Consider the following 57,671-nt stretch of genomic DNA (forward strand, 5'->3'; position numbering starts at 1 on the left):
TGTCTGCATAATCACAGACCTTTTTGGTTTCGGTAAAACCGCCACAAAGCCCGATATCCGGCTGTAAAACATCGACACTCTGATCTTCCAGATAAGGTCGCACCCCCCAGCGGTTATATAGCCGCTCGCCCCCGGCTATTGGTACCCTAACCTTCCCGGCCACCTTGGCATGAAGCGAATGATTTAAATAATTAACCGGCTCTTCGAAATACATACAATCGAATTCCTCGGCGATTTCGCCAAGCTGAATTGCTGTCGTCGCCCCCGGTAAGCTGTGGCACTCAAATATGATATCAACTTCATCGCCCACCGCATCACGGATCGCCGCCATCCGGGCCCGATAGAGTTTCATTTCACTGCGGGAAATGATTTTGGTTCGGTCATAGTACGTATTGCCATTCTTATCGTACATAATCGGGTCAACCTTGACCGCGTCATAGCCTTGATCAATCGCTTTTAATGCCGCTTTGGCATAATCTTCAGGCTCACTCAGAGCCTTAAATTCACTGTCCCAGTCAAATTGTAATTGTGAGGCATAAGTGCGTAATTTGTCGTTAACCTTACCACCTAAAAGTTGATAGACAGGCAAGCCTAATGCCTTGCCCTTGATATCCCACAGGGCGGTATCAATGGCGCTCATGGCCGCATAAACCACCGGGCCGCCGCCTAGCCCCCAGAAACTTTCCCGTAACATTCGAGACCATAACAACTCGGTTTGAAACGGATCATGGCCGACTAAAAACGCATCGGCCATTTCTTTAAGCATGCTGGCCGCGGCGCTATGGCCCAGATCATAAGCAAGCCCCGCCTCACCGACACCACTAATTCCCTGATCGGTATGGATGCGAACAAAAACCGGGGTCCAGGCTGGTCGCTCAGGGCAGTGAATATCAAAAATTTCGATACGATTAACTTTCATAGCAACTCCCAATTAGCCTTATTCGATAAAAGAAGGATCGAGCTTATAGGCCTTGCGCAGCATCGCGGGCCAGGATATCTGACCACCGCTGCTGCCACTATGAACCACTTGGGCGTGATTACTAATTTGATCAATGATCGACTGTGGCACCTCAATTGCGCTCTGCCCGGTCGCCTGAATCAATAACTGGATCTGACAAGCCCGCTGCAAGTCATACATTCGCATAAAGGCATCACCAACACAGGCTCCGATCGTTAAGCCCCCGTGATTAACCAGCAGCATATGATTGGTGTTGCCCAGATCGTCTTGCAGCCGCTTCTTTTCATCGGCATTAACAGCCAGCCCTTCATAGCCGTGATAAGACAATGATGATAACGAAAACATTGAATACTGGCTCAGTGGCAATAGCCCCTGTTTTAATGTTGCAACGGCAATAGTCTCATCGGTATGAAGGTGGATAACACAGTGGGCATCATTTCTGACCTCATGAATTGCACTGTGAATGGTAAACCCGGCAGGGTTTATTTCGAATGGCGTGTCATCCAGGATGTTGCCCTGTAAGTCGACTTTAACCAGGTTAGATGCGGTGATTTCATCAAAGCCAAGACCAAAGGCATTGACCAGATAATCATCGGCGCCCGGCAATCGAGCTGATATATGAGTGTAAATCAGATCGCCCCACCCCATATGCTCGACTAAGCGATAACAAGCCGCTAAATCAACCCGCAGTTGCCATTCGTCTTTGGAAACCTTGTCCTTAAGCTGTAGTTTAGGTAATTCAAACATCAGTTCACCCCAAATTAAATTGAGTCCCGGCTAATAGATATTAGCCAATGGAAATCTAAAAAGTAGCGGTATAGTGTTGCTGAATTCATCAGGGCTTAAGCGCATGAACAATTAGCAGCCGAAAACCCGGGAGATCAGACAGAAATGCAACGGGTACAGGAAACAAGAAACAAGCCCGGATCAGATAAAGATTACCGCCCTGATAAAATCTGCCACAGCTTTGTGGCCCTGGAGGCCAGCGATACTTATAGGAATTGGAGTGCGCAGACATAGTGGGTCAGGAGATAGCTTCACCATCAAAAAAAACGGTTATACGTACCCGTCTGAATTCTGAAACAGCTCAAGGCGAAGCAACTTAATTAGGCTTTCCCCAGGCGATTATTGAGCGCTAAGAAGCCCTTCCAGATGGGCATTGACGCTACGGGACAGCGCCGGCAAGTTATAGCCCCCCTCCAATGTCGACACAACCCGTTGACCGGCTGTGCGCTGCGCGGCATCGACGATCAGGTCGGTGACCCAGCGGTAGTCGCTCTCTTCCAGCAGAAGCTGTCCCAGCGGGTCATCTTTGTGGGCGTCGAAACCGGCGGAGACAAATATCATCTGAGGTTGGTGCTGCCTTAATGCCGGTAGCCAGTCCCGCTCGACGGCCTGTCGGAAGGCGGCACCGGTGGTGCCCGCCGGCAAGGGTGTGTTGACTATATTGGGGCGCTGAATGTCGTAGTACCGGTAGGGGTAGAATGGATGTTGAAAACTGGAGCAGACCAGTATCTCAGGGCGATTCTGGAAAATATCTACTGTGCCGTTGCCATGGTGGACATCGAAGTCCAGTACGGCAACGCGTTCAACTTCGCCGTGGGATAACGCCTGTTCCACACCCAGCGCCACGTTGTTGTAAATGCAGAATCCCATGGCGATTGCCTGTTCCGCATGGTGACCCGGTGGCCGTACGGCACAAAAGGCATTGGTCGCCTCGCCCCTGAGTACAACCTCCGTCGCCAGGGTGACGGCACCGGCAGCCAGGTGAGCCGCATGCAATGAGCTGCAGTTGAGTGCCGTATCGGGGTCGGCATAAGCTAACCCCTGTACCGGCTGTAGGCTATCAAGCCAGTCAATGTGATCTCGCGGATGTACGGTTTCCAACTGTTGCGCCGTAATGGGTGCTGCGGTCAGTTTCCAGAGCCGATCACCGAGCCCGGTAGCGGTCAATCCCTTATTGATGGCTACCAGACGCTCCGGGCATTCCGGATGGCAGGGCCCCATTTTGTGCAGCAGACAATCATCGTGGGTGATATAGGCTGTGGTCATGGTTAGCCCTCCGATATCAGCGCCTAAACTATAGACCATAAGCCAACATTCCCACCCTGAAGCGAAAAACCTATCGAGTGAGAAACCTATCAAGTGAGAAACCTATGGACTGCCTATTCTGCAAGATCATTACCGGCGACATCCCATCGGATAGCGTGCACGAAGACGAAAAACTGGTCGCTTTCCGCGATATCAACCCTCAAGCGCCTACTCATGTGCTGATCATTCCACGGCAGCATATTGCCACACTGAACGACCTGAATGAGGATCACGGCCAATTGATCTCTCACATGGCGCTGACTGCGACGAAACTGGCGAAAGAGATGGGGATTGCCGATAATGGCTACCGTCTGGTATGGAACTGCAACAGTCAGGGAGGGCAGGATGTGTTTCATATCCACCTCCACCTGCTCGGAGGCCGAGCTATGCACTGGCCCCCCGGTTAATTAGGGACTAAACACCCTCTTCTGCCAGAGAAACGATCGCACCGTACAGCCCTGCTGTCATCCGGGTAATCGCATCGTATCGTTGTGGCTGTTTTGTCATTGAAAATCCGAGCGCCTCTCAGTCAGCCGCAGTTAACGTGTCAGTGCCTCAGGCTGCTGAAGAGGGTTAATTCCCAGCAGTCCTTGTCACAGTCGTAGCGAAGGATATATGTACAGTTATCGTTACCGCGCACCTTAAAATAACGATGGGTCTGGGCCAGCCAGCGGTCCATTATCTCCAGGACAGCCACCTCTCGATCGCCCACGAAAAACCGTAACGGCTCCTGCTCGCCGCGATAGCCAGCGTAACATTCAGTCCGAATTGTAAAAGGGTTGTAATCGGTCAACTTCAAGCTCCATCTAATTGGGCACTACACACTGTCGGTTGATTCCGCCGTTTCAGTATTAGACCGTTTTAATGACTGAATATTACTTCTATTAGCTATATCTATATTGGAAGTTGTAGCCTGTGGATCTCAGTCGGTCCCTCCTCCAAGTGACCGATTTTGGCCGTCAAGTGCTCTTAGGATCAACAACTAGATCGAACACAGCCCCTTTAGCCATCGTACACCTTCACACCAGGGATAATGCTAACCAGAACTAACTACCGAAGGGGAATATTAACCGTGGCCAACTTATCGGGTGCTAGGTACCTGGAGCAAACTATTGAGAGAGAGGGTCGACATTTCTTAACCAGATTAAGCGGCCATTCTTATACACGGCCCGAATCCGATGCAGGGGCACTGAGATTGACTCTCCCTCCTGGTTCAATGCTTCAAACATAAAACTGCTTCCACCCTCATAGTCTATCTCGCTTAAGGCAGTACGCACCCAACGGGACTGCAGATGATCGTCGTAAGCGATTTCAAACGTGCCTTGCCCAAATGCCGGATCCCAGCGGATACGGCTGAGGAGTTCGTGAATAGGTTGCATAAGCAGGTCCCAACAGAAATTATGCTCTTTAAGGCTGTCGCATAACGTGTATCAAGGCATTAAAGCCTGGTAATAGGGGGAAACGCACGGTCTGTGCAGTAAGCTACCTTTATTAAGGCCATCATGACTCTATTGAGGCTTCCCAGGTATCTGGTTTTGCCGGCTATCGTAACTGTCTATATCTGAGCTAGCCGCCTTAAGCGACTGTTTGATTACTAGCCGAAATGATCATGAGTACAATGAATAATGCAAAAAAAGCGTATAAGAAATAGGATATTACTTTGTTTTTGATTTTGTTTTTCATGATTACCCCTTAAGAGTAGCGTTACTCAACGCCCTGCTCTTACACAGAAAACCTTTTATATGAATTCAGTGTAGGTCATTCTTTTTCGTCATGAGGACTGGCAGTCAATTATTGGAGTTGCCAGATAGATATAGCAGGCTAGCATGGACACGCCACCCTCCCCTCCGGTTTGTCTGATAGCCAGAGGTGTAAGGGGTTGGCTCACTACAGCGAGTCAGGCCTGGCAGCTTCATCAGCATCAGTCACTGAAACAGGCTTTTTAGCTAAGTGTTGGCTCGCGGCACGCACTCTTGCCCGATCACGGTAAAACAGGAACAATCCGCTGCCGATAACTATTACTCCCCCCAGATATGCATAGAGGTCGGGTAGATCTCCAAACATTAACCAACCAAAAGCCAATGCCCAGAATATCTGTGAGTACATAAAGGGTGCGACTGTTGTGGCGGCCGCATATTTATGAGCAATGATGATCAGGCTATGCGCCATACCGCCAAACAGTCCGATAGAGATAAGCGCAGCCCATACTTCGGGACTGCCGGGAGTCTGCCAGATGAAAGGTACAAAAAAGCTGGTCACCACGGCGCCGACCATTGCGGTATAGAACAAAGTAACGGGGATTGGGTCACTGTCTGACAGTTTTCGCGTGGAGACATTGTAAATAGCGGTACAGCACGCCGCGCCAAATATGAGCAACGCACCTAAGCCCTGATCCGACGAGCCCAGACCATCGATGCCTGGTCGAACGATAATCAGGGTGCCAATGAAGCCGACGATAATTGCCGCAATTGACGATGCGCTTACCCGTTCACCCAGCAACGGGATCGACAATAACAACACCAGCAATGGCACCGTAAAGAAAATTGCCGTGGCTTCGGCGAGGCCAAGCATCGTCAGTCCAAAAAAGAACAGCACCGTATCAATCAGCAGGATCAGCGAGCGGCCTATTTGCATAACCGGTTTATTGGTCTTCAGCAGCTCCACGCCGTTCTTTGGCCAGAGTAATAGCGTCATTAATAGCAGATGACCCAGATAGCGTGCCCAAACTACCTCTGCTACAGGTAACATCTGTCCCAGGTATTTTGCGAACGCTTCCTGCACGGATATCAGCAGCATGGCACCCACCATGCATAAAATGCCGCGTAACTGATTCGATTCCATACGGGCTCCGGGGGCTAAAAAGCCTTTAAATAGAGTTGTTTACTCTGGTTTATAGCGTGAAAAGAAAAGTCCAACGCTAATCAATAATCAGTATCTGGTCAACTTGAGTTGTCGATCGGGAGGGTATTTGTATCGCGACGATAGAGAGATGCTGCAGGTCTGCTCAATGAGCCGGTGGCGATTGCCACCGGCGGCTGTTGCTGATCAGCTATTGCGGGATAGGCAGCTGCATATGGAATGTTGAACCAAGCTCCGGATCGGATGTTACAGCCATATGGCCCTGATGCTGCTCGGTAATAATGTAATAGGAGAAAGACAGATGCTGCCCGGCGTCGAAATCCTCAGCCTCCTGATTGTTGCTGAAGTAAGGCTCAAACAGGTTCATCTGCTCATCATTCGTCAGGCCGACGCCGTTATGCTGAATTTTGACCCAGAAGCTGTCGTAGCCCTCAGACAGGATGATCTTTATTGTCGGTTCGAAACTCTCATCGGCTGAGCGCTGCTGCAGTGCCACGCAGGCATGGCGGAACAGGCTCAGGAAAACCTGCTGCAACTCCGTGATGTAGCATGGTACCTGCGGCAGGTTCTTCTCGACGTGCCATTCCAGCTTCACCTGGTTGAATGACAAACCATCAGCGACAGAGATCACCTCTTTACCCAGGTGTACGGTATGCTCCATGACATCGACAATGTCGGCCATCTGCTTCTCTTTATGACGGCTGCGGGAGAAAGTCAGCAGGTTGTTGATGATCTTTGAAACCTGATCACCCTTATTCGACATATCTTTGAATATTACATCCAGCAACTGGGTCTGGGCTGAGTTATCAGCGCCCTGCTGATTGCTATCTGCCAGAATATTCTTAAAGCGCTTCAGGTCCATCAAGATCGCTTGCAGCGGAACATTAATGTCGTGCGCCATGGTTGATGCCAGTTCACCCATAAATGACATCTTGTCGTTATGGATCAGCAAATTCTCAGCGGTTGTCTGCTTGCTGACATCGTCAACCAGAATCACTACGCCGGTTTCTTCACCTTGCAGCGGGTAAATCGTAATGTCGAAATGTGACAGACTACGCATACTCTGCTTGAGATGTATGGTTTTATTCTGTTCGATCGCCTGCTGAATGTGCTCGGGAACGACAGTCATGGTTGGGTATGCTTCCCACAATGTTTTCCCCAGGGCGCGCTCTGAAGGGATGCCAGACACGTCTTCTGCCTGCTTGTTCCATTGCGTCACCCGGCCCTCTTTGTTCAAGCCAACCAGTATCAGTGGCATCGAGGTAAGAATATCCTTGATATAGGATTCAGATAAGCGCAGCTGGTCAGAGGTAATGACGTGCTGCGAGACTTCCGACTCCAGCAGGCTGTTGCTTTCTTTTAGCAGCTTATTGGATTCGTCCAGTGTTGCTGTACGTTCCTGAACGCGCTGCTCCAGCTCTTTACGAATAGCCGTTAATTCCAGATTTGCTTTATAGGCTTTGCTTCGTGCGATAAACATATAAACGACACTGATCGATAAAATGATGATCAGGGTGCCGCTGCTCCAGTTTGCCAGGTGCTGCCAGTTGGTTTTGCCGCTGGCATCTTTAAAAATGGTAATGCCAGCCATAGCCCATGAGCTATGCATGCATAAAGCGAATATGAATAATCTGATTTTCATAATGTCCGTAAAATTAATAGATCCTGGTTTGGTAACAAGCAGGTCACTAAAAGCCTGAAGCACTGGCATCCGGCTTAGTGGTCTGCTCAGTCGCACTGGCTGGTAAGGCCTGCGTAAACAACGTGCATGTTACACTATTTTGCCTTGAAGAGGCTGCCGCTATGTTTTAATCAGAGTTAATTTTAGTGCCGAAAATGACAATAAATATTGTTAATGATTATTGTCAGTTAATCCATATAGCTATCTGATATTTAACAAAAAGCCCGGCTCTAGCCGGGCTTTTCTCAATGACACAGAACGTTATTTACACAACGCCTTGTAGCGTTGAGTCGTTTCACGTTTAGCGATCCGCTCACGCCACTGGTTGATATTGCTATAGGCAGTAAGGTCGAATTTGATGTCATCGCAGATGCCGACGACGAACTCCGTGTTCAGATCAGCCAGGGTGAATCTGTTGCCGACCAGGTACTCTTTGCCGGCAAGTTCCGCTTCAAGGCTGTCCAGCATCGGCGGGATTTTTTCAAATGCCTTGGCGATCACCTCAGCATCACGGCGCGGCTCCGGAACAAACACCAGCTGAATGAATGCACTGATCATAGGTACCTGCAGGTCTGCGACAGACCAGATGCACCATTGGCTTACCAGGCCACGCTCCTGCGCTGTATTGCCCAGCAGTTCAGGCTTGTAGGCATCGGCAATATAATTATTGATCGCCACTGATTCCCAGATAGTAAAGTCGCCATCGGTCAGTGCCGGTACTTTACCGTTAGGATTGATCTTAAGAAACGCTTCAGATTTATGCTCACCGGCTCTGAAATCGATAGATTTAGCCTGGTATTGCACACCAGCCTCTTCAAGGCACCAGAAACAGCGGCCTGCGCTGGATTTAGGACTACCGTATATTGTTAGCATCATTGTTTCCTGTACGACTATCGCGACAACGGACTGCGCTGTTCACATTGCACGATATTTAATAATCAGATCGATAATTTCATGGTCACTTGCCACCGCTTCCATCGCTGCGGTCATTGAGCGACGCTGGGGCAGACAAATATTAAATTTATTGCGTAGAACCGTACTGACCTGCTCGTCTGAGTCAGGATCGAACTCACTGCCGGCGAAAATAGATATCCGTTGCAGAATAAACGCCTTATCAGCCATTAATCACTTTCCTTTCTTTTTATCGATTTTAGCATCCGCTTCAGTGTCTGCGGGCATGTCTTTGACACTCTTCAACCGGGCCAGGAACTCCTGGCGATTACTATCGTCAATAATTTGCTCTGCGATCTTCTCGGCAACTGCCTCATCCACGCCCTGTGCTTCGATGATTTCAGCGATGAAATACAGCACATCGGTGCGATTATCCATCTCTTTGGCGAATTTGAGATCCATATACTCTCCAATCACTGAACCTTTCTTACTGATGACCTGGTGGACCGTTCTGATGGTCATATTGTCTCCATGGGGCTTGTCCTGTATGCGCATACAGTATCTGTGTCCGCCTCTATATGCAAGCTTCTCAAGGCCTTGCTCCTTTTTCCTTTGTAAGCATCCCTTTAATTAATTCTATTGACCCTGAGCAAGGTTACAAATTGCAGCCTGATCGCGCTGAACTATGCTTCGGTAATGGCTGATTGTCAGCCTTAACCTTTTTCATAGAACTAAATACAGAACTACAGGCCTCTCTTATGCACTTTGCGGATATCAATAAAATCCAACGACCGGGCCAGGTCGCTGCCAATTTATCCGACTACGTCGACAGCTGTCACAATTTTAGCTGGGACCTTGCCCATCAATACATTGATGGCCTGCCCCAGGGTGGCATCAATATCGCCTACGAAGCAGTTGATCGTCACCTGGTGCACGGGCTTGGCGATAAAGTTGCTATTCGCTGGCTCGGTAAGACTGGTCAGCAAAAGGAGTTCACATACCGACAGCTTGCTGAGCAGACCAGTCGTTTCGCCAGCGTTTTAAGCAGTCTTGGCCTGCATAAGGGGGATCGCGTGTTTGGCCTGGCCGGGCGCACTCCAGGCCTGTATACCGCCTTGCTTGGCAGCCTTAAATGCGGCTGCGTATTTTCCCCTCTGTTTTCAGCTTTCGGACCGCAACCGATACGATCTCGCATGGAATTAGGCGATGCCCGGGTATTAGTGACTACGGAGCGTCTTTATCGCAAGAAAGTGATGCCCTGGCGTGAAGATCTGCCGGGACTTAAGCATGTATTACTACTGGATGCTTCAGCGGATATTCCCTTCGGCTGTGCTGACATGTCCCAGCTGATGGCCGTCGCAGACCCTGCTTTTCCTGTTGCCGCTACCGGGCCTGAAGACATGGCCTTACTGCACTTTACCAGTGGCACCACAGGCACGCCGAAGGGCGCGGTTCACAGTCATGAAGCGGTCATCTATCACACGGTTTCCGGGCAGTTCGCCCTGGATCTTCACCCGGACGACATCTATTGGTGTACCGCCGACCCTGGCTGGGTTACCGGCACGTCCTATGGCGTAATTGCTCCGCTCAGCACGGGCCTGACCATGATAATCGACGAGTCTGAATTTGATGCGCCGCATTGGTATGAGGTGCTTCAACAACAGCAGGTCAGCGTCTGGTATACCGCGCCTACCGCTATTCGAATGTTGATGAAGGCCGGTGATGATCTCGTCGGTAAATATGATCTTTCTAACTTACGCTTTATGGCCAGTGTTGGCGAACCACTTAATCCTGAAGCCGTGCTATGGGGGCAGCGGGTGTTCGGAAAGCCCTTTCATGACAACTGGTGGCAGACCGAAACCGGCGGCATCATGCTGGCTAACTTTGCTGCTGAAACGGTTAAGCCTGGTTCTATGGGGCGCCCCCTGCCCGGTATCACTGCCGCAATCGTCACACGTAATACGCTGGGACTGAGCTTTATCGACAACCCCGATGAGGTTGGCGAGCTAGCGCTTAAATGTGGCTGGCCCTCAATGTTCCGGACCTACCTTAATGCTGAGGCGCGCTATAACGCCTGCTTCTGTGACGGCTGGTATCTCAGTGGCGATCTGGCCAGCCGTGATGAAGATGGCTATTACTGGTTTATTGGTCGCAGTGATGACGTTATTAAAACTGCCGGCCACTTAATAGGGCCTTTTGAAGTTGAAAGCATCTTACTGCAACACCCTGCTGTCGTAGAGGCTGCCGTCATTGGCAAACCGGACCCGGTTGCCGGGGAAGTTATCAAGGCTTTTGTCGCGCTAAAGGATGGTTTCACTGCCGATGACGCGCTACGCAAAGCCCTGTTGGGGCACGCCCGCAAGTATCTGGGAAGCGCTATCGCGCCGAAAGAGATAGATTTCCGCAACAATCTGCCAAAGACACGTAGCGGAAAAATCATGCGACGGCTGCTTAAAGCGCGTGAGCTTGGTCTGCCCGAAGGTGATATTTCGACATTGGAGAGTGATGAGAAATGACGCAACCTGATAAGCCGCATATCAATCGATCGCACCTGCTGCAACTGCTGCAAAGTATGATCCGCATTCGACGCTTTGAGGAGCGCTGCGCTGAACTTTACACCCAGCAAAAAATTCGCGGTTTTCTTCATCTGTATATTGGTGAAGAAGCGATCGCAGTTGGCTGTAACCAGGCATTGGAAGCAGAAGACGCCTTGCTCTGTACATATCGGGAGCATGGCCATGCGCTGGCCCGTGGCTTGTCTATGGCTACGGTGATGGCAGAGATGTACGGCAAGCAATCCGGTTGTAGTGGTGGTCGTGGAGGCTCGATGCATCTGTTCGATAAAGCGAAACGCTTCTATGGCGGCAACGCAATTGTTGCCGGCGGCTTGCCGCTGGCGGTGGGCCTCGCTCTGGCGGATAAGATGCAGCAACGCAATCGTATCACCGCTTGTTTTTTCGGTGAAGGCGCCGCTGCGGAGGGCGAATTTCACGAAAGCCTTAACCTTGCTGCGCTATGGCAGTTGCCGGTGCTGTTTATCTGTGAAAATAACCTGTATGCCATGGGCACCGCGCTGAGCCTTTCTGAATCTGAACAGGATATTTACCGTAAAGCCGAGAGCTACCAGATCTCCTCACAAGCGGTCGACGGCATGAATGTAGTTGCCGTTGAGGAAGCTGCTCGTAACGCCTGCACTTCAATTCGCACCGCTGGAGGGCCGTTTTTTCTTGAATGCCGTACTTACCGTTTTCGGGCGCACTCCATGTTTGATAGCCAGCTGTATCGGGATAAAGCGGAGATCGAAACCTGGCGGGAAAAAGGTCCTATTCTACAGCTCACTAACTGGCTGCGGGATTTCCACCAACTGCAGGATTCCGAACTGGCGGAGATAGAAAAGGCGGTGGAGCAAGAGGTTGAAGCGGCGGTCGTTGCCGCTGAAAATGCCGATTTTGAGACGGTTGCCACGCTCACCCGGGATGTTTATACGGGAGGTAGCGCATAATGACAGTCGAAACTGAAACTATCAGTTATCGCGAGGCGGTTCGCCTGGCGTTGCAGGAGGCGTTGCGGGCTGATCCCCGGGTATTCCTGATGGGTGAAGATGTCGGGCATTATGGTGGTTGTTATGCGGTGTCCAAGGGCTTGCTTGATGAGTTTGGCGAACAACGGGTTCGTGACACCCCTCTTTCTGAGTCTGGTTTTGTTGGCGCGGGTGTTGGCGCGGCCCTTGGCGGGATGCGACCGATAGTGGAAGTGATGACCGTCAACTTCAGTCTGCTGGCACTGGATCAGATCGTCAATAATGCCGCAACGATTCGCCATATGTCCGGCGGACAGTTCAGCGTGCCGCTGGTTATCCGCATGGCGACCGGGGCAGGCAAGCAACTGGCCGCGCAGCACTCCCACAGTCTGGAATGCTGGTATGCCCACGTTCCCGGACTCAAAGTGCTGGCGCCCGCCACAATCGCCGATGCCCGTTACATGCTGGCGCTGGCGCTGGATGATCCCGATCCGGTGGTGATCTTTGAGCACGTAATGCTGTACAACGAAACCGCGCCGTTGCCCAACGACAATGATCGCCAGGCGATGGATAAAGCCGCTCTGCGCCGCTCCGGCAATGATCTTACCCTGATCACTTATGGCGGCTCGTTACCCAAGGTGCTGCAAGCCGCCGAACTGCTGTCGCAATCAGGCATTGATGCCGAAGTGCTTGATCTGCGTTGTCTGCGCCCGCTGGATACCTCAGCGATTGTGACCAGCGTCGCGCGCACTCACAGGGTGGTTATTGTTGATGAGGGCTGGCGTACCGGCTCATTAGCCGGAGAGATCAGTGCAATCATCATGGAGCAGGCGTTCTGGGAGCTGGATGCACCGGTGGCAAGGGTTTGCAGTAAAGAAGTACCGATCCCCTACCCTGAGCATCTGGAGCAAGCAGTACTGCCGCAACCGGAGGATATTGTGAATGCGGCCAAACAGCTGCTGGGGGTGTCATGAGCGAGCTGACGATGCCCTCCTTCGGCGCCGATATGGAAAGTGGCTTATTGCTGGAATGGCTGGTTAAGCAGGGAGACCCGGTCAGTAAGGGGGATATTGTCGCGGTTATTGAGACCCAGAAAGGCGCGATTGATATGGAAGTATTTCAATCCGGTACTGTGCGTGCCCTTCTGGTTGAACCCGGCACACGGGTCAAAGTCGGCATGCCGATCGCCGATATTGACGATGGAACGTCGGCTCCTGTATCTGGCGTATCTGTATCTGGTCCTGCGCCGCAGCAAGATCCTGACAGAATACCAGTATCAGCCCCAGCACCGCAGCAAGGCCGCAGCAGAATAAAGGCATCACCCCAGGCTCGTCGTCTGGCTGAAAGTGCAGGTATTGCGCTACAAAGCTTGCAAGGTAGCGGACCTGAAGGGGCGATCATAGCTGCTGATGTTAATGCTGCTATAGCTACAGGTAGCAGCTCAGGCGTTGAAATCAGCCCTGCTGTCGGCGTTGACGCTGCACCTAAATTGCCTGACGTATCCGCAATGCGCCAGGCCATTGCCGCAGCCATGACCCGTTCAAACCGTGAAATACCGCATTATTACCTGGCAACCACAATCGATCTGCAAGCCGCATCGCAGTGGCTGGCGGAGTTTAACCTTGGGCAAGAACCCGATCAGCAACTACTAATTACCGTGCTGCTGCACAAGGCGGTTGCGCTGGCTCTGCGTAAAACCCCTGAATTCAACGGTTTCTTTATCGAAGATCGCTTTCAACCCTCGCCTGATATTCATCTGGCTACCGCTATCTCCTTGCGTGGCGGCGGCCTGATCACGCCGGCTATAAGATATGCCGACCAGCTTACCCTGCCTGAAATGATGGACAAAATGCGTGACCTGACCTTACGGGTGCGACGTGGTGGTCTGCGCAGTTCTGAGATGAGCGATGCCAGCATCACTGTCACCGGCATGGGTGAGCGGGGTGTCGAAACTGTTTTTGGCGTGATCTATCCGCCACAGGTGGCCATCATCGGCCTTGGTAAACCGGCGTTGCGGCCCTGGGTGATCGATGACTCTGTGCAAGCCCGGCTACTGGTCAATATCTCGCTGGCCGCAGACCACAGGGTCAGCGACGGTCGCCAGGGAGCAAAGCTTCTGCGCACGATTAACAAGCTGTTACAGCAACCAGAACATTTATAAACGCGTGCGATGAACTGTTATTTATCCAGACATATGGGGAACCCTTATGAACCGCTCTGAGCTACAGCAGCTTATATTTCAGGAGATAGCCAATATAGCCCCGGAGATCGAGCCCGATATGGTTGATGTCGATGAAGATCTGCGTGAAGAGCTGGATATCGACTCTATGGATTTTATGATCCTGACGGTTGCGCTGGGTAAGCGGTTGGGGACCCCTATCCCCGATACCGACCATCACCTGCTTAACAGTATTAATAATCTGCTGAGCTATCTGGAAAGTAAGCAGCAGGCATAAACGGCCAGTGCATCTGAGGCCAGAAGCACGGCTTAATGCTCAATAGCTACCCGCCAGGTGGTCCATCGGCTTATCTGCCGCAGACTCATGCCGTTCGACCCGGCTGGTATGCAGGTATTGCGACGTCGTGTCGATGCTATCGTGCCCGGCATCTGCCTGGACATGGGATAGCGGTCTGCTATTCAGGTTTATATCATGGGATATACCGGTGTGGCGGATACTGTGAGGTGTCATCTGACGCATCTCCCGGGCATCCTGCTCCAGGCCGTCCTTTTCTGCAGCATTCGCCGCCCTGCCGATAACCGATCCGATCTCTTCCCGCAGTTGGCGTATGCCCAGGTTTGCATTTAATAGCCCGCTGTCCCGACCACGTCCGGCAGCCCGGTGACGAATAAGTAGAGGTGTATCTTCATTCGGGGCCGGCAGTTTAGCGAGGCCAAGGAAGCGCCGATAGCGCTGCAGTGCTTGCAGTAGCTGTTTTGATACCGCAACGGTGCGTCGTTTGCCGCCTTTACTGCGTGGAATATAGAAGCCCCAGACACCGGTCTTGGAGTCACGCCGAAACTGTCCCATTACCGGTGAAAAGCCGGGCCGGGCTGCAGCCTCAGAGATGCGCAGATAGCAGCCATACATCAGGCTGATCAGAAATAATGTACGCTCATGTTCCTCCGGATCTGTCGCGGCAAGTTGCTCCGCTGTTGCGACTACGTAGGACCACTGCAGTTCGGAAAAAGCCCGCATCTGCTCATCGTCTTCATGCATTACGCTGCTTTGCGAGCCCGCCTTAAAGCGCCCGTTCTTCATCAGCATCATGGCCGGATTGCGTTCTGTATACTCTTCGTTGATCAGGTACGAAAAGAACGCCGAAAGAATGGCTAGTTTGGTTTTTAGTGCCTTTTCGGTAATTTTGTACGGCTGTTCGATACCATCGCACTTCTTGCCCAAAAATGGACGCCACTGAAAGTTTGGTACGCGCTCATCAATTGCTTTATTCAGTACAAACTGCGCGACATTGCGATACGCGATAAGCGCTGCTGGTGGCTCAGTACAATAATCGATATAACGCATTAACACCCGACGGGTGATATCGGACAGAGACACCTCCTCTACGTCGAAAGCCCAGTGCAGAAAAGTGGTCAGTTCGCTGCGATAAGTCTTGTAATTGTTTTCGCTGTGTCTCTGTTCCAGCAACCAGTCGACCGCATGCTCATAGGTGAGTGCCGCATCGGAAACCCGGGTTATTGTTACATGGGCGAGGTGTTGATTAACGACTGCATTACCATCTTCAAGGTGTCGAATTGCATCAAACAGTGGCAGTGCTGGCGGCTGGTCTGACATTGGTGGCAGGCTCTTTTGTTTTTGTTAGATTGGCAGAAGCCAGTCTAACAAAAACAAAAGCTTATATTTAATAGTTAATTCATTTAATTAGCTATTGGTTCGAGCTCAACGAAATGGGTGTGTAACATTTGCCCTGATTTACCAGGGCCTGATCGGTACTGTTGAGATGCTGTTTTTAGGTGATCCATCCACCAGCTTATCCGAATAAACCAGATAGATAAGTACGTCACGCTTTTTGTCGTGAAAGCGCACTACCTGCATCGATTTAAAGAGTATCGAGGTGCTTTTCTGGAACACTCTCTCACCATCTTCAATCTTCTTGTCGATACTGATCGGACCGACCTGTCGACAGGCAATAGACGCGTCTGCAGTATCTTCTGCCAGCCCCAGGCTGCCGGTTACACCACCGGTTTTTGCCCGGCTCAGGTGGCAGGTTACGCCGCGGACTTTGGGATCATCAAACGCTTCGATGATGATTTTGTGATTAGCACCAATCAGCTTGAATGCGGTATCGACGCTGCCGATCTCTTCCGCCTGAACCGCAGGCGCTAATGACAGTAATGAGAGAGCTGCTGCTGTAATTAGTTTATTTTTCATCATAAAAACTCGGAGTTATTTAGCGGGCACTTAAAAACGACCAATTAAAATGGACAAGGGCTGACGCCTTTGATTCGCGCACCCGTAACCGGATGATCAAATTCAATGCTGGTGGCGTGTAACATTAACCGTTCGGCCATAGCAAAAGCCTTATCTGTCGCGTACAGATCACAGCCTAAAATTGGGTGCCCTATTTCCCGGCTGTGGATGCGTAACTGATGGGTACGACCTGACAGTGGCTTGAACAATACCCGGGTAGTCAGGTTGTCCGCAGTAGCATCTGTGACATCGGCGCGGGACAAGCGTTCAATCACCTGGTAGTGAGTTAACGCAGCTTTACCGGTTTGCTGGCAAATCTTCTGTAGCGGAAAGTCTCCTTTGGCGATCGGCAGGTCGATACTGCCACTGTCTTCCGGGAGATGACCGTGCAGAACCGCAGTATAGGTCTTTGCAACGCTGCGGGCCTGAAACTGCTTGGTCAGTTGTGCATTCACCTGCTTATTCAGAGCGATGATCAGAATACCCGAAGTGCCAAAATCCAGGCGATGGATCATAGTGGCGGTCGGGTAATCTTTGACTAAGCGAAAATGTACAGAATCTTTGTTTAGCGGGTGCTTTCCCGACAGCGTCAGCAGGCCGCCTGGCTTATTGATCAACAGCAGGTGCTCATCAGCGTATAAGATCGTTATCTGCTCATGACAGATGGGGGCGATAAAAGGATCGGCCTGGGGTTGCATCAACGTTACCTGATAAGGAGTTAATTCAAATACCGGCGTAGTCGTCGTGACAATCCCGTCGTATTTCAAATCAGAAATGCGTCAGTTTAAGACCTGCCGCCCGCTTTGCAAGCCTCACTTTACGGCCAGCCGACAGTTAAAATTCGTTAAATATGGCGACTTCTGGTGAAGACCATCTATGCATTGGCATAAAACATCAGTAAAGTGCGCTGTTCTTTAACCATCAAAAAGCGACCCTGCCCCGCATATGAGCCCTGCATTATGATCGATGAAAAATTACAATCTCACTTTTTTGCATTACGCAGCAACCGCTTGTTCGAGTTGTTTGTTGTCGCCATTATCCTGTTTTCTGCGCTGGTGATCGGTGCCAAGACCTACGATATTCCGCAACATGTTTTGCAGGTTGTCAGCTGGCTGGATGTGGGCATTACGCTATTCTTTCTGGTTGAGCTGTCGGTCCGTTTCATTGGCGAGCCGGAAAAACGGCGCTTCTTTAACAACGGCTGGAACCTTTTTGACACGCTGATCGTGGTGGTAAGCCTTATTCCTATTCAGGATAGTGAGCTGGCGCTGGTGGGACGATTGATACGAATATTCCGTGTGTTACGGATGGTCTCCGTTATACCCGAACTGCGACTGCTGCTTAATTCCCTGATAAAAGCATTGCCACAACTCGGTTATGTGGTGCTGCTGATGTTTATCATCTTCTATATCTACGCCGCAGTCGGTGCGTCTTTCTTCGGCCCAATTAATAATGAGCTTTGGGGGGATATCTCTATCGCGATGCTGACCCTGTTTCGGGTGATGACGTTTGAGGACTGGACCGACGTTATGTACGAAACTATGGCTGTGTATCCACTGAGCTGGTCTTTCTACCTTAGCTTCATCTTTCTGACCACCTTTGCCTTTCTGAATATGGTTATCGGTATTGTGGTCAGCGTTATGGAAAATGAACATGCCGAAGAAGAGAAGGAGCAGGCTCTGGCTGATGGGGTGCCCACCATCGAAGACCTGCACAATGAAATTATTGAGCTGAAAGCGCTGATCAAAGCAAAGAGCTAGCAGCAGAGCCTTATTTTGCAGCCCCGGTTTCGGGGCTTTTTTATTTGTAACGCTCTACTGCTGAGTATCCTTATAGTTCTTTTCATACCGCCCCTATGAATACCCAATACGTATTGTGTATTTTTAGTATCTGAATATTGCCAACTCCTCATTTACCCTTTGCAGAATCCTTTGTGGCACACTAATATACTGTTTATATATACAGTATATTAGTGATTCTTATGTCTATACAGATTATTGGCGCATATCAGCATCTGCGCTCCTGCAATATTCCGTTGTTCTATGACCGGGTAGCGGCAGGCTTCCCTTCCCCGGCTCAGGATTATATTGAGCAAACCCTGGATCTGAATGAGCTTTGCGTTCAGCACCCCGCTGCGACCTACTTTGTCCGTGCCGAAGGTGACTCTATGATTGAGGCCGGGATCTTTTCCGGTGACATACTGGTGGTGGATCGGGCGCTCAAAGCATTACACGGCGATACTGTTATCGCTTGTCTGGACGGGGGCTTTACGGTTAAACAGCTGCAGCTGCGACCAACATTGCAGCTGCTGGCCAGAAATCCCGCCTATCCGGATATTACGCTTACCGATGACGCCACACTGGAACTGTTTGGTGTGGTAACCACGGTGGTACACCCTTTGCGCCCGAGGACACTGTCTTAATGGCGGACCTTAATGGTGAGCCAGTCCGGCCGGTATTTGCCCTGGTGGATTGCAATAATTTCTATGCCAGCTGCGAGCGCCTGTTCCGGCCGGACCTGCGTGGTCGGCCGGTCATTGTACTGTCCAATAATGATGGCTGCGTCGTAGCACGAAGTAAGGAAGCAAAGCAGCTGGGGATTAAGATGGCCGTTCCCCTGTATCAGGTACAGGAGATTATCGAGCGTGAGAACGTTGCCGTATTTTCCTCTAACTATGCGCTGTATGGCGACCTGTCGGCCCGGGTGATGAGTGTTCTGGAAAGCCAGGCCCCCACGCTGGAGGTGTATTCCATCGATGAGGCCTTTCTTGATCTGACCGGGTTGGAGTATTGCGATTCACTGAGTCGTTATGGCTCAGCCTTGCAGCAACGGGTTTTCAATTGGACCGGAATCGGCGTTGGTGTCGGCATTGCGCCGAGCAAGACCCTGGCGAAACTGGCAAACCATGCGGCGAAACGCTACCCGGCAACCGGCGGCGTGGTGGACCTGAGCGATCCGGTGCGACAGCAGCGTCTGTTAAATATCACGCCGGTACAGGAAGTCTGGGGAGTGGGTCGGCGGCAGGGAAAACGTTTACAGGCGGCAGGCATCAAAACCGCATTGCAATTGTCGCAGTGTGACCCGAGATGGATCAGGATGCAGTTCTCGGTCACCCTGGAGCGGACTGTACGGGAGCTCTGTGGCCAGTCCTGCCTGGCACTAGAGCAGTGTCCGCCACCCCGGCAACAGGTCTTATGCAGCAGAACCTTTGCCCAAAGAATTACCGACTACCCGGCAATGCATTCGGCTATCTGTCAGTATGCGGCCAGAGCGGCAGAAAAATTGCGGCAGCAGGACCGCTCGGCCCGGGGAGTGACTATTTTTATTCGTACCAACCCCCACAGCCAGACTGATCCCTATTACAGTGAAAGCGCTTGTCGCCAGTTGGCGGTACCAACACAGGATACCCGGACACTGATTCGCACGGTTACCGCCCTGCTAAGTTCGATCTGGCGCGACGGTTATCGCTATATGAAGGCCGGCGTCATGCTATCTGATCTCTATCCGCCGGGAACATTCCAACCGACACTGTTTGATCCGGCCGAGTCGCCTTCTTCGGCCAGACTGATGCAGGCGCTGGACCGGATAAACGCCAGCGGCAAAGGTCGGATCTGGTTTGCCGGTGAGGGAAAATGCGATGGTTGGCAGATGAAACGTAATAAGCTTTCGCCGGCCTATACCACCCGCTGGAAAGATCTGCCGGTGGTGCGGGCCTAGAAACTGAAGGGTAAGAGTCTTGCGAGCCGATTGTTAGTGTAGATGCTTTTTGTGCTCTGGCTAGAGCGTTTCAAGAAATTACTTAATAATACAAAAGAACATTACTTTCAATAATATAAAGCTGCATAGTAAAGCTAAGGATTAAGTCTTTAAGCGCTGACAAGAGGTCGGAGAAAAGGTATACCCTGTTCTCCTTCCTGCCATTGTTTGTGCTTCTTCATCACTGCAATGAACAACTCGGATTCCAGCTGTTGCGTTAGCCAGGCTTGCAGGTGATGGTAATCGGAGGTAAAGAACCAGTCCCGGTCAACATGGGCAAACTGGCGGATAAAGGGAAAGATTGCCGTATCCGCCAGCGTCATCTGCCCGGTAGCCAGAAAACCATTATTGCGTTGCAATTGCCGCTCCAGCTTGGCAACCGTCACCTCGCACTGTTCACGATAATATTGTTCAGTATGCTGCGGATGGCGATCTGCATATTTATAGCGATCAAGATGCTGCTTAAAGACAAAGTCGTTTTCCTGAATCAGCCCTTCCGCCTCCCACAGCCAGTGATCATCGTCGGCAAACAGCCAGCCGTCCGGATCATTCTGCTGCAGCGCCCAGCGCATGATGTTACGGCTTTCATCAATCACCCTGCCATCAGGCAGCACCAGCACAGGAACAGTGCCTTTAGGCGACGCCTGCAGCATTGCTGCAGGTTTATCCCGTAAAACCACTTCGCGCAGTTCAACCTGAGTGCCGCTATAGGCGATCGCCAGTCGGGCCCGGATTGCGTAAGGGCAGCGGCGAAACGAATAAAGTATGGGCAGTGTCTGAGCGCTAGTCATGACTTATATGGTTTCTAAAGGCTATGAATACAGGAATGTTACGGAATCCTTGATTTAAAAACCACCCACATCGGCTACCTGAGGCTTCATAGTTATTTCAGGTTTCATAAACAGGCTGGACCTGTAAACTATGCGGCATATCACCGCGTTAAATGAAATATAGGTATTTTTCTTGGAATTACTGAACCTTGATTGTCTGGGTCAACCTCTGCGTCTGGAAGGCTCAATGGCTGGCTGGCAGATGCTGTACTGGAATAACACCCCGGTATCCCGCCTGGACGCTTCGGCTGAAGACAGTGGTGAAGCCCTGCACGAGTTTGAGCTACAGGCCGCAAGTGGCGAAACTATTATCTGCCGCCTGCAGATTCAGCTCAGCTGGCAGCCGTTTGAATTACGCTATGCGCTTTACGTTAATGACCAGCAGATTGGCGAGGGCAGCCGTAACAGTAAAGACATTGAGCGCCAGGTGCCGAGCCAGGTAAGCCGCCCGGCGAAGAAGTCATTCAGTATTCTGGGGCTTGGCGCACTGGGCCTGAAACTTCTGAAGAGCGCTAAAGTAATCAAGGCGGTGCTTGCCGGCGCCAGCATCGCGGCCTACTCCTGGTTTTTCTCCCTGCCATTCGCTCTGGCGCTGATTGTGTGCCTGGTGATTCATGAGTATGGCCATATCCGGGCGATGAAGTATTTTGGCATGCAGACTAAAGGGATCTATCTGATCCCCTTCCTTGGCGGCCTGGCATTAACCGAAGAGCGCATTAACACCCGCTGGCAGGATGTCGTTATATCCCTGATGGGGCCCTGTTTCGGACTGTTTTTATCATTGTTAAGCCTGTTAGCCTACTGGATTACCGGCTCGATGTTCTTTGCCGGGCTCAGCGCCTTTAACGCACTGCTGAATCTGTTTAACCTGCTACCGATTCTGCCGCTGGATGGCGGACATATACTGAAGAGCATCACTTTTTCTATGAACTCTGTCGCGGGTCTCGCACTTTGCCTGCTAGCCGCTGCCGGTGGCGTTGTGCTGAGTTATTACCTGAACCTGACGTTGCTCGGATTCCTGCTGATTATCGGTTGTATCGAGATCTTTTTTGAGTGGCGTGGTCGCCATAACAGTGCCCTGCTACCTTTAGATCGCTATGGTCAGTTATTCAGTGCCGCATGGTACCTTGTGGTTGTCGGCTCGCTAATCAGTATTATCTGGTACTTCAGCAGCAGCGGTGACACGCTGCTGGGACTTCCCCTTAAGGTGCTGCAAAGCTAAACTTGTACTCATTCACAGGCAAACGGCTAACTAATATGAGTGATAACGTTGTCGATATCAGCAGTAAACGGGATATAAACCGGCATAAGCGCAAGGAGCAGCGACTCGATGATATGAAGGGGCGTTTCGAGAAAGCGCTACCGACAGAGGAGCATGACCCGAAACAAAAGCTGCTGAATATTTTCCGGAAAAAGCCGAAGCAATAGCTTTTTAATCCCGCCGCAACTGATTTAAAGAGTTTCAGCTGCGGCGGGAAGCATCCCCTCTACAGCTGAAGCAGGGAGTGGTTCGGAGCACAGAAACCCCTGAATCATGTCGCAGCCCTGCTGTTCAAGCCATTGCTTCTCCCCCTCTCGCTCAACACCTTCGGCGACTACCCGCATGCCCAGCGAGTGGCTAAGCTCGATAATCGCCCGTGTCAGGTGCTGACTTTCCACTTGCCGATCCACATCGCTGACGAAAACCCGGTCAATCTTTAGAATATTGATCGGCAGCTGATTAAGGTAACGCAGGTTTGAGTAACCGGTGCCGAAGTCATCCAGGCAGATAGTAATACCCAGCGCGTGCAGCCGATCCAGTTGTTTCCGGCTAGCCTCAAGCTCGTTAAGAATAAGTCCTTCGGTAATCTCAACCTGAAATTGTTCACCACGGGTACCGGTCTGCTGCATCATCTGCTGAAAATAGCTGGCCAGATCGTCATCACTGAATTGCACTGGCGACAGGTTCATGGCGATCGGCAGATGGATTCCCTGATCCAGCCAGTGACTAGCCTGAATACAGCAATGCCTGATCACCCAGCGACCTATTTGCTTAATCTGCCGGGTTTCTTCGGAAAGCGGAATAAACTGTTCCGGCATCAGCAGGCTGCCATCACTTTGCGGCCAGCGTATGAGCGCCTCGACACCATTGATCTGCTGCGTTTTCAGATCTTGTTTTGGCTGATAATAGAGCACAAATTCGTTGTCTAGCAGCGCTTCATCAATGCGTGTTTTCAGTAACCGGGCGTGACGCACCTGTTGTTTCATCTCTTCCCGGAAAAAGCATAAGGTACTGCCCTGATGCTTAGATTCTTTCGCCTGATACATCGCTATATCTGCATGGGCGATCAGCTCTTTCGGGCTGTTATGGGCATCGGCATAGAAGGCCGCCCCGATACAGAGTGATGCCTTGATAATAGAGTGGGCCAGGATAATGGGCTTCTCGCACTGCTCGATCATCTCCTGACATAGTTTGTTAACGCTGGATTCGGTATCCATTCGCTGCAGGATTACGGCGAATTCATCACCTCCGAGGCGGGCGATAGTATCATTGCCTTTAATCACGCCGGTAATCTGAGCAGCAACATGGCGCAGCAACTCATCGCCGGCCTGATGGCCATAGCGGTCATTGATCTCTTTGAAGTCATTCAGGTCGATAACCAGCAGGGCCAACCCCTGCTGCTGGGCTTTTGCCTGATAGCAGGCAAGCTTAAGTTTCTCTGAGAACTGCGCCCGGTTTGGGATTTTTGTGAGGTTGTCATACAGCGCCATATACTCAATGGTACGGCGACTCTCGACCTGGTCATGAACATCGACAAAGGACCCGGCGATCCGGGCCACTCTGCCCTCCTCATCCCACAAAGCCTGAATATTCAGGCGAAACCAGCGTTCGTCACCGTTGTTCAGGATTAGTCGGCACTCCATGTCGACGTCATCTTCATTACGCAGATGCGCTTCCAGCGCTTGCTGTAGCGAACCAACATCGTCATTGTGAACAAAAGGGAACTGATCAAAGATCAATGCCAGTTCATGGCGATCATAGCCCAGCAGTTCAGTTAACCCCTCGGAGCAGAAAAACTCGCCGCTGGTCAGATTTTTCTCCCACAATTCGGTATTGGCAGCCATCAGGACCAGCTCGAGGCGAGAGACAGTTTCCTGCAACGCTTCTGTGCGCTGTAGTACTTTTTCATCCAGTTCTTCGTTAATCTTTTTCAGATGCAGGTTCAGCTCATACAACTCAAGGCTTTTTTGCTCCAGGATTTTCTCAGCCTGCTTTCTCGAGCGGATATCACGATCAGCCTTACGCTGCAGCAAAGCGATCTGCTTCTCTAGGTCCTGTACAGCAATCTCAGTCATGAGCAGTTACCTGGTCCGTTATCTGCGCAAAATAAACGTTGCAGCTGACTGTTCATCAGCCCCGTCAGTCTGTATTTCAACGGTAAAGCTGTTGTTATGATGCTTTGAGCATCCAAGCAGCATCCCTTTAGCAAAACGCGCCATCGGACGGCAGGATTGGTAATGAAGATGCATCTCCTGGTCGTTGATTATGGTATGGCTGAGCTGAGGCAGCTCTGCATCAGGATAGAGCTTGGCAACCTCAACATGAATTAGCTGATCAACCTGAGTCAGCATGGTAAAAGGATCAGAATCCAGCTGTGAGCTGATGTGGGGGAATGCAGTGATCAGATGGCCAAACATATATTCGCCATACGCTTGCAACAGATCGGGTACAGCTATATCTACAAGCTTACTAAGGCGACCGACCAGTATAGCCATTTCTGAAAAGTCATAGGTGCCAACCGCAGTATAAGCACCACCACTGGCCAGCTGGTCAGTATCAAGCATGGAGTCCAGTACCTCCAGGCCGAAACGATCTTCAACCATTGTCACAAATTCACAGAAGATAACGCCTTTCATATAACCCCCTGAAGGTTTACTGGCTGGTCCTAACGCCAGCGAATTAGCACTAGTATGGTGTAATACAATAATATTATTTTAGATTTTATCCTCATTTTGACAGAATAAAATCACTGTTGCGACAGCGCTAAGGCCTTGAGAGACATAAGGAATGTGCTGCAGATGGATGGCTGCAGCCGAAAGAAGGGCCGATAACAGGCCGGAACAAAAAAAGGCAGCCGAAGCTGCCTTTGATCTTAAATTAGGAGGATGCTTATTTATTCGCTGGCAGGACGGTACTTACCACTTCGCCGAAACCGATGCGGGCAGCCCCCACTTTTTCACACCAGCCACGCATAACCACAGCGTCACCATCTTCCAGGAAAGTGCGTTGCTCTCCGCTTGGTAAAGTGAAAGCCTCTTTACCACCCCGGCTCAGCTCCAGTAAAGAGCCACCCTCTTCATGTTCCGGACCGGATTGAGTGCCGCTGCCCAGGAAGTCCCCAGGGCGCATGTTACAGCCGTTAACCGTATGATGTGCAACCATCTGAGCCACAGTCCAGTAAGAATGAATAAAGTTAGACTGTGACACCTTGGCTGGTGCATCACCACGATTACGCATCGCTTCCGTTTGCAGCAGTACTTCCAGCTTAATATCCAGCGCACCTTCAGAACTGTTCAGCTCGGACGACAGGTATGGCATCGGCTGAGGATCCGCAGGATCCCGGCTGAATTCCGCACGGTACGGCGCTAACGCTTCGGTGGTTACAATCCATGGCGAGACTGTTGAGGCAAAGTTTTTCGCCAGGAACGGCCCCAGCGGCTGGTATTCCCAGGCCTGAATATCACGGGCAGACCAGTCATTGAACAGGCACATACCGAACACATGCTTATCGCTGTCATCGAGCGCTATTGGTGAACCCAGGTCATTACCTTTGCCGATGTAGATGCCGACTTCCAGTTCATAATCCAGACGCTTACAAGGGCCAACACTAGGCTCTGTGGCATCCGGCGCTTTAGTCTGACCGCAAGGACGCTTGAATTCCTGGCCGGAAACATCAATCGAAGAGCTGCGGCCGTGGTAACCGATCGGCACCCATTTATAGTTTGGCAGCAACGGGTTATCCGGTCGGAATAGTTTTCCGACACTGGTTGCGTGGTGTACTGAGGTGTAAAAATCGGTGTAATCACCGATAGAACAAGGCAGGCTGTATTCAACTTCGCTTTGCGCAATCAGGCAGTCTGCCAGACTGGCTTGCTCAGCGGCACCTTCGCGCAGGCCACGGGAGAGCGCCAGACGCAAAGCCGACCAGACTGAGCCACCCATCGCCATAAATTCATTCAGCGTTGGCTGAGCGCAGGCTTGCGCGCCATCAGCGGCTGCGCCACTGAAAAGCCCCTGCTGCGCAGCTGCTGCCAGATCAACGACCTGATCACCAATTGCCACACCGCCCCGGAACGCTTCGCTACTGCCTTTGCGACGAAATTCGGCGAAAGGAAGGTTCTGGATAGGAAAGTCGGTGTCAGCTGCATTAGCGGATACTACCCAGCTACGCAGATTAAGATCATGGGTTTCATTCAGTGCAGGCATACTTAATATCTCGGTCTGTTATCTCGCAGTCAGCCTAAGGCAGTATCCCCTGGCGCTGCTTTTTTAATTTTATGCAGTAATTGAATGATTGCCATATTGTCATAAGCCTGATCACAACCGGTGATCACATAGAACTATGGGCTCAGACAGCTTTCAATCACTGCAGCAGGTGCTTTTGAAGCGGTCTGCAAAGAGTATTTCAGAGGGCTAGAGTACTAGAACCTGATCGATGTTCAATTCGTGATAGATAAATATATTAATTCCAAATAGTAAACAATCAGAAATCCGCCAGAGAACATCGGCAATTATAAGTATCTCTAAGTAATGGCCCTCTGGAGACTATAGATAGCGGGAGCTACAGAGGATTATGTCTTTACAGGATAAAAATCGACAGAATCCCATGTACCTGGTTGTTTTCGCAGATCCAGGCACAGCGGTATACGAGGTAAAGCGCGCGGCTCGTTTTTTTATTTCGGACAATGAACTTTGTTCCACTATATATTCATCAAACGGTTCTTATCGGCGCCTCTTGATCAGACAGCTCCTCTATTCTACCGATAATCCGGGTGTCGGGATAACCCATTAATTGCAGCTCTCTCACACAGGCGCCGACCTGATCATCGGGTACACCGGCTAACAACCCACCAGCGGTTTGTGGATCGAACAGCAGCGGGAATGCCGGGTGCGTTGCAGCAGACTCGATGTCGTGGATGGCGCGCCGCAGACGCAGGTTCTGCGGTTGCAGTGATGACAGAATACCGGCGGCGACGGTATCCAGTGCTCCTTCGAGTAATGGCAAGGCATCCAGTTGTAGCACCGCATCGACTTGAGAGGCTTTGGTCATCTCAATCAGGTGGCCGACAATGCCAAAACCCGTGAGATCGGTACAGGCTGTTGCCTGGTAGCGTTGCAGGCATTCGGCGGCTTGCTGATTGGATACCAGCATCGATTGAATTGCGCCATCTACCCAGCGCCCCTTGGCTTTGCCGCGCATGTCCGCGGCAAACAGGGTGCCGGTGCCGACCGCTTTGGTGAGTATCAACGCATTGCCAGGTTTTAAACCGCTCTTGCGCATGACGTTATTTGGATCAATCAGGCCATTGACGGTTAAGCCAAATGCCAGTTCCGCACCTTCACTGGAATGTCCGCCAGCGAGTACCGCGCCTGTGGGCCCTATGATGCTTAGTGCACCGGCCAGTACATCGTACAGTGATTCTTCAACGACCCGCTCGCGGCCATAGGGCACGGTGGCGATAGCTAAAACTGATTGCGGCTCTGCACCCATGGCGAACAGATCGCCCAGAGCGTGGTTGGCGGCGATGGCGCCGAAGGTATAGGTATCATCGATGAAGGCACGGAAATAATCGACGCTCTGTACCATCACTTTACCTTGCGGCACTGCCAGCATGGCGCAATCATCGGCTGCATCCCGGCCAATCAGGACATCATCACGGCGATCATCAGGCAGACGCTGCATGACGCGGGTTAATACCGTTGCACCTACCTTGGCACCGCAACCGCCACAGCGCATCGCCAGGGTTGAGAGCTCTTTAATCGCTGCCGCATCCGCAATGCCTGAAGCCAGTTCCGGCCCCTGCTCATCGCCCATCTCCGGCAGTTCATTGAACTTACGCATGAACCTTACATCAATCCAGTCCTTGATACGCCACAACCAGGCGGATTCATAAGACCAGTTGCCATGGGAGGCGATGGCGTATTTGTTACCAGTGCTGATCAACCCGAGGAAATTTTTCTGGGCACGGTATGGACGTAACTTCCCTCCCGTTGCAGCGGCTCTGAGATTGTCTGCCAGTACCGGTCCCTGGCGCACGGCAAATACGCCGGACTTGGGTCGTGGGTCTGGCAATGCTGCAATATCACCAGCGGCGAAGATATTTTCATGGGACAGGGATTGCAGGTTATCATCGACACGGATAAAGCCGGCATCGTCGACGGCAAGTCCTGCATCAGCCATCCAGCCAGGTGCGGCGGCTGTCGTTACCCAGAGAACCGCATCGACAGCCAGTACAGAGCCATCATCAAGAATGACCTGGTCGGCTCTGACTTCCTTAACGCTGTGTTTCGTTGTAACGCTGATATCGCGCTCAGCAAAGATACGTTCAAAACGTTTGCGCACCCCGTCATTGTGCATGTACATGATGCTTTCGCTTTGAGTGACGACGCTGTAGTTAAGTCGTTTGGGATCATCACCTGCTTGAGTCAGGGTTTGCTGTAAGTGATGCTGGGTTGACAGGGCCAACTCAACACCGCCGGCACCACCACCCACTACCACGACCCGAAATTCACCTTTGCTTGATCGTGCACGCTCAACCAGGGCGTGCCATTTTTCCAGAAACAGATCGATAGGCTTGGCGGCGATGGCGAACTCATCCACCCCAGGCACATTGATGCTGCTGGGCCTGGAGCCGATATTGATGGACAGCAGATCATAAGCAATACGCGGGCGACCGGGTGCGATTACTTCCCCTTTACCGGTATCTATACCTTCCACCTCGGTATGGTACAGCCGGGCGCCGGCAAAGCGTGCCAGCGGCCCCAGATCGATATGGCAATCATCATAGTCGTAATGTCCGGCCACATAGCCCGGAAGCATACCGGAATATGGCGTATGGATATCCCGGGTCAACAAGGTGACACGCAGGCCTGGTACTGGCTTCATGGCCAGGCGTTTCAATACGGTGACATGTGCATGGCCGCCGCCAATGAGTACCAGATCTTTTACTACGGGTGAGGTATTTTTCATTATGATTGCTTAATTATTTTCTGTTGTCGTTGCTTGACGAAATAGATGGACGCTGAACAGCTGCTCTTCATCTACCCACAGGGCATCTGAAATGAACCCTGCCCGGGCTGACAGGTTGATAAACTCTTCGCGGCTGTATTTATAAGAGTTCTCTGTATGGATACTCTCCCCCTGCGCAAAGTTAAACCGGAATTTACCGATAATGACAGTTTGCTCGCACCGGCTGACCAGGTGCATCTCTATCCGGCCTCGCTGTGTATCGTACAGCGCCTTATGCTGCCATGCGCTGAGATTAAAATCCCCTCCCAGTTCACGGTTGATACGGGTTAACAGGTTGAGATTGAACTGAGCAGTCACGCCTGCGGCATCATCATACGCGGCTTCGAGAATAGTTTTGTCTTTTTTCAGATCGACACCGATTAACAGATAGCCACCGGGGCCGACGAGTTGTGCAATTGAGGCCAGGAAATCGACGGCGCCGTCCGGATCAAAATTACCGATACTGGAGCCGGGAAAGAATGCAACATGGGTACCTGGCGGAGTACTCGGCGGCAGGCTCATTTCACGGGTATAGTCGGTACAGGCGGCGTGAATCTCCAACCAGGGAAAGGCGATAGCCAGCTCTTCTGTGGCCAGCAGCAGGTGATCTTTGGAAATATCCATTGGCACATAGGCCTTGGGGCGCATGCCTTCCAGTAAGATATGTACTTTGGCACAGCTGCCGCCACCGGGTTCGACCAGCAGACTGCCGGTTCCCACACGGCGAGCTATTTCCGCCGCATTGGCTGACAGGATGCCGACCTCGGTACGGGTTGGATAATACTCGGGGAGTTCGGTTATTGCATCGAAGAGCCTGGAGCCGTGGGCATCGTAAAAATATTTTGGCGGAATCATCGCCGGTCGTTGATTCAAGCCCTGCACAACGTCTGTCGTGAACTCATCCTGACTGGAGTGCAGATCATGGAATTGGACATTTTGTGTGCTCACGAGGCCTTCCTTTCCTTCCTTTTCAGAAACTGCCTTAATAGAACTGCTTGTATAAGAACATGTTTTATAAAGCTTAGTATTACAACACTTGAGTTACAGGAAATTTTTTATAACGCACAGGTACGAAAGCCGGCAAACACATCGTTACGTTCCGGGCCGTAGTAAGTCCGCCAGGTATTACGAATCATGCGGGCCCGTGTTGTCCAGGCCCCGCCGCGTAATACCCTGGTGTTGCCAAACAGCGGCTGGGAGTAATCCGCGTACATATCCGGCACAAATCCCGGGTATGGTGCGAAGGTGTCTTGTGTCCATTCCCAAACGTTACCGATCATCTGCCGACAACCAAAAGCACTGTCACCAGCAGCATGAGCATTAACATCGACGGAACCCAGGGCATAACCATCAAGGTTTGCCTGGTTGGCTAGCGGCATCTCACCTCCCCAGGGAAACTTTCGTTTGGTAGTCGCTAATGATTGTCCATCAGCCGTTGGCTGGGCAGATGCAGCCACTTCCCACTCGGCTTCGGTCGGTAAGCGCCGGTCGGCCCAGCGGCAGTACGCCTGCGCTTCGTGCCAGCAGACATGAATCAGGGCGGCATTCATGGGAAGATCAACCCACTGGTCGAATTGCCGTTGCTGCCAGCTCCCATTACCTGAACTCTTATCATCACTTTCGATTGCAGCATGTCGCCAATAGGCCGGATGCCTGAGACCTGTTTGTACTAGCCACTGCCACCCTGCTTCGTCCCAGTATGCTTGATCCTCATAGCCCCCCGCTGTAACAAAAGCCAGATAATCACCGTTACTGACCGCAGTCCTGGCGATACTGAAAGGCTTTATCTCAACCGGGTGCGCCCATTTCTCATTATCAAACACGAAACCGTCTTGCGCAGTGGCACCCAGCATAAAGATCCCTCCGGGAATTTGCACATCCCCGCTGAGAGAATCAGAATCAAGAGCTGTATCAAGCACTTGAGCGTTACTTGCCCGGCGATTCAGATCAGGATTACCGAGATGGGGTGCGGGGTAGTTCAGTGTCTGGCGGGTATAGGTATAGGCTTCGTTATGCATGTCCTGGTGAAATACGGCATATTGCGCCAGATAGTCCCTGTAGGGATCGTTGCCATCAGCCAGGCAGGCCTTGATACGATCCAGTACCGTCTGCATATAGACATGGGTTTCCTGCATGGCAGGTAGCGGCAGATCCCAGCGGTCATCGTGGGCAATGGTGATGGAATCATACAGGCTGTCGGTATCTGCACGCATTGATGTCTGTCCCAGATGCTGTCGCAACACCCAGTATTCATAGAAGTACGCGGCATGGCCGACTTCCCAACGCAAGGGGTTCACTATAGGTAACTGCGGGCCCATCAGTTGTGCAGCGCTGAGACCTTCCAGCAGCGCCAGGGTTCTTTCATGTGCATCCTGCGCCTGTTTAGCAATGGTTGCAGGATCCAGGACTGCTGGATCCAAGGTTGCAGATTTCTGTTTGCCGGGTTCCGTTTGCACTTTCAGCTGCCTTTATGGGCTTGTCTTAGATGAAGGATAATAGCTTTGACACTAGTCTTCCATGCAAAACCAACAATGTCATCTAAGTGAATTTGATTCATACTACAGTTTCCGACCTGCGAATAGGAATTAGTCAGCTATGCGCATAATTCTCATTACTCCGGCACCGGCTAAATCACTGGCTGGTAATCGGGCCACTGCTGCCCGTTGGGCACATATTCTGAGATCGCTCGACCATCGTGTTGATATCGTGACAGAGTATACCGGCCAGAATGCAGACCTGATGATCGCATTACATGCCTGGCGCAGTGCGGATGCGGTGCAGCAGTTTACTGACGCTTACCCCAACCGACCTATCATTGTCGCGATTACCGGGACGGATGCTTACCGGTTTATCCATAGCCATCCAGAGACTACTCTGCAGTCAATTAAGTTAGCCGATCATCTTGTCGGCTTGCATGACCTGATCAGTAATACTCTGCCGCCAGATCAGCGGCATAAGATGAATGTGATCTACCAGTCGGCTGAGCCAGTCAGCAAGCGGGAGCCCTATAAACGCTATTTTCATATTGCCGTATTGGGCCATTTACGTGAAGAAAAGGATCCGTTGCGTCCGGCCCTGGCGGTGCGTAATCTTCCTGAAAGTAGCCAGATTCAAATTCATCAGTACGGTAAAGCGCACTCGCCCGAGTGGGCCGATGAGGCCACGGCGGAAATGAAAATTAACCCACGCTATATCTGGCACGGTGAAATAGCGCATCATGCCATCAGACAGGTGTATCAACGCACTAATCTGCTGGTATTGCCCTCGCGAATGGAAGGCGGTGCCAATGTCATTTCCGAAGCAGTCGTTGCCGGGGTACCGGTGATTGCCTCTGACATTGAAGGCTCGGTTGGTTTATTGGGCACGGACTATCCAGGCTACTATCCTGTAGAGAATGAAAGCGCGTTACGCGAGTTGCTACTGCGTGCAGAAAGCGACCCTTTGTTCTATCAAACGTTACAGAAGACCTGCGCTGCCAGACAATCGCTATTTACAACTGAAAATGAAACACAGAGTTGGAGCAACCTGCTTGGCAAGCTATAGCGCTTTGCAGCCCCTCCATCTAATAAAAGAAATGGCTAAGGACAACTAAAAAAAGGACAAACTGATGGCTAAGTTACCCGGCTGGTTGAGGAAGCCTCTTATTAAATCCCTTGCTCACTTTTCTATCTTGCTGTTACTGGCAGTCGCGCCGACAGCTGCTTTCAGTGAAACTAAAACCCTGGTGTTCTCAGCTATCCCCGACCAGGATCAATCACAACTGATTAAACGTTTTGGCAAGGTTGCTGACTATCTGACTCAAAAGCTGGGTGTACCGGTAGAATATGTACCGGTAAAGTCCTATTCGGCGGCGATTACTGCTTTTCGTAATAATCAGGTGCAGCTTGCCTGGTTCGGTGGGCTTTCCGGGGTGCGGGCACGGATACTGGTTCCTGGTTCTGAGGCTATCGCCCAGGGTGCCGAGGATACGGAATTCCAAACCTACTTCATCGCACATCACAGTACTGGGCTGAAGCCTTCGGATGGCTTTCCGGCCGCGATTGCTGGCAAAAGCTTTACCTTTGGCTCGAAAGGATCAACTTCGGGTCGCCTGATGCCTGAGTACTATATTCGTGAATACCTGGGCAAGGCCCCTGAGGATGCCTTTGATCTGGTTGGTTTCAGCGGTAATCATTCGCGTACTATAGCCCTGGTGCAGAGCGGTGCTTACCAGGTTGGCGCAACTAACTTTAAAGTTTGGGAACAAGAGTTAAAGGCCGGAAAAATAGATACCGATAAAGTGTCGGTAATCTGGAAAACCCCTGCGTATCCCGATTATCAGTGGACCATCCGCGGCGATGTCGACAGCGTATGGGGGAAGGGATTTAAGGCGCGCATCAAGCAGGCGCTGCTGGATATGGATGACCCGTTTTTACTGGAGTCGTTTCCACGTAGCCGCTTTATCAGTGCCGAGAATGCTGATTACCAGCCGATTCTCGATACTGCCAAAAAGATCGGTCTCATCGAATAATTTACACGGATAGCTACGCTGCTATGCTGCACCTTGAATCAGCCAACGCGTCTTATAAAGACCATACTGCTCTAACTGATATAACGCTGCATGTTCCTGCGGGACAAAAACTGGCGTTTATTGGTCGTAGCGGCGCTGGCAAATCCACATTGTTAAAACTGCTATACGAACAGCGCCCCAAAGATATTGCACTGGTGCCGCAGGATTATGGCCTGGTCACCAGTCTGTCGGTGTTTCATAACGTGTATATGGGGCAACTGGGGCGTCAGCCACTGTGGTACAACCTGGTCAACCTGATCAAACCATTAAAGCAACCGGTTGCAGACGTTAAAGCGCTGCTTGAGCTTTTCCAGCTCGAAGACAAGCTGTTTGAACCGGTCGGCCACCTTTCCGGTGGTCAGCAACAGCGCACTGCCATTGCCCGTGCGATGATGCAGTCCGGCAACATCCTGTTTGCCGATGAACCGGTGTCATCGCTGGACGAACAACAATCAAAGTCCGTCATGGGAGCCCTCTGCGAGCGTTTCGATACCGTAGTGCTGGCGATGCACGACATTGACCTTGCGCTGTGCTATTGCGATCGCATTGTTGGGCTTGATCAAGGCCGGATTACCCTCGACGCCCCCACCGGCAACCTTAAACGCAGCGATCTGCTTGAGATTTATGGTGAGTAATAAAAGCAGCTATCGACGCTCACCGCGCTGGAAAGTCAGTTGGTTATTTATCGCTATAGCCCTCGCCTGCTTGCCGTTTGCCGATCTCAGCATTAATACATACGACCCCTGGGCTGAATTAGGTCGCCTGCTCGCGGGTTTATTGCAGCCATCTATCAGCGGCATCGAAAAACCCTTTTTTGCCTTGCTTCAGACGGTTGCCTTTGCACTGCTGGGCGTCGCCTCAGGTAGTCTGGTCGGTTTTATTCTCGCGCAGCTGTTTCACTTGCGGCTGGTGCGCATAGTATGTGCATCGCTCAGAGCGGTACATGAACTGTTCTGGGCACTGATATTCCTGCAGATATTCGGCTTCCACCCTCTTACTGGCTTGCTGGCGCTAGGCCTTCCCTATGCTGCCACTTTTGCCAAAGTGTATGCCGAAATTCTGGAAGAAGGCGATCGCCGGGCCTACGAGACAATTCGTCGCAATGCCGGGCTTACCTCCGCCTTTTTCTATGCGCGCTTACCATGCGTGTGGCAGCATTTTGTTACTTATACCAGCTATCGTCTGGAGTGTGGTTTACGTTCCAGCGCGGTGCTGGGGTTTGTCGGACTGCCAACGCTGGGGTATTACCTCAGCACTGCGTTTATGGAGGGCATATATGCAGAAGTCTGGGCTCTGCTGATTCTGTTTTATCTGTTAATCGCTACTATCCGTTATTGGGTGCGGCCGAAATTGTTGCCGTTTTACCTGCTGGGCGCCCCCTTTATCATCGCCAATGACAGTGTCATTTCATTCGATAATATAGCCCGTTTTTTCACCCAGGATATCGTACCCTTACCACTACGCCGTGATGAAGGGTTTAGCGAACTCTGGCAATGGTTTGCAGAACTGTTTGTTAATGAGGCGCTGCCCGGGATTGTGAATACCCTGCTGTTGACCCAGCTTGCCCTGATTCTCACAGGAATCATTGCCCTGCTGTGGTTCCCCTTTATCTCGAAATTATTCTTTGATCGCTTTGGACGTCTGTTCGGTCATCTTTTTCTGGTTGTCATGCGTTCTACACCGGAATATATTCTCGCCTTTATTCTATTAATACTGTGGGGGCCGTCGATGCTACCAGCAGTTGTTGCACTGGCACTGCACAACGGTGCCATCATTGCGCATCTGGTGGGGCGCTACTCCGAAGCATTGCCTTTACGGCTTGACGCTGTCACAGGAATTAATCGTTACGCCTTTGAAGTAGTGCCAAGAACCTACAACCAATTCCTTGCTTACCTGTTCTATCGCTGGGAAATCATTCAGCGAGAAACCGCTATTCTCGGTATTCTGGGTATCAGTACACTGGGGTTTTATATCGACAGTGCGATTCAGGATATTCGCCTGGACCGGGCGGTGGTGCTGATCGCTATCACCGCACTGCTGAACATTGGTATTGATGGCTTATCACGCATGATTCGATCACGCCTCAGGCTATCTATCGGCCCGCAACGGGATACGGAGTAGCCGTATTAAGTGGTGCTTAGTCCATGACTTTAGAAAACAAAAAAAAGCGACTACCGCCATTAAATTCGTGCCAGCGTAGGACGACACGCCTTGGCGGTGCGATTTTTAGTTTTATGCGGTATTTTACATAAGACTGGTTGTATCTGCGATCACCCAGAGTCAGGGGCTCAGACAGCTTTCCATCACCTCAAGTACGTGGTTTGAAGCGATCTGCGAAAGTATCTTTCAGAAGGCTGGATTACTGGAATCAAAACGGTATTCAATTCGCGATAGACAATTATATTGATTAAAATAGTAAATTGGTCAAGAACCATTATTTTTAAGTGGACATTTATGTGCTACATACCCCACTCTATACGTTTATTAGGATTGATAAGAAATATCAAGTTACAGCGCATTACGCATTGAAATAAAGGATATATTAAATGTCGGAATCTCTGATAACGCTGGATCAGATATGCAGTGTTAATGTACTGCAAGCAGTATCTTCAGATCCGTTGTTAAGCACCTTGCGTCGGATGCGTATCGCCCGCGTAAGCTCAATCATTGTTGTTGACGGTAACACCCCCTGCGGCATTATTACCGAGCAGGATATTTTAAAGCTCGTTTCAACGGGCAAAGATCTGGCTTCAAACACATGTGTCAGTGATGTAATGAACTCCCCGGTAAGTTGTCTGCCCAGAAGTACTGAATACCAATCCGCTTATCAACTGATGCAGGACCAGCAGCTGCGTCATATTGTTGTTACAGAAGCCTCTGGAGAGTTATACGGCGTCGTCACTGAAACAGATTTCGTCCAGAATCTGGGGGTTGAATATCTGTTGGACATTAAAGATGTCGATGCTGTTATGGAACGCGTGATTCAGTTTGTGCCTGGTTACTATACCCTGCAAGCAGCGTTTGAGGTGCTCAGTCATAAGAAAATAAGCTGTGTCGTGGTTGGCTCAACACGCAGTATCGAAGGCATTCTCACCGAAAGGGATGTGATACGGCTACTGGATGACCAGATCGATATGCAACAGGCGCTTGTTTGCCAGCATATGAGCAGCCCGGTCAGTACCATTCCCTCCGGCACCCCTTTATTTGAAGCCCGCCAGATAATGCAACGCTCATCTATTCGCCGCCTGATTGTCTGCGATACCGATGGTAGCGCCCTCGGCCTGATAACCCGGAAGAATCTGATTGATCAGCTACAATCCCGTTTCATCAGCCTGCTACGGGAAGCGGTGCAAAACCTCAAAGGCCAGTTGAATAGTTCAATTGAGAACGAAAAACGCTATCGGGGCTTTTTTGAAGGCTCTCCCCTTGCCTATCAATCATTAGACGGGGACGGTAATCTGATTGAGATTAACGCCTCCTGGCGAAAGCTGATGGGGTTCAGCACAGAAGAGGTTAAAGGACGTCCTTTTCAAGAGTTTCTGACACCGGCCAGCGCCGAACGCTTTCCCGATTGCTACCGCCGTTTTTTGCAGCATGGGGAAATGAGCGGTATCTGTTTACAGATGCAGCCAAAACAGGGGCCTGCGCTTGAGATTGAATTTGCAGGCAAGGTGGCCGTTGATGAGAGGGGTGTGTTTTTACAGACCCATTGCCTGCTGACTAATCAGACCGAGCAGAAACTTGTCGAGGCCCAACTCCGCTTGTTTCGACAGCAGATCGATCTCTGCCGTGATGGCGTGTTTGTAATAGAGGCACAAAGCGCCAGAATACTTGATGTCAATCAGGCTGCATCGCGTTATTTGGGGTACTCCCGTAGTGAATTTTTAAGTATGACCGTCATGGACTTTAGCAGCACTGCAGCTGATCTTGAGCAGTGGCTGAGCGTTGTTGATACCTTGCACAACAGTCCTGAAGGGGCGGTATACGAAACCACCCACTTTCACAAAAATGGCACAGGCATTCCGATAGAGCTCAGTGCAATTTGCCAGGAGAGTAACGACGGGGATATTTTTGTCGCCACGGCGCGGGATATTTCTGAGCGCAAGGCTGCCGAACAAAAAATACAGCAGGAGCGGGATTTTCTGCAAGCCGTTATCGACAGTGTCAGTGATCCGATCATGGTGATTGATCGGAATAACCAGATCATGAAAGCGAATAAGGCTGCTTCAGAGAGCTACTTCGGTGCAGCCAGAGAAACAGTCCCACGTTATTGTCATTCTGTAACTCACAGCGAAAAATTACCTTGCAGCCATGTCAGCAACCCCTGCCCCCTGCGCGAGGTTGTAGACTCAAATGCGCCAACCACACTAGTACATAATTACCAGGACAAATCAGGCAAGCACCGGGTGGTTGAACTTATCGCCAGCCCGCTGCGTGATGATACCGGCCAGATTACTGGCATTGTAGAGTCGAGCCGCGACATCACCGATCATATCGCGGTACAGCAAGAGTTGAAGAAAAAAGAGAAGAGCCTGGATCACCTGGCCCACCATGATCCTTTGACCCAGCTGCCAAACCGACTATTATTTACCGATCGGCTGGATCAGGCCCTGCTCAGCGCAAAGCGCAGTAACAGCTGTGTCGCTCTGCTATTTATAGATCTTGATCAGTTCAAAGAGGTTAACGACAGCTTTGGTCATAGCCTTGGTGACCAGTTGCTTAAGGAGGTCGCACGGCGCTTACAGTTCTGTATCCGGGAAAGCGATACCCTGGCCCGTCTCGGTGGCGATGAATTTACCATAATCACCGGCACCCTGGCCGAACCGGAAGATGCCAGTGTGATAGCCCAGCATCTGATCGACGAGTTCAAACAGCCGTGCATCGTTGACGGCCATCGTCTGCATGTAACTTTAAGTATCGGTATCAGCCTGTTTCCAGAAGACGGTATTAATTCCGAAGAGTTGCTACGTAACGCTGATACCGCTATGTACCGGGCTAAATCTGCTGGCCGCAATCGTTATGAATTCTATACCGCGGACATGACCCATCAGGCGTTCGAGCGAATACTGATGGTCAGCGCACTGCGCACGGCAATAGAACAGCAGGAATTTATCCTGCACTTTCAGCCCCAGGTTGAGCTAAGCAGCAATCGTATCGTTGGAGCTGAGGCATTGATCCGATGGCAAAGCCCGGAGATGGGGTTAATAGAACCGGAGCGCTTCATTCCTGTGGCAGAGAAGTCAGGCCTGATTCACAGTATCGATCTGTGGGTGCTTGATGCAGTGTGCAGTAAAATTGTCCACTGGCGTAAAAAGGGCTTCACAGTGCCTCGTATTGCGGTGAATATCTCCGCCGAGCATTTCAGTAATGATTCTCTTGCTAAAGACGTAGAAAAAATTCTCGAACGGCATCAGCTTGAGGGATCGGCAATCGAACTGGAGATCACCGAAGGGGTTATTCTTAATAACCCTACGCGAGCCAGTCATGAACTTAATCAGCTTCGTGAAAAAGGCATACACCTGGCTATCGACGACTTTGGTACAGGTTATTCGTCCCTGAGTTATCTGAAAAAGCTGCCGCTTGATCGGCTTAAGATCGATCGATCATTCATTATGGATATTCCCGGCGACCAGAATGACCAGGAAATTTCCAAGGCGATCATCGCGCTGGCTAAAAACCTGAGATTAGAGGTTATTGCCGAAGGCATGGAAACTGAGCTGCAACAGGATTTTCTGGTTCAGGAAGGCTGCAATCTGGCACAGGGTTTTTTCTTTAGCAAAGGCGTAGCAGAAAGCGATTTCCTCAAATTGCTGAACAATAATCTGGTTATTGCTGAGACCGCCCTTTAATATCGGAAACTCCCGTTATCTCCGACAAAGGATGTTACATAAGTGGCAGTCAACACAGTGCTGATTACCGGCAGCTCAACCGGTATTGGTTATCACGTAGCGCATGGCTTGAAAAAACGGGGCTACCGGGTACTGGCCACGGCCCGCCAATTAAAAGACGTTGAACGTTTACGCAGCGAGGGCCTGGAAAGTACTCAGCTGGACCTTGATTGCTCGGCATCAATACAACAAGCGATGGACTGGGTTGAAGAAGAAACCGATGGTGCGTTATTTGCGCTGTTCAATAACGGTGCCTACGGTCAGCCCGGCGCGATCGAAGACCTGAGCCGCGACGTATTGCGTCAGCAGCTCGAAACTAACCTGTTGGGTTGGCATGAACTAACCTGCCGGGTATTACCGCTGATGCGCAGGCAGGGTTATGGCCGGATCATTCAGAATAGCTCGGTACTGGGACTTATCACCCTTCGCTTTCGCGGTGCTTATAATACCAGCAAGTTTGCCCTTGAGGGCTATACAGATACCCTGCGCCAGGAGCTGGATGGCACCGGTATCAGTGTTTCGCTGATTGAGCCGGGACCGGTAACCAGTCAATTCCGTGATAATGCCTACGCTAAATTCCAGCAGCATATAAATATACAAAACAGCCCTTTCCGCAGCACTTACGAGGCGGTAGAACAGCGCCTGAGCAGTGAGTCAGACACCGCTGATATGTTTACGCTGGGGCCGGACGCGGTACTAAAAAAGGTGGTTCACGCTCTGGAAAGCAAACGGCCCAAGCCGCGCTACTATGTCACCTTTCCCACTTACCTGTTTGGTTATCTGAGGCGGATATTATCCACCAGAATGCTTGATCGCCTTCTACTGAAGGTATCGAGGTCGGAGAATAAATAAAGTCTAAGCAAAAAAAAGGCAGCCATATGGCTGCCTGAAAAGCTAAGGTGATACGATTAACGCCGTGCTGATTAACTAACCAGGCCGTGGCGACCCATAATTTCCTGAATCTCTGGCAGGCTGGCTGGGTCATCAATAGTGGAAGGAATGCTATAGTCCTTGCCATCGGCGATTTGACGCAACAGTTTACGCAGAATTTTACCGGAGCGGGTTTTAGGTAGGCGCTGTACAACAATAGCGCGTTTAAAGCAGGCAACAGCACCGATCTCTTTACGCACCATGGCGACAAGCTCAGCTTCAAGCTCTGACTCTTCGAGATCAACACCGTTCTTAAGCAGTACCAGACCGACAGGCTGCTGGCCCTTCAATGGATCATTAATGCCGATAACCGCGCATTCAGCAACCGCTGGGTGATCTGCAACGATCTCCTCCATCTCTCCGGTTGAAAGGCGATGGCCGGCAACGTTAATTACGTCATCGGTACGACCCATGATAAACACGTAGCCGTCGTCGTCTTTGTAACCACCGTCGCCGGAGCAGTAATAACCTGGGAACTCGGATAGGTAACCGGTGCGGAAGCGCTCAAAATCACCCCACACGGTTGGCAGACAACTTGGTGGTAAAGGCAGCTTCAAGGCAATGTTACCCTGCTCACCATTTGGCAGCTCGTTACCTTCATGGTCCAGTATCTGAACATTGAAACCCGAAACCGGTACGGTAGATGAGCCAGGTTTTGGCTCCAGCATTTCTACGCCGGTCAGGTTGCCACAGATAGCCCAGCCAGTTTCGGTTTGCCACCAGTGATCGATAACCGGCTTACCCAGGGTATCTTTAGTCCAGTGATAGGTCGGAGGATCAAGACGCTCACCGGCCATAAATACAGTTTCCAGCTTGCTCAGGTCGTACTTTTTAAGCAATTCAGAATCCGGGTCTTCCTTCTTGATTGCACGGAATGCGGTCGGTGCAGCGAACAGTGCTTTGGCACCATATTCGGCACAAACACGCCAGAATGCACCGGCATCCGGCGTGCGGATAGGTTTTCCTTCGTACACAATGGTGGTACAGCCTGCTAATAGCGGTCCGTAGACGATATACGAATGACCAACCACCCAGCCGACATCGGATGCCGCCCAGAACACTTCGCCAGGCTCCATGTTATAGATCGCTTTCATGCTGTATTTAAGTGCTACCGCATGACCACCATTATCACGCACTACTCCCTTAGGCTTACCGGTAGTACCTGAGGTGTATAGGATGTAGAGAGGATCTGTCGCTTTAACCGGAGTGCAATCGGCAGGCTCAGCTGTTGCCATAGCCTCTGCCCAGTCAATATCACGATCCGGAATCATAGAAGCTTCAGCTTGTGGCCGTTGAAACACTACACAGCTGGTTGGCTTGTGAGCTGACTTCTCAATCGCCAGATCAAGCAGCGGCTTGTATTCAATGACCTTGCTGATTTCGATACCGCAGGAGGAAGTGATAATCACTTTTGGTTCAGCATCATCAATCCGAACTGCCAGCTCGTGAGGTGCAAATCCACCAAACACCACTGAGTGAATAGCACCCAGGCGGGCAACCGCCAGCATTGCTATAACTGCTTCTGCGATCATCGGCATATAGATAACAACACGATCGCCCTTCTCTACACCCTGAGCTTTAAGCACACCTGCAAACTTAGCAACTTCATCACGCAGTTCAAGATAGGTATAGCGCTGCTTAGTATCGGTCACAGGAGAATCGTAAATCAGGGCGTCCTGACCACCGCGGCCATTGTTAACATGGTGATCGAGCGCCAGGTAGGCAGTGTTCAATTCACCATCGGCGTACCAGCGATGAATACCATTTTCATCCTTGCTGAGAATAGTTTGCGGTTTTTTGAACCACTCAATCGCCTCGGCTTTTTCAGCCCAGAACGCTTCTGGTGTATCGATGGATTTTTTGTATTCTTCAATATAGGACATAGCACTGGCCCTTCGCTGTGGCGGTTTTTTATTGGTATGGATCTATGACTGAGTGTTTGTCCTATCAGATTATTATTATGGGATCAGCCAATAGTATGAACACACTGTAACTGAGATATAACTTAAATGAACTACTACAAAAGGCTAAATTGTCTACGATATCGCTTAGGTTAATGGCACAACATCGAATAATAGCGTCCTTTTGATCTAAAATATGAGTTGCAAAACATGCATTGTCGACAATCTCGCTAATGGCAAAATTTTATTTAGGCATAAAAAAAGCTGCCCTTAGGCAGCTTTAGTAACAGCAGGTTTCGGTCAGTTACTTTCCTGAACCGGAATGCTGTTTTTGATTCCTGTCATCAGGTTGCGCTGATGTAGCTCTTCATCGCTGACCCGATGGGCATCATTTTCATTCTTCGCATTCTCGAAGTAACACAACGTCGGCTGAAAAGTTTCAGCTTCCTGGTTATCCAGCTGTACGTAAGAAGCGATGATCAGCAGATCACCTTTCGAAGCCAGGTGTGCCGCAGCACCGTTAACAGAGATAACACCGCTGTTATCTTCTGCGCGAATCGCATAAGTTGAGAAACGCTCACCATTATTTATGTTGTAGATATGTACCTGCTCATACTCCTTAATGCCGGAGCGGTCGAGCAGGACACCATCGATAGCACAGGAACCTTCATAATGAAGTTCCGCATGGGTGACTGTTACTCGATGCAATTTAGCTTTTAAGAATGTTTGCAGCATAATAATGACCTACGTTTCTGTTTGCCGGCTAAGCCGGGCTTGCCCCATGGCCGAATACTGTTATGTAATCAGCTGATCCCAACCGACAACAACAGCGTTATCGGAACCAGACTTCAGCGTCTTAGAAAGAATGAACAAGTCCCTTCTATACTGGCTTTGAGAAAGCCTGCAGAGAAATTATTGAACTTATTTGTAACTTCCTTAGCGCTAAAACTACCCAATCAGGCAGCCTGTCTCTTCGTAACCGCGGTTACGGCTCGCATAAAGGTAAGTAAATAGTTAACTTAAGTTTTGCAATTGCTTACCTTTAGTGAGTGGCGGCAATTGTACCAGCATAATCTGAAAAAATAAGGGCCAATTGGACTAGGCAGGTCTGTCTGTGCTGAAATTCACTGCAAACCAGATCATCACGGCGTTGGCAAAAAACAATTGCCTGAATCAAACAACCATAAATATTTTCATACACAGATGAAGCTATCTCACCCAAAGGTAGGAAAATTCCTATAAAATAGCCTGCTTTACAATAAGTTATTGGTCCATCACCAGCATATAGGCCTCATCGTGTCAGCAGTCATCGCAGTCGATAAAACCGAACAGTTAAAACAAGCCATGTCAGAACGCATACTGGTTCTAGATGGTGGCATGGGTACCATGATCCAGGACTATAAACTGGAGGAATCAGATTACCGTGGTGACCGTTTTGCCGAATGGCATATAGATGTTAAAGGCAATAATGACCTTCTGGTGCTGACTAAGCCTGATATTATCAAGGCTATTCATAAGGCTTATCTGGAAGCCGGCGCGGATATTATCGAAACCAATACCTTCAACGCCACAACGATTGCGATGGCCGATTATGGTATGGAATCGATCAACCATGAGATCAATCTGGTCGCTGCACAGCTTGCCCGAGCAGCAGCCGATGAGGTCACGGTGGGGAACCCACAACGCCCCCGCTATGTCGCCGGTGTGCTTGGCCCGACCAACCGTACCTGTTCTATTTCGCCTGATGTAAACGATCCGGGATTCCGTAACGTATCCTTTGATCAGCTGGTGGAAGCCTATACCGAATCGATGGACGGTCTGGTTCGAGGCGGCTCTGACATCATCCTGATCGAAACTATTTTTGATACCCTCAATGCGAAAGCAGCGATCTTTGCCGTTGATCAGTATTTTGAAGATAACGATGTTCGGCTGCCGGTTATGATTTCAGGCACAATTACCGACGCTTCGGGCCGCACCTTATCAGGTCAGACGACAGAGGCATTCTGGAACTCAGTACGCCATATCAAACCTATTTCTATCGGTCTGAACTGCGCCCTGGGCCCACAGGAGTTGCGTCAATACGTAGAAGAACTATCCCGCATTGCCGATACCAATGTTTCAGCCCACCCTAACGCGGGCCTGCCTAATGCCTTTGGCGGCTATGATGAAACGCCAGCGCAGATGGCGGCAGAGATCCGAGAGTGGTCTGAGTCCGGCTTTCTGAATATTATCGGTGGCTGTTGCGGTACCACACCGGAACACGTCACTGCGATGGGTGATGCGGCTAATGAACACCCGCCCCGTCAGATTCCGGAAATTAATATTGAGTGCCGGTTGGCAGGTCTCGAGCCGCAAAACATCAACAAAGACACGCTGTTTGTTAACGTCGGCGAGCGAACCAATGTTACTGGTTCGGCAATGTTTAAGCGTCTGATTAAAGAGGGCGATTACGAAACCGCGTTGAATGTAGCTCGGCAACAGGTAGAAAACGGTGCCCAGATCATCGATATCAATATGGATGAGGGCATGCTTGATGCTGAAGCAGCGATGGAGCGTTTTCTTAAGCTGATCGCATCAGAGCCGGATATTTCCCGGGTGCCGATCATGATCGACTCTTCGAAGTGGGAAGTCATTGAAACCGGTCTGAAGTGCATTCAGGGTAAAGGCGTGGTGAATTCCATCAGCCTGAAAGAAGGTGAAGAGAAATTTATTCAGCAGGCTAACCTGCTGCGCCGCTATGGCGCCGCAGTAGTGGTTATGGCTTTCGATGAAACTGGTCAGGCAGACACGGTAGAACGTAAGAAAGAGATCTGTGCGCGTTCTTATAAAGTATTGACTGAAACTGTCGGCTTCCCCCCTGAAGATATCATTTTCGATCCAAACATCTTTGCCGTTGCCACCGGTATTGATGAGCACAACAATTACGCACTGGACTTTATTCAGGCTACCGGCTGGATCAAGCAGAACCTGCCCTATGCGATGATCTCAGGTGGTGTCTCCAACGTATCCTTCTCCTTCAGGGGCAACAACCCCGTACGTGAAGCGATTCATTGTGTATTCCTCTACCACGCGATCCAGCAAGGTATGGATATGGGTATCGTCAACGCTGGTCAGCTGGCGATCTATGACGATCTGCCGGAAGAGCTGCGGGTCGCTGTAGAGGCGGTGATCCTCAACACATCTGACGAGGCTACCGAGAACCTGCTTGCAATCGCAGAGAAATACCGCGGCGATGGTTCAAAGGCCGAGGAAATTACTCAGGAGTGGCGTAACCTTCCGGTCAAAGAGCGGCTGTCTCATGCTCTGGTCAAAGGTATTGCCGAGTTTATCGATGGCGATGTCGAAGAAGCCCGTCAGCAATTTGATCGGCCGATCGAAGTAATCGAAGGCCCTTTGATGGATGGCATGAGCATTGTTGGCGATCTGTTTGGCGCCGGTAAGATGTTCCTGCCCCAGGTGGTAAAATCGGCCCGGGTAATGAAGAAGGCGGTTGCTTACCTGATGCCATTTATCGAGGAAGAGAAGCAAGGCGCACCGGGTGGCAGTAACGGTAAAATTCTGATGGCCACCGTTAAAGGTGATGTACACGATATCGGCAAGAACATCGTTGGCGTAGTGCTGCAGTGTAATAACTACGAGATTATCGACCTGGGCGTAATGGTCCCTGCTGAAACAATCCTGCGCACCGCCCGGGAAGAAAATGTCGATATCATCGGTCTGTCCGGACTGATCACTCCATCACTCGATGAGATGGTGCATGTTGCTAAAGAGATGGAGCGCCAAGGCTTTGATATTCCATTGATGATCGGTGGCGCAACGACCTCAAAAGCGCATACTGCGGTGAAGATCGATCCTGCATTTAACCGCGATCAGGTGGTTCATGTCACTAACGCTTCCCGTGCAGTAAATGTTGCCAGCACCCTGCTTTCCAGCGAAAGAAAAGGTTCTTATATCAATGAGATACAAGAGGATTATAAAGCAGTCCGTCAACGTCATACTGAGCGCCAGACTCAGGCGCGCCGAGTCAATCTAGAACAAGCTCGAGTCAACAAATTTGCTATCGACTGGTCTGATTACACACCGCCGGTTCCGGCTCAGCCAGGCATTCAGGTGTTCGAAGATATCGATCTTAACGCGCTATACGATTACATAGACTGGACACCATTTTTCCATTCCTGGGAGCTGGCTGGACGCTATCCGCGCATTCTGACTGACAAGATTATCGGTGAAGAGGCAACCCGGCTGTTCAATGACGCCAAGGTGATGCTGAAAGATATTATCGACAATCGTAAACTGCAGGCAAAAGCCGTTATCGGCCTGTTCCCGGCCAGCAGCGTTAATCATGACGACATCGAACTGTATACCGATGATAATCGCTCTGAGGTACTGACTACCCTGCACCATCTGCGCCAGCAGGTCGAAAAGGCCGATGGTAAGGCCAACATGTGTCTGACCGACTTTATTGCACCAAAAGACAGCGGCAAACAGGATTACTTCGGCGCCTTTGCGGTAACCGCAGGCATCGGCGATCAGGTGATGATCGACGCCTATGAAGCGGACCACGATGACTATCACAGCATTATGGTAAAAGCCCTGGCTGATCGTCTGGCTGAAGCGCTTGCTGAATATATGCACGCCCGTACCCGCAAGGAGTTCTGGGGCTACGCCGCCGATGAAACTCTGGACAACGATGCGCTGATTAAAGAGAAGTACCAGGGGATCCGCCCCGCACCCGGCTATCCAGCCTGCCCTGAGCATACCGAGAAAGGCCTGTTGTGGGAGCTGCTGGATGTTGAGAATAACATCGGTATGACCCTGACCGACAGTTTCGCCATGCTGCCAACTGCTTCAGTAAGCGGCTGGTACTTCAGCCATCCGCAGTCACAGTACTTTGGTGTGGCTAAAATCGGTGAAGATCAGGTTGAATCCTACGCCGAGCGTATCGGGATGGACAAGTCAGTAGCTGAACGCTGGCTATCACCGAACCTGGGTTATGAGCCGGAAGAAGGTTAATCAAAGCTGTCTGTTACAAATATAAAAACCGCCTTTTGGCGGTTTTTTTTATATCAGAAATAAGTACATATCAGCTCTTATAATCTAACCAGTAATCCCGCCCTAGCATCCGCATCTGCCGCTGAATCCAGCTGCTGCGCTGCCAGACATAGTTACTGGGGCGAGCCGCACTCATCCGATACGGATTTGGCAGAACTGTTGCCAACCTAGCGGCTTCAGAACTGCTTAGCTTGCTGGCCGGCTTGCCGAAGAACTTCTGACTGGCAGCTTCTACACCATAAACGCCGGGCCCGAATTCAGCAATATTGAGATATACCTCCAGAATCCGGGGCTTATCCCAAAAGGTTTCTATAAGCAGTGTAAATCCTGCTTCTACACCTTTTCTGAAATAACTTTTCGCCGGCCAGAGAAAAAGATTCTTGGCGGTTTGCTGGGTCAGAGTGCTGGCTCCGCGAATACGGCTGCCCTGCTCATTTTGCTGTAGCGCTTTGCTTATTGATTCCAGATCAAAACCCCAGTGCTCTGGAAACTTCTGATCTTCCGATGCGATAACTGCCAGCTGCATACGCGGCGAGATCTTTTCAAGCGGCACCCACTGATGCTTTGAAGTCTGCGGATAACCAGCAGGCGGGCTCATTTCCCGTTGTAGCTGCCACATCCAGGTCGCAGGATCGGCAAAGCGCAACACCAGCACCAATAGTACAGGTGTCAGTAAAGCTACAAGCAAAAAGATAATGACGGCTTTAAACAGTGGTATTCTGGAGAAAATTCTTAACATCGGGCACGCCATTCAGCAGAAACAAGCCGGCCATCATATCGCAAACTGATCATTTTTTAAACAGCTATTAAGGCTATTCTATATCTCCCCTTACACAGTCAGGACTACCACTAGAGCGGCTCAGGCTTTACTATCAAAAGATAAAAGAACCCAGTAAAGCACACTGAAAAGTACTAAGGGGAAGTCATGACACTCAATCTTGATAGCGTGCTTGTTATCGGTGTTTCATCCCGGGCGTTATTTAATCTCGAATATGAAGACAGTATCTACCAGAATCAGGATATCGAGGCATATCGCAGCCACCAACTCGAACAGGAAAGCTGTTTGCTGACTAAAGGTACTGCATTTCATCTGGTCGAAGCGTTGCTTGGCTTAAACAAGCTGTCCAATGAGCGGTTGGTTGAAGTAGTGGTTATGTCGAAGAACAGCCCGGATACCGGCTTACGGGTGCTGAAAGCGATTCAGCATTACGCCCTGGATATCACCCGTTCGGCTTTCTCAGGTGGCGAGCCACTAGGCCCCTTCTTAAACGCCTACAGCGTTGATCTGCTGTTAACCCGACATCAGGATGACGCTCAGATTGCTATCGATACAAAAGACTGCGCTGCCGCGCTGATCTACGATTCACCGAAAAGCTTTCAGCCCGACCGGGATAAGATTCGCATCGCATTTGATGCTGATGCGGTAATTTTTTCCGACGAATCTGAGTACATTTATAAGACCGAAGGTCTGGAACGGTTTCAGCAAAACGAATCAGATAATGAAGACATCGCATTAAGCGATGGCCCTTTTGCCAAGCTGATCCGTGTGCTGTCGCGACTCAATCGGAAGCTCGGTGCCGACCACTCGCCTCTCAGTTTGTCTATCATCACCGCTCGCAACGGTCCGGCACACTTGAGGGTAATCAAGACGCTGAGGCATTGGAATGTGTATATTGACCAAGCATTCTTTCTTGGCGGTATGAGTAAAGAACAGGTGCTTGGGGCCCTGAAACCCCACATATTCTTCGATGATCAACCGGGTCACGTTGAGCCTGCATCGAAGCTGGTGCCCAGCAGTCAGGTGCCCTACCGCAGTGATTCGCCAATACAAGAATTAAAAAAAGATCACAAGGAGCAGAACCATGAGTGAGATTTCTAAAACCCCAGCGCCACCTTATTATGCAGTTATATTTACCTCTTTACGTACTGAAGGGGATCAGGGTTACAGCGATATGGCCAGTTTAATGACCGAGCTTGCTGAGCAACAGCCAGGCTATCTCGGCATGGAATCAGCCCGGGACAGCGTTGGCATCACTGTTTCCTACTGGTCGGATATTGACTAGATCCGACACTGGAAGGCTAACAGCGAACATCAGGTCGCACAGGCTACAGGCAAAGAGCTGTGGTACAACGATTATAAGGTCAGGATCTGCAAAGTAGAGCGGGATTACGGGATTTAACAGTTACTAGAGCGCGACTACGTCGCTCGCTAGAACGTCACGCAAGCGTGACTGCTAGTAGCTAGAAAAAGCATTCCTGCGTTGCGGGAATAAAAAACCGCATTGGCGGTTTTTTTATTTATACCGTCTTAATCTTAGGGCTTGTTGAAGAGTCCTTTTTTCCCATCATCGCCACAATACCCGCGCTGGACACCAGGAAGATGCCAAGCCAGGTATTTACTCCCAACAGCTCATCCCAGATCAGCCAGCCGAACAATGCCGCGATGGCCACTGATCCGTAAGTATATGGTGCTAGCTGGCCAGCCGGGGCCAGACCATAGGCCTTGCTCAGCAGCAACTGTGCTACGGTTGATGTCGCCGCAAGCAAAGCGAGCCAGCAGAAATGTTCCAGAGTTATCAGCTGCCAGCTAAGGTAAGCGGGTATAAAGGAAAATATTGCACTGAAAAAGGCAAAATAAAATACGATTCTCTGCGGTGATTCAGTATCTCGCATACGGCGAATAGTTACTTTAGCCAGCGCCCCCAGACAAGCCCCCGCCAAAGCAATCAGAACACCGGTATTCAAGACCCCCTGCTGCGGATTCAATATCAGCGCAACGCCGATAAAACCGACCAGGATTGCCAGTTTAACAACTCTTGGCACACTCTCCCCTAACCACCAGAACGCGATAAGGGGCATAAAGAATGGTGCGGTTTGTTTCAACAGAGCTGCCTGCGCCAGAGGCAGATGCCCCCATGAATAAAACAGGCAGGTCATCGCAGTAACGCCAACCCCGGCACGCATAAGATGAAAGCGAAGCTTGGTTGTCTTTAGCGCACTACTGCCGTTGCGAATAAGCCAGGGCAGAAACAGCGGCAGACCGAGCAGGTTACGAAAGAAAACTATCATCTCGACTGGCAGGTCTGCAGACACTTGTTTAATGGTCATGCCAGCAAGCACCAGAAACATTTCAGATACCAAGATCAGACCAGCGCCGAGCATAAAACGATTAGCAAACATAACTAAATAATCTTTCCAGAGAGAAGTAGAAACATTTCAGACATCTATATCAAAATCCAACAGGTACAGAGAGCAAGCGATTTGCAAGCAACAGATGCATTTCAGGTACCTATATCAAACCGGAACAGAGCATAAAACATAAAGCTATTTGTTAACATAACCAAAAAAGGGGCTCAGTTATGAGCCCCTTGTGTTTTTTGGACAGATTTCAGATTGCAATTACGCTGAATTCATCACCCAGAGTCTCAGCACCGGCAGGGTTTGTAACCACTGCGACACTCGCCTTCTCTATGGTCAGGTACTGCTTAGCTACCCGTTGCAAATCCTCAATAGAGACTTCAAGGATGCGCTGACGGAAGCCCTTACGCTGCTCCGGCGTTCGACCAAACAACGCACTGTGATAAGCCTGCTTGGCTTCACCTGACGGTGAACCTGGCTTATCAATGCTACTGACGATACCAAGGATCGCTTCTTCCAGTTTTTGCGCATCATGTTGCTCATTCTCCAACCAGGACAGAGAAGCATCAAAGTCTTCGAGTGTCTCCGTCAAACGTGGATCACGATAAGAGAAGAAGCGGAATACCGCATCTGCCGAATCCTGACCAGCGCCACCACCATAGGCTCCACCCTGCTCCCGCACGACCCGGTGCAGAAAACCATTACGCAGAAAATCGCCAAGTACTGTCAGCGGAGCTGCGTCCGGGTGTTCAACAGGCACTGTAGGAAAAGCTTTAGCGCAGAAATTGACCTGAGTACTGGTGGTCCATGCCTGATGTACCGCCTGCCGGGTAGGTTCCAGTTCAAGTCCGGAAAACTCGGTTTCAGGTTGCGCTTGCCATATTTCACCAAGGGATTTGGAAAGTTGCTGCTGATGTTCAGGCTCAGCAACGAGCAGAAAGCGACGCGGGGCAGCAAGGATCTTTGCATGCAGATTCGCCAGCTGCGCTGCAAACAACTCAAGATTAGCAGCCTCATTCAGACTGTCATCCAGTTGCTTAATGTTGCATATCCCCTGCAGACCGCGCAGATTATGTGAAAGCTGAGCTGCAGGTGCGAACTGGCTGACCGCGGCCATGATCGCCAGGCTATGACCCTGGCCAGTAATACTCTGCTCTTTTCGGGTACGCTGCTGTGAAACTAACTCTCGGATTCGTGATAGCTCATCGAAACGAACAGTTTCCAGAGTCTCCTTAATTAACACGCTGAGCTCTTGCTGCTTGCTCAGTAATGCCTTGCCGGAGATCACCATGTAGCCGGTCACCTTTTGCTCGTCGGTTATACTGCCTCGCACTGAAGAATAGGCATGGATACCGCCGGTTATCTGGCACTGCCAGGCTTGATTTTGTTGATAGTCCCGATCTGCACAACCCAGCTCAGTCAGGCATTGACTATAGAGCGGCATAAGCTGCAACTCATCAACACTAAGCTCAGGCAGATCGATGATTATCTGCTGATACACCAGGCCATTAGTGCCCTGAGCGTAGTAACTGCAATCAAGGTCTTGCACTGTCATGTCCTGGCCTTCGGGGATACTCATATCTGCCGGCACATCGGCGATGGTCACTTTAGGCAGTAAAGACTCATCATCAATCTGATTTTGCCGGGCTTCTAATGCCTCAGCCTGATCGATTATCGCCTGGCTCTGTACGTCATCAAGGCCCTGCCTGATTTTTTCCAGCGTTGCTGCTTCAGCGGCATCACGACGCTGAGACAGCTGCGTATCCGGGCGCAGCGTCAATCGCACCCGATGGGAGTTATCCAACAATAGCTGGCGCACCATATCTGGAATGAAATTCCGGTCTTTAATATCTTCACGCAGCTGCTCCAGAACCGGATCCAGGTTCAGCAGTGCTATAGGGTCACCACGATGGATAGCAGAAGAAAGCGCCTCAAGAATCAGACTCATACCGTAAGGGTAGCCATCGCCGCTTATTTCACGCTGGCTTAGTTCAAGCTGATGCAAGGCCGCTTCCAGTTGCTCCTGGGGCACACCGTTTTCTGCAACCTGCTCGAGCACATCAAGTACCAGCTGCTCAAACGCCGCCGCCTGTTCAGGCTCACTGCCTTCCAGACCGCACATAAAGGCCATCTCACGGTTTGAATCTTCCAACCCACATAGCGGCGAAGGTGAAAGGCCAAGGTCGCTGGATTCAAGCGCATAACGCAAAGGCGAAGAACTGTTATCAAGCAGTACTCTTGATAACAGGTGAGCTTTGAGCTGTTGCTCCAGGTCAATACTCGGCCCCAGCAACCAGGACAAAACATGGTGGGTTTTAGCTGAAGTATCTTCCTGATCCAGCGCGTAACTTTCTTCTACTCTTACGGGAGCAAAGTAGCGTTTTTCATCCTCGACGGTAATCTCATCTTCGAGCTTTTCAAAACGCCCCAGCGCCTGACTCTCAAAGCGCTCCTGAAGCTCTTCAACCGGCAGATCGCCGAACGTCATAATGACGGCATTAGATGGGTGATAATGGCTCTTATAGAACGCCAGCAGCTGCTCATAGCTCAGATCAGGGATCGCCTCGGGGTCACCACCACTGTTGTAATGATAGGTAGTCCCCGGGAACAGATAACGCGTCATGGTCTGCCACAAAGTAGAAACCGGGGAGCTCATCGCCCCTTTCATCTCATTGAAAACGACGCCTTTGTAGACCAGCGGGCTTTCACTGTTGCCCGGTTCACTAAATTCGACCCGGTGACCTTCCTGAGCAAAATCCAGAGGGTCCAGGCGGGAAAAGAAGGCCGCATCGAGATAGACATCCAGCAGATTAAAGTAATCTTTACGATTCTGACTGGCAAAAGGGTATGCGGTCCAGTCACTGCTGGTGAAAGCATTCATAAACGTATTCAGAGAACGCCGTGTCATCATGAAAAACGGATCACGTACCGGATACTTCTCACTGCCGCAAAGAGCAGTGTGTTCAAGTATATGCGCAACGCCGGCATTATCTTCAGGCACGGTCCTGAATGCGACCAGGAATACGTTCTCCTGGTTTTCTGCTGCAATATGATAATGCAGAGCACCGGTTTTACGGTGTACAAATTCTTGCACATCAATACTCAGTGATTCGATGGTCTCACTGCGTTGAAACTGAAATGCCGGATGGCAGCTGACTTTGCTTGTCGATTTATCCATGAATTTTATATGCCTTATAGACCACGCTGTTTGCTGCATTGTAACTAAATAGTAGACGATTGGCTTGAATTAAGTCGCCCGAAATCAACAAGTTTATTCGCTTACAGCAGGATATTTCGGAACAGATCAGGCCGCACTATCTGCCAACACTCTAAGGTCATTATTCTTTAATGATTCAGAGATAATATCGTGCGCTGTGCAAGCTATTTTATAGAGTCATATATTTACCATTGTGCAGCGCACCAATTTTGTTGACTTTATAACCAGCGCTGAATATAGTTATAAAATTGCTGCAACGCACAAAACTTTTGACTACTGCGACCACAGGTGAACAAACATGTACGAAGATATGATGAAGGACGTTCAGGAAAACATGAAACCAGTTGTTGATATGGCCGAGATCAACAAGAAAGCTGCTGAGAAGCTTATTCAACTGCAGTCTGGCTATGTTACCGACTTTGTTAATGCCACTATGGCTCAGATGCAGGCTCTCTCAGCTGTAACCGATCCGCAGAAGGCGATCGATCTTCAGGTTGAATACGTTAAGCAGCTCGAAGCAAAGTTAACCAGCGTGGCAGAAGAAGAGATGGCTACCCTGAACTCTGCTAAAGAGGAGCTGACCGCAGTTATCGGAAAGAGCTTTGAAGGCATGGGTCTTAAGGACGTTAACTATTTTGACGAGATGAGCAAATACATGCCCCCTGCTGTTACACCGGAAGCCGCAGCAAAGCCAGCAGCGCCTAAAAAAGCTGCCGCTCCTGCTAAGCCTGCTGCAAAAAAAGCAGCAGCAGCACCTAAGAAAGCAGCTACTACTCCTAAGAAAGCGGCCCCTGCCAAAGCTGCAGCAAAAAAAGCAGCGGCTCCTAAAAAGGCAGCAGCACCTAAAAAAGCTATCGCAGTTAAAGCTGCTCCTGCAAAAACAACAGAAGCGCCAAAGGCAACTCCGGTAAAAGCAGCAGTTGTGCCTGCAAAGCCTGCAGTTAAGGCTGAACAGAAGCCTGCAACAGTCAAGAGCTAAGTTTTCTGAGCAAAGCTCAATGAGTTCAATGAAAAGCGAGAGCGCTCTCTCGCTCTTCCACTACTGGCTTATCTAAGCCAGCCCCTTATATAGCCACTCTTAGTTAGTGGCTTTTTTTTGCTCTACTAAAGCCATTGTCAGGTTCGCTCGACTGAACAGACTTAATAAAGCAATTGGTCCAGTACGCATGTACCGAGCTATTGCCTAAAGTTTCTCTCCCCGCGCCAGCGCAGGCAGATCCCCTTCCAATCCCATCGCAAAACGCATCACGGAATTCTTAGCCGGTAAAAACCTTTCTGCTGCACCCAGGCCAATATTACGTAACAACTTCAATGGCAGCAGATCATTGCTGAACATGCGATAGAAACCATCCATGACCTGCATCATTATCAGATTATGCTGTCGACGTTGCTTTTCGTAGCCGCGCAACAGAGAGAGAGAGCTAATATCATCACCGCGGCGGTGGCCATTAATTACAACCTCAGCTAGCGTAGCCGCATCAAGCAAGCCGATATTAACTCCCTGACCGGCCAGCGGGTGTATCATATGCGCAGCATCACCAGCCAGAGCAAGTCCCTCTTTGACGTATTGCTGAGCGTGCTGTCGGCGCAATGGAAAACTACCACGCTGCAACAGTTTATCGATCTTGCCTAAGCAATCTGGAAAACAATTCTCAAGCTCAGCCATAAAGTCAGCTTTATCAGCTTCGACCAGGCGCTTAACCTCTGCTGGCGTGTTATACCACACTAGCGAGGCGCGATTACCGCTCAACGGCAGGAATGCCAGAGGGCCGGTTGGCGTAAACTGTTGCCAGGTTATATCCTGTTGCGGATAGCCAGTAATTACCGATGCAACCAGTGCATGCTGCTCATAATCCCAGCTATGCACTCCGATGCCCGCCGCTGAACGAACCCGAGACATACCACCATCTGCGGCTATCAGTAGTTTGCCGACAACTTCACGGCCATCATCCAGCCGAACAACGCTGCTGCCCGGTGCATAATCAATACCCTGAGTATTCGCCGGACAGATCAGGTCAATATTCGAGAAGCTTTTGAGCTGTTCCAGCAAGGCCAGTTGAATTACCCGGTTTTCAACGATATAACCCAGGTGGTCATGGCCGATGTGATCGCTGTTGAATTCAGTAGATGCCTTATCTGCATCCGATTCCCAGACTTTCATGCGCTGGTATGGGCAGGCTCTGCGCCCGATGATGCCATCCCAGGCGCCGACCGATCGAAGGATATTTTCTGATGCGACACTGAGGGCCGATACCCTCAGATCATGCTCCTGTAGTGGATCATATGCTGTCGGATAGCGCTGTTCAATAACCGCAATACGCAGCTCTGTATTACCCAGGGCACAGGCTATAGTGGCCCCTACCATACCGCCACCAACAATCAGCAGGTCGTATCGTTTTTCCATATCTATCAATGCACCTGAAAAATTTAACTTATTATACCTACCTGAACTGGGTAACTGGAGGGTAACAAACTGATTTTTTTGTGATATTTATTTAATAATCCTGAGGAATCAGGTACAACACTAGTACAGGTATGCAGTATGGCCTTACGTTTTATTCGGACAATCCAGGATTAGCTTAACAATCCCACTAGTAAGGATGACTGACAGGCATGAGCAGGTGAATTCCGAACAACGCACAATAGAGACACAAACAGAAACCGATGCACTGATCGTCCGCCAGCCGATCTTTAATGATCAGCTAAAGGTGGTATCTTATCAGTTAAGGTATGAGGACAGTCTCGAGCCGGGTAATGCCCTTCTGATGGACGAGCACTCAGCGGCGTCATTGCTGTTGTCGACTTACACCAGCCTCAGTCAGGATGGCAATATCCGCAAGGTCCCCCTGTTTCTTCCATTCTCTGCGACCCTGCTAACTGAAACAGAACTGCCCCAGCTACCTGTACGCAAGATGCTGATCGAGATTCCACCTAATACTCAGGTAAACCGCGCACTGCTGTTTTGCCTTATTTCGTTGCGCCAGGAGGGCTACCGTATTGTTATCGATAGCTTTGCCCTGCAAAAACATCTGTTCCCTCTCCTGAAATACGCCAATATCATTAAAGTTGATATGGAAAAAGTTCCGAAAAGCAAACTGATCGCTATGCTCCGGGTATTAAAAAAATTACCCGCCACCCTGCTGGCGCAGAATATCGACAACTTCAACACCCTTCAGATCTGTAAAAAGCTTGGTTTCAAGTTGTTCCACGGACCTTTTATCAGCAAACCCGCTCAGGTTAACAACAATAAAGTATCAACCAAGAGCGCGGCTTTGCTGCAGCTGGTTCAGGCGCTTCAGGATCCGGATGTAACACCGGACCAGATCGAAGGTCTGATAATAATGGATCCGATCCTCAGCTTTAAAATTTTGCGGGTCATCAACTCTGCGGCATACAACTTACCCAATAGCATCGAATCAATGCAGCAGGCGATTGTCCTGCTGGGACTTGACCAGATTCGCAGCTGGGCAATGATTATTATGCTCAGCAATCAGGAGGGTAAGCCTGAAGAGTGGTCGCGAAACCTGATCGCCCGGGCCCGAATGTGTGAACTGCTGGCAGAATTGAGCGGACAGCCGAAACCTGAAACCGCTTTTATGGTGGGAATGGTATCGCTGCTGGATCTGTTACTCGAAGTACATATCGAAACAATTCTCGAGCAGATCGCACTGGACGACGAAGTAAAAGATGCGATACTCCACAAAAAAGGC

47 protein-coding genes (2 of these 47 only partly in view) are annotated in these 57,671 nt (G+C 50.5%); 22 read left to right on the forward strand and 25 right to left on the reverse strand.

Annotated elements, in window-relative coordinates; genetic code table 11:
• From ACQUQM_RS06985 to ACQUQM_RS06995, 3 genes are all read right to left on the reverse strand, one after another.
• Positions 1 to 919, reverse strand: partial view of a mandelate racemase/muconate lactonizing enzyme family protein gene (locus tag ACQUQM_RS06985; RefSeq protein WP_432473763.1) — the 5' portion only. 257 nt of this gene lie to the left of the window's left edge; 919 of the gene's 1,176 nt are visible here — the first part of the coding sequence; its start codon is at positions 917 to 919; the stop codon falls past the left edge of the window.
• Positions 920 to 937: 18 nt separating this feature from the next.
• On the reverse strand, positions 938 to 1,705 hold the full coding sequence (locus ACQUQM_RS06990) for a class II aldolase/adducin family protein (protein WP_432473764.1): 768 nt from the start codon (positions 1,703 to 1,705) through the stop codon (positions 938 to 940).
• A 378-nt stretch (positions 1,706 to 2,083) separates the two neighbouring features.
• A complete protein-coding gene (locus ACQUQM_RS06995; RefSeq protein WP_432473765.1) occupies positions 2,084 to 3,010 on the reverse strand; it encodes a histone deacetylase family protein in 927 nt (308 codons plus the stop codon).
• A gap of 104 nt (positions 3,011 to 3,114) precedes the next feature.
• Here ACQUQM_RS06995 and ACQUQM_RS07000 point away from each other — a divergent pair, with 104 nt between their 5' ends.
• Entirely contained in the window at positions 3,115 to 3,456 is a 342-nt protein-coding gene (locus ACQUQM_RS07000; protein WP_432473766.1) for a histidine triad nucleotide-binding protein, read from the forward strand.
• 702 nt (positions 3,457 to 4,158) lie between these two features.
• On the opposite strand, the gene ACQUQM_RS07005 is transcribed toward ACQUQM_RS07000, so the two are convergent.
• The 6 genes from ACQUQM_RS07005 to ACQUQM_RS07030 all read right to left on the reverse strand — a co-directional run bounded on the left by ACQUQM_RS07005 (position 4,159) and on the right by ACQUQM_RS07030 (position 9,002).
• A complete protein-coding gene (locus tag ACQUQM_RS07005; protein WP_432473767.1) occupies positions 4,159 to 4,428 on the reverse strand; it encodes a DUF504 domain-containing protein in 270 nt (89 codons plus the stop codon).
• Between the two features lie 508 nt (positions 4,429 to 4,936).
• On the reverse strand, positions 4,937 to 5,890 hold the full coding sequence (locus ACQUQM_RS07010) for a DMT family transporter (protein ID WP_432473768.1): 954 nt from the start codon (positions 5,888 to 5,890) through the stop codon (positions 4,937 to 4,939).
• 208 nt (positions 5,891 to 6,098) lie between these two features.
• The gene (locus ACQUQM_RS07015; protein WP_432473769.1) at positions 6,099 to 7,550 is read right to left on the reverse strand and encodes a two-component system sensor histidine kinase NtrB; all 1,452 of its coding nucleotides are present in this window, start codon (positions 7,548 to 7,550) and stop codon (positions 6,099 to 6,101) included.
• Between the two features lie 300 nt (positions 7,551 to 7,850).
• A complete protein-coding gene (locus tag ACQUQM_RS07020) occupies positions 7,851 to 8,465 on the reverse strand; it encodes a glutathione S-transferase family protein (protein WP_432473770.1) in 615 nt (204 codons plus the stop codon).
• A gap of 39 nt (positions 8,466 to 8,504) precedes the next feature.
• Positions 8,505 to 8,711: a hypothetical protein gene (locus ACQUQM_RS07025; protein WP_432473771.1), complete on the reverse strand. Its 207-nt coding sequence runs from the start codon at positions 8,709 to 8,711 to the stop codon at positions 8,505 to 8,507.
• Positions 8,712 to 8,714: 3 nt separating this feature from the next.
• Positions 8,715 to 9,002 (reverse strand): hypothetical protein, encoded by a 288-nt coding sequence (locus ACQUQM_RS07030; RefSeq protein WP_432473772.1) that lies wholly within the window; start codon positions 9,000 to 9,002, stop codon positions 8,715 to 8,717.
• Positions 9,003 to 9,238: 236 nt separating this feature from the next.
• Between ACQUQM_RS07030 and acsA the strand changes: the two genes are divergently transcribed.
• Genes acsA through ACQUQM_RS07055 form a run of 5 tightly spaced genes read left to right on the forward strand, consistent with a single transcriptional unit; the run spans position 9,239 to position 14,456 of the window.
• Complete coding sequence (gene acsA / locus ACQUQM_RS07035) at positions 9,239 to 10,996, forward strand: acetate--CoA ligase (RefSeq protein ID WP_432473773.1); 1,758 nt, start codon at positions 9,239 to 9,241, stop codon at positions 10,994 to 10,996.
• Positions 10,993 to 11,982: a pyruvate dehydrogenase (acetyl-transferring) E1 component subunit alpha gene (pdhA, locus tag ACQUQM_RS07040; protein WP_432473774.1), complete on the forward strand. Its 990-nt coding sequence runs from the start codon at positions 10,993 to 10,995 to the stop codon at positions 11,980 to 11,982. Before acsA ends, pdhA begins: the two co-directional genes overlap by 4 nt.
• Positions 11,982 to 12,974 carry an alpha-ketoacid dehydrogenase subunit beta gene (locus ACQUQM_RS07045; RefSeq protein WP_432473775.1) on the forward strand — a complete coding sequence of 331 codons (993 nt, stop codon included), beginning with the start codon at positions 11,982 to 11,984 and terminating at the stop codon, positions 12,972 to 12,974. Before pdhA ends, ACQUQM_RS07045 begins: the two co-directional genes overlap by 1 nt.
• On the forward strand, positions 12,971 to 14,161 hold the full coding sequence (locus tag ACQUQM_RS07050) for a dihydrolipoamide acetyltransferase family protein (protein WP_432473776.1): 1,191 nt from the start codon (positions 12,971 to 12,973) through the stop codon (positions 14,159 to 14,161). The genes ACQUQM_RS07045 and ACQUQM_RS07050 overlap by 4 nt, the downstream gene beginning before the upstream one ends.
• A 46-nt stretch (positions 14,162 to 14,207) precedes the next feature.
• Positions 14,208 to 14,456: an acyl carrier protein gene (locus ACQUQM_RS07055; RefSeq protein ID WP_432473777.1), complete on the forward strand. Its 249-nt coding sequence runs from the start codon at positions 14,208 to 14,210 to the stop codon at positions 14,454 to 14,456.
• Between the two features lie 39 nt (positions 14,457 to 14,495).
• Here the strand turns inward: ACQUQM_RS07055 and ACQUQM_RS07060 are convergent, their stop codons facing one another.
• The 3 genes from ACQUQM_RS07060 to ACQUQM_RS07070 form a co-directional block, all read right to left on the reverse strand.
• Entirely contained in the window at positions 14,496 to 15,794 is a 1,299-nt protein-coding gene (locus ACQUQM_RS07060) for a tyrosine-type recombinase/integrase (protein ID WP_432473778.1), read from the reverse strand.
• 138 nt (positions 15,795 to 15,932) lie between these two features.
• Complete coding sequence (locus ACQUQM_RS07065; RefSeq protein ID WP_432473779.1) at positions 15,933 to 16,391, reverse strand: CreA family protein; 459 nt, start codon at positions 16,389 to 16,391, stop codon at positions 15,933 to 15,935.
• A 44-nt stretch (positions 16,392 to 16,435) separates the two neighbouring features.
• Positions 16,436 to 17,197 (reverse strand): RluA family pseudouridine synthase, encoded by a 762-nt coding sequence (locus ACQUQM_RS07070; RefSeq protein ID WP_432473780.1) that lies wholly within the window; start codon positions 17,195 to 17,197, stop codon positions 16,436 to 16,438.
• Between the two features lie 192 nt (positions 17,198 to 17,389).
• Between ACQUQM_RS07070 and ACQUQM_RS07075 the strand changes: the two genes are divergently transcribed.
• The 3 genes from ACQUQM_RS07075 (at position 17,390) to umuC (ending at position 20,147) form a co-directional block, all read left to right on the forward strand.
• Positions 17,390 to 18,190, forward strand: coding sequence for an ion transporter (locus ACQUQM_RS07075; protein WP_432473781.1), 801 nt, complete (start codon positions 17,390 to 17,392; stop codon positions 18,188 to 18,190).
• 221 nt (positions 18,191 to 18,411) lie between these two features.
• The gene (gene umuD, locus ACQUQM_RS07080) at positions 18,412 to 18,852 is read left to right on the forward strand and encodes a translesion error-prone DNA polymerase V autoproteolytic subunit (RefSeq protein WP_432473782.1); all 441 of its coding nucleotides are present in this window, start codon (positions 18,412 to 18,414) and stop codon (positions 18,850 to 18,852) included.
• Entirely contained in the window at positions 18,852 to 20,147 is a 1,296-nt protein-coding gene (gene umuC, locus ACQUQM_RS07085) for a translesion error-prone DNA polymerase V subunit UmuC (RefSeq protein WP_432473783.1), read from the forward strand. Before umuD ends, umuC begins: the two co-directional genes overlap by 1 nt.
• 149 nt (positions 20,148 to 20,296) lie before the next feature.
• Here the strand turns inward: umuC and ACQUQM_RS07090 are convergent, their stop codons facing one another.
• Entirely contained in the window at positions 20,297 to 20,977 is a 681-nt protein-coding gene (locus ACQUQM_RS07090; protein ID WP_432473784.1) for a glutathione S-transferase, read from the reverse strand.
• A gap of 172 nt (positions 20,978 to 21,149) precedes the next feature.
• Here ACQUQM_RS07090 and ACQUQM_RS07095 point away from each other — a divergent pair, with 172 nt between their 5' ends.
• Positions 21,150 to 22,238 (forward strand): site-2 protease family protein, encoded by a 1,089-nt coding sequence (locus ACQUQM_RS07095; protein WP_432473785.1) that lies wholly within the window; start codon positions 21,150 to 21,152, stop codon positions 22,236 to 22,238.
• 35 nt (positions 22,239 to 22,273) lie between these two features.
• Positions 22,274 to 22,444: a hypothetical protein gene (locus tag ACQUQM_RS07100; protein WP_432473786.1), complete on the forward strand. Its 171-nt coding sequence runs from the start codon at positions 22,274 to 22,276 to the stop codon at positions 22,442 to 22,444.
• 24 nt (positions 22,445 to 22,468) lie between these two features.
• Here the strand turns inward: ACQUQM_RS07100 and ACQUQM_RS07105 are convergent, their stop codons facing one another.
• The 6 genes from ACQUQM_RS07105 to senA all read right to left on the reverse strand — a co-directional run bounded on the left by ACQUQM_RS07105 (position 22,469) and on the right by senA (position 31,706).
• Positions 22,469 to 24,352 carry a putative bifunctional diguanylate cyclase/phosphodiesterase gene (locus ACQUQM_RS07105; protein WP_432473787.1) on the reverse strand — a complete coding sequence of 628 codons (1,884 nt, stop codon included), beginning with the start codon at positions 24,350 to 24,352 and terminating at the stop codon, positions 22,469 to 22,471.
• Between the two features lie 18 nt (positions 24,353 to 24,370).
• The gene (locus tag ACQUQM_RS07110) at positions 24,371 to 24,913 is read right to left on the reverse strand and encodes a heme NO-binding domain-containing protein (RefSeq protein ID WP_432473788.1); all 543 of its coding nucleotides are present in this window, start codon (positions 24,911 to 24,913) and stop codon (positions 24,371 to 24,373) included.
• Between the two features lie 253 nt (positions 24,914 to 25,166).
• A complete protein-coding gene (gene fahA, locus ACQUQM_RS07115) occupies positions 25,167 to 26,483 on the reverse strand; it encodes a fumarylacetoacetase (RefSeq protein ID WP_432473789.1) in 1,317 nt (438 codons plus the stop codon).
• 505 nt (positions 26,484 to 26,988) lie between these two features.
• Positions 26,989 to 29,247, reverse strand: coding sequence for a selenide, water dikinase SelD (gene selD / locus ACQUQM_RS07120; RefSeq protein WP_432473790.1), 2,259 nt, complete (start codon positions 29,245 to 29,247; stop codon positions 26,989 to 26,991).
• Positions 29,248 to 29,256: 9 nt separating this feature from the next.
• Complete coding sequence (gene egtD / locus ACQUQM_RS07125) at positions 29,257 to 30,234, reverse strand: L-histidine N(alpha)-methyltransferase (protein ID WP_432473791.1); 978 nt, start codon at positions 30,232 to 30,234, stop codon at positions 29,257 to 29,259.
• A gap of 107 nt (positions 30,235 to 30,341) precedes the next feature.
• Positions 30,342 to 31,706, reverse strand: coding sequence for a selenoneine synthase SenA (gene senA, locus ACQUQM_RS07130; RefSeq protein ID WP_432473792.1), 1,365 nt, complete (start codon positions 31,704 to 31,706; stop codon positions 30,342 to 30,344).
• Positions 31,707 to 31,881: 175 nt separating this feature from the next.
• Between senA and senB the strand changes: the two genes are divergently transcribed.
• The 6 genes from senB (at position 31,882) to ACQUQM_RS07160 (ending at position 40,575) form a co-directional block, all read left to right on the forward strand.
• Positions 31,882 to 32,829, forward strand: coding sequence for a selenoneine biosynthesis selenosugar synthase SenB (gene senB, locus ACQUQM_RS07135; protein WP_432473793.1), 948 nt, complete (start codon positions 31,882 to 31,884; stop codon positions 32,827 to 32,829).
• A gap of 64 nt (positions 32,830 to 32,893) precedes the next feature.
• Positions 32,894 to 33,796 (forward strand): putative selenate ABC transporter substrate-binding protein, encoded by a 903-nt coding sequence (locus tag ACQUQM_RS07140; protein WP_432473794.1) that lies wholly within the window; start codon positions 32,894 to 32,896, stop codon positions 33,794 to 33,796.
• Positions 33,797 to 33,819: 23 nt separating this feature from the next.
• Entirely contained in the window at positions 33,820 to 34,470 is a 651-nt protein-coding gene (locus ACQUQM_RS07145) for a phosphonate ABC transporter ATP-binding protein (RefSeq protein ID WP_432473795.1), read from the forward strand.
• Positions 34,460 to 35,956: a PhnE/PtxC family ABC transporter permease gene (locus tag ACQUQM_RS07150; RefSeq protein ID WP_432473796.1), complete on the forward strand. Its 1,497-nt coding sequence runs from the start codon at positions 34,460 to 34,462 to the stop codon at positions 35,954 to 35,956. Before ACQUQM_RS07145 ends, ACQUQM_RS07150 begins: the two co-directional genes overlap by 11 nt.
• A gap of 425 nt (positions 35,957 to 36,381) precedes the next feature.
• Positions 36,382 to 39,684 carry an EAL domain-containing protein gene (locus tag ACQUQM_RS07155; protein ID WP_432473797.1) on the forward strand — a complete coding sequence of 1,101 codons (3,303 nt, stop codon included), beginning with the start codon at positions 36,382 to 36,384 and terminating at the stop codon, positions 39,682 to 39,684.
• 42 nt (positions 39,685 to 39,726) lie between these two features.
• On the forward strand, positions 39,727 to 40,575 hold the full coding sequence (locus tag ACQUQM_RS07160) for an SDR family oxidoreductase (RefSeq protein ID WP_432473798.1): 849 nt from the start codon (positions 39,727 to 39,729) through the stop codon (positions 40,573 to 40,575).
• Between the two features lie 71 nt (positions 40,576 to 40,646).
• Here ACQUQM_RS07160 and ACQUQM_RS07165 read toward each other — a convergent pair whose 3' ends face one another.
• Complete coding sequence (locus ACQUQM_RS07165; RefSeq protein WP_432473799.1) at positions 40,647 to 42,536, reverse strand: propionyl-CoA synthetase; 1,890 nt, start codon at positions 42,534 to 42,536, stop codon at positions 40,647 to 40,649.
• 318 nt (positions 42,537 to 42,854) lie between these two features.
• A complete protein-coding gene (gene panD, locus ACQUQM_RS07170) occupies positions 42,855 to 43,289 on the reverse strand; it encodes an aspartate 1-decarboxylase (protein ID WP_432473800.1) in 435 nt (144 codons plus the stop codon).
• 558 nt (positions 43,290 to 43,847) lie between these two features.
• Between panD and metH the strand changes: the two genes are divergently transcribed.
• Positions 43,848 to 47,567 (forward strand): methionine synthase, encoded by a 3,720-nt coding sequence (metH, locus tag ACQUQM_RS07175; protein WP_432474805.1) that lies wholly within the window; start codon positions 43,848 to 43,850, stop codon positions 47,565 to 47,567.
• A 70-nt stretch (positions 47,568 to 47,637) separates the two neighbouring features.
• Here metH and mtgA read toward each other — a convergent pair whose 3' ends face one another.
• Entirely contained in the window at positions 47,638 to 48,345 is a 708-nt protein-coding gene (gene mtgA, locus ACQUQM_RS07180; protein WP_432473801.1) for a monofunctional biosynthetic peptidoglycan transglycosylase, read from the reverse strand.
• A gap of 186 nt (positions 48,346 to 48,531) precedes the next feature.
• Between mtgA and ACQUQM_RS07185 the strand changes: the two genes are divergently transcribed.
• The gene (locus ACQUQM_RS07185) at positions 48,532 to 49,476 is read left to right on the forward strand and encodes a 5'-nucleotidase (protein WP_432473802.1); all 945 of its coding nucleotides are present in this window, start codon (positions 48,532 to 48,534) and stop codon (positions 49,474 to 49,476) included.
• A complete protein-coding gene (locus tag ACQUQM_RS07190) occupies positions 49,469 to 49,669 on the forward strand; it encodes an antibiotic biosynthesis monooxygenase family protein (RefSeq protein ID WP_432473803.1) in 201 nt (66 codons plus the stop codon). The genes ACQUQM_RS07185 and ACQUQM_RS07190 overlap by 8 nt, the downstream gene beginning before the upstream one ends.
• A gap of 235 nt (positions 49,670 to 49,904) precedes the next feature.
• Here ACQUQM_RS07190 and ACQUQM_RS07195 read toward each other — a convergent pair whose 3' ends face one another.
• Complete coding sequence (locus ACQUQM_RS07195; protein WP_432473804.1) at positions 49,905 to 50,786, reverse strand: DMT family transporter; 882 nt, start codon at positions 50,784 to 50,786, stop codon at positions 49,905 to 49,907.
• Positions 50,787 to 50,994: 208 nt separating this feature from the next.
• Positions 50,995 to 53,922: an insulinase family protein gene (locus tag ACQUQM_RS07200; RefSeq protein ID WP_432473805.1), complete on the reverse strand. Its 2,928-nt coding sequence runs from the start codon at positions 53,920 to 53,922 to the stop codon at positions 50,995 to 50,997.
• A gap of 337 nt (positions 53,923 to 54,259) precedes the next feature.
• On the opposite strand from ACQUQM_RS07200, the gene ACQUQM_RS07205 reads away from it, so the two are divergent.
• Positions 54,260 to 54,940, forward strand: a complete 681-nt coding sequence (locus tag ACQUQM_RS07205) for a phasin family protein (protein WP_432473806.1) — start codon at positions 54,260 to 54,262, stop codon at positions 54,938 to 54,940.
• Positions 54,941 to 55,144: 204 nt separating this feature from the next.
• On the opposite strand, the gene ACQUQM_RS07210 is transcribed toward ACQUQM_RS07205, so the two are convergent.
• On the reverse strand, positions 55,145 to 56,365 hold the full coding sequence (locus ACQUQM_RS07210) for a UbiH/UbiF/VisC/COQ6 family ubiquinone biosynthesis hydroxylase (RefSeq protein ID WP_432473807.1): 1,221 nt from the start codon (positions 56,363 to 56,365) through the stop codon (positions 55,145 to 55,147).
• Positions 56,366 to 56,582: 217 nt separating this feature from the next.
• Here ACQUQM_RS07210 and ACQUQM_RS07215 point away from each other — a divergent pair, with 217 nt between their 5' ends.
• Positions 56,583 to 57,671: the 5' portion of an EAL and HDOD domain-containing protein gene (locus ACQUQM_RS07215; RefSeq protein WP_432473808.1), read on the forward strand. It continues 156 nt past the right edge of the window; only the first 1,089 of its 1,245 coding nucleotides appear in the window; it begins with the start codon at positions 56,583 to 56,585; the stop codon falls past the right edge of the window.

This window comes from Amphritea sp. HPY, assembly GCF_050870985.1.
Taxonomy (GTDB): domain Bacteria; phylum Pseudomonadota; class Gammaproteobacteria; order Pseudomonadales; family Balneatricaceae; genus Amphritea.

Coding starts and splice junctions, on each gene's coding strand:
- ACQUQM_RS07045 (WP_432473775.1), top strand. CDS start 11,982: ATGACAGTCGAAACTGAAACTATCAGTTATCGCGAGGCGGTTCGCCTG.
- ACQUQM_RS07015 (WP_432473769.1), bottom strand. CDS start 7,550: ATGAAAATCAGATTATTCATATTCGCTTTATGCATGCATAGCTCATGG.
- ACQUQM_RS07155 (WP_432473797.1), top strand. CDS start 36,382: ATGTCGGAATCTCTGATAACGCTGGATCAGATATGCAGTGTTAATGTA.
- mtgA (WP_432473801.1), bottom strand. CDS start 48,345: ATGTTAAGAATTTTCTCCAGAATACCACTGTTTAAAGCCGTCATTATC.
- ACQUQM_RS07205 (WP_432473806.1), top strand. CDS start 54,260: ATGTACGAAGATATGATGAAGGACGTTCAGGAAAACATGAAACCAGTT.
- ACQUQM_RS07025 (WP_432473771.1), bottom strand. CDS start 8,711: ATGGCTGATAAGGCGTTTATTCTGCAACGGATATCTATTTTCGCCGGC.
- ACQUQM_RS07000 (WP_432473766.1), top strand. CDS start 3,115: ATGGACTGCCTATTCTGCAAGATCATTACCGGCGACATCCCATCGGAT.
- ACQUQM_RS07065 (WP_432473779.1), bottom strand. CDS start 16,391: ATGAAAAATAAACTAATTACAGCAGCAGCTCTCTCATTACTGTCATTA.
- umuC (WP_432473783.1), top strand. CDS start 18,852: ATGGCGGACCTTAATGGTGAGCCAGTCCGGCCGGTATTTGCCCTGGTG.
- ACQUQM_RS07030 (WP_432473772.1), bottom strand. CDS start 9,002: ATGACCATCAGAACGGTCCACCAGGTCATCAGTAAGAAAGGTTCAGTG.
- ACQUQM_RS07005 (WP_432473767.1), bottom strand. CDS start 4,428: ATGCAACCTATTCACGAACTCCTCAGCCGTATCCGCTGGGATCCGGCA.
- ACQUQM_RS07200 (WP_432473805.1), bottom strand. CDS start 53,922: ATGGATAAATCGACAAGCAAAGTCAGCTGCCATCCGGCATTTCAGTTT.
- ACQUQM_RS07165 (WP_432473799.1), bottom strand. CDS start 42,536: ATGTCCTATATTGAAGAATACAAAAAATCCATCGATACACCAGAAGCG.
- ACQUQM_RS06995 (WP_432473765.1), bottom strand. CDS start 3,010: ATGACCACAGCCTATATCACCCACGATGATTGTCTGCTGCACAAAATG.
- umuD (WP_432473782.1), top strand. CDS start 18,412: ATGTCTATACAGATTATTGGCGCATATCAGCATCTGCGCTCCTGCAAT.
- senB (WP_432473793.1), top strand. CDS start 31,882: ATGCGCATAATTCTCATTACTCCGGCACCGGCTAAATCACTGGCTGGT.
- ACQUQM_RS07110 (WP_432473788.1), bottom strand. CDS start 24,913: ATGAAAGGCGTTATCTTCTGTGAATTTGTGACAATGGTTGAAGATCGT.
- ACQUQM_RS07055 (WP_432473777.1), top strand. CDS start 14,208: ATGAACCGCTCTGAGCTACAGCAGCTTATATTTCAGGAGATAGCCAAT.
- ACQUQM_RS07010 (WP_432473768.1), bottom strand. CDS start 5,890: ATGGAATCGAATCAGTTACGCGGCATTTTATGCATGGTGGGTGCCATG.
- ACQUQM_RS06990 (WP_432473764.1), bottom strand. CDS start 1,705: ATGTTTGAATTACCTAAACTACAGCTTAAGGACAAGGTTTCCAAAGAC.
- ACQUQM_RS07185 (WP_432473802.1), top strand. CDS start 48,532: ATGACACTCAATCTTGATAGCGTGCTTGTTATCGGTGTTTCATCCCGG.
- panD (WP_432473800.1), bottom strand. CDS start 43,289: ATGCTGCAAACATTCTTAAAAGCTAAATTGCATCGAGTAACAGTCACC.
- ACQUQM_RS07140 (WP_432473794.1), top strand. CDS start 32,894: ATGGCTAAGTTACCCGGCTGGTTGAGGAAGCCTCTTATTAAATCCCTT.
- ACQUQM_RS07020 (WP_432473770.1), bottom strand. CDS start 8,465: ATGATGCTAACAATATACGGTAGTCCTAAATCCAGCGCAGGCCGCTGT.
- ACQUQM_RS07105 (WP_432473787.1), bottom strand. CDS start 24,352: ATGACTGAGATTGCTGTACAGGACCTAGAGAAGCAGATCGCTTTGCTG.
- ACQUQM_RS07100 (WP_432473786.1), top strand. CDS start 22,274: ATGAGTGATAACGTTGTCGATATCAGCAGTAAACGGGATATAAACCGG.
- ACQUQM_RS07210 (WP_432473807.1), bottom strand. CDS start 56,365: ATGGAAAAACGATACGACCTGCTGATTGTTGGTGGCGGTATGGTAGGG.
- fahA (WP_432473789.1), bottom strand. CDS start 26,483: ATGCCTGCACTGAATGAAACCCATGATCTTAATCTGCGTAGCTGGGTA.
- ACQUQM_RS07050 (WP_432473776.1), top strand. CDS start 12,971: ATGAGCGAGCTGACGATGCCCTCCTTCGGCGCCGATATGGAAAGTGGC.
- ACQUQM_RS07090 (WP_432473784.1), bottom strand. CDS start 20,977: ATGACTAGCGCTCAGACACTGCCCATACTTTATTCGTTTCGCCGCTGC.
- ACQUQM_RS07190 (WP_432473803.1), top strand. CDS start 49,469: ATGAGTGAGATTTCTAAAACCCCAGCGCCACCTTATTATGCAGTTATA.
- ACQUQM_RS07150 (WP_432473796.1), top strand. CDS start 34,460: ATGGTGAGTAATAAAAGCAGCTATCGACGCTCACCGCGCTGGAAAGTC.
- ACQUQM_RS07075 (WP_432473781.1), top strand. CDS start 17,390: ATGATCGATGAAAAATTACAATCTCACTTTTTTGCATTACGCAGCAAC.
- pdhA (WP_432473774.1), top strand. CDS start 10,993: ATGACGCAACCTGATAAGCCGCATATCAATCGATCGCACCTGCTGCAA.
- ACQUQM_RS07060 (WP_432473778.1), bottom strand. CDS start 15,794: ATGTCAGACCAGCCGCCAGCACTGCCACTGTTTGATGCAATTCGACAC.
- selD (WP_432473790.1), bottom strand. CDS start 29,247: ATGAAAAATACCTCACCCGTAGTAAAAGATCTGGTACTCATTGGCGGC.
- ACQUQM_RS07145 (WP_432473795.1), top strand. CDS start 33,820: ATGCTGCACCTTGAATCAGCCAACGCGTCTTATAAAGACCATACTGCT.
- ACQUQM_RS07195 (WP_432473804.1), bottom strand. CDS start 50,786: ATGTTTGCTAATCGTTTTATGCTCGGCGCTGGTCTGATCTTGGTATCT.
- acsA (WP_432473773.1), top strand. CDS start 9,239: ATGCACTTTGCGGATATCAATAAAATCCAACGACCGGGCCAGGTCGCT.